Annotated in this window: 53 protein-coding genes, 1 pseudogene and 1 riboswitch (1 of these 55 running past the window's edge); of the genes and pseudogenes, 17 read left to right on the forward strand and 37 right to left on the reverse strand. The window is 39.7% G+C overall.

Annotation, left to right across the window (positions count from 1 at the left end; translation table 11 throughout):
- The first annotated feature begins 285 nt into the window (after positions 1–285).
- Positions 286–3,012: an NB-ARC domain-containing protein gene (locus tag IGI49_RS19420; protein ID WP_429965920.1), complete on the forward strand. Its 2,727-nt coding sequence runs from the start codon at positions 286–288 to the stop codon at positions 3,010–3,012.
- 70 nt (positions 3,013–3,082) lie between these two features.
- Here IGI49_RS19420 and tenA read toward each other — a convergent pair whose 3' ends face one another.
- From tenA to IGI49_RS19450, 6 genes are all read right to left on the reverse strand, one after another.
- Entirely contained in the window at positions 3,083–3,733 is a 651-nt protein-coding gene (gene tenA / locus IGI49_RS19425) for a thiaminase II (protein ID WP_429965919.1), read from the reverse strand.
- 138 nt (positions 3,734–3,871) lie between these two features.
- Positions 3,872–3,962: riboswitch (TPP riboswitch) on the reverse strand.
- Positions 3,963–4,502: 540 nt separating this feature from the next.
- Positions 4,503–5,486 carry an ornithine cyclodeaminase family protein gene (locus tag IGI49_RS19430; RefSeq protein ID WP_207701765.1) on the reverse strand — a complete coding sequence of 328 codons (984 nt, stop codon included), beginning with the start codon at positions 5,484–5,486 and terminating at the stop codon, positions 4,503–4,505.
- Positions 5,487–6,037: 551 nt separating this feature from the next.
- The gene (locus IGI49_RS19435) at positions 6,038–6,940 is read right to left on the reverse strand and encodes an NAD(P)-dependent oxidoreductase (protein WP_429965918.1); all 903 of its coding nucleotides are present in this window, start codon (positions 6,938–6,940) and stop codon (positions 6,038–6,040) included.
- Positions 6,941–7,011: 71 nt separating this feature from the next.
- Positions 7,012–7,704, reverse strand: a complete 693-nt coding sequence (locus IGI49_RS19440; RefSeq protein ID WP_429965917.1) for a winged helix-turn-helix domain-containing protein — start codon at positions 7,702–7,704, stop codon at positions 7,012–7,014.
- A 137-nt stretch (positions 7,705–7,841) separates the two neighbouring features.
- Positions 7,842–8,558 carry an ABC transporter permease gene (locus IGI49_RS19445; protein ID WP_429965916.1) on the reverse strand — a complete coding sequence of 239 codons (717 nt, stop codon included), beginning with the start codon at positions 8,556–8,558 and terminating at the stop codon, positions 7,842–7,844.
- Between the two features lies 1 nt (position 8,559).
- Positions 8,560–9,279: an ABC transporter ATP-binding protein gene (locus IGI49_RS19450; RefSeq protein WP_429965915.1), complete on the reverse strand. Its 720-nt coding sequence runs from the start codon at positions 9,277–9,279 to the stop codon at positions 8,560–8,562.
- A 130-nt stretch (positions 9,280–9,409) separates the two neighbouring features.
- Here IGI49_RS19450 and IGI49_RS19455 point away from each other — a divergent pair, with 130 nt between their 5' ends.
- On the forward strand, positions 9,410–10,162 hold the full coding sequence (locus IGI49_RS19455; protein WP_429965914.1) for a MerR family transcriptional regulator: 753 nt from the start codon (positions 9,410–9,412) through the stop codon (positions 10,160–10,162).
- A gap of 383 nt (positions 10,163–10,545) precedes the next feature.
- Here IGI49_RS19455 and IGI49_RS19460 read toward each other — a convergent pair whose 3' ends face one another.
- From IGI49_RS19460 to IGI49_RS19475, 4 genes are all read right to left on the reverse strand, one after another.
- Positions 10,546–11,559 carry a DUF3114 domain-containing protein gene (locus tag IGI49_RS19460; protein WP_429965913.1) on the reverse strand — a complete coding sequence of 338 codons (1,014 nt, stop codon included), beginning with the start codon at positions 11,557–11,559 and terminating at the stop codon, positions 10,546–10,548.
- 79 nt (positions 11,560–11,638) lie between these two features.
- Positions 11,639–11,989, reverse strand: coding sequence for an iron-sulfur cluster biosynthesis family protein (locus tag IGI49_RS19465; protein WP_429965912.1), 351 nt, complete (start codon positions 11,987–11,989; stop codon positions 11,639–11,641).
- Positions 11,990–12,145: 156 nt separating this feature from the next.
- Complete coding sequence (locus tag IGI49_RS19470) at positions 12,146–13,045, reverse strand: glycosyltransferase family 8 protein (protein ID WP_429965911.1); 900 nt, start codon at positions 13,043–13,045, stop codon at positions 12,146–12,148.
- A complete protein-coding gene (locus tag IGI49_RS19475; protein WP_429965910.1) occupies positions 13,045–13,896 on the reverse strand; it encodes a glycosyltransferase family 8 protein in 852 nt (283 codons plus the stop codon). Before IGI49_RS19475 ends, IGI49_RS19470 begins: the two co-directional genes overlap by 1 nt.
- Positions 13,897–14,200: 304 nt before the next feature.
- Here IGI49_RS19475 and IGI49_RS19480 point away from each other — a divergent pair, with 304 nt between their 5' ends.
- The gene (locus IGI49_RS19480) at positions 14,201–15,010 is read left to right on the forward strand and encodes a Cof-type HAD-IIB family hydrolase (protein ID WP_429965909.1); all 810 of its coding nucleotides are present in this window, start codon (positions 14,201–14,203) and stop codon (positions 15,008–15,010) included.
- A gap of 46 nt (positions 15,011–15,056) precedes the next feature.
- On the opposite strand, the gene mngB is transcribed toward IGI49_RS19480, so the two are convergent.
- From mngB to IGI49_RS19500, 4 genes are all read right to left on the reverse strand, one after another.
- Entirely contained in the window at positions 15,057–17,732 is a 2,676-nt protein-coding gene (gene mngB, locus IGI49_RS19485) for a mannosylglycerate hydrolase (protein ID WP_429965908.1), read from the reverse strand.
- Positions 17,733–17,797: 65 nt separating this feature from the next.
- Positions 17,798–18,901, reverse strand: coding sequence for a PTS fructose transporter subunit IIC (locus IGI49_RS19490; RefSeq protein ID WP_429965906.1), 1,104 nt, complete (start codon positions 18,899–18,901; stop codon positions 17,798–17,800).
- Positions 18,902–18,925: 24 nt separating this feature from the next.
- A complete protein-coding gene (locus IGI49_RS19495) occupies positions 18,926–19,252 on the reverse strand; it encodes a PTS fructose transporter subunit IIB (protein ID WP_207701782.1) in 327 nt (108 codons plus the stop codon).
- Positions 19,249–19,710 carry a PTS sugar transporter subunit IIA gene (locus IGI49_RS19500; RefSeq protein ID WP_207701783.1) on the reverse strand — a complete coding sequence of 154 codons (462 nt, stop codon included), beginning with the start codon at positions 19,708–19,710 and terminating at the stop codon, positions 19,249–19,251. Before IGI49_RS19500 ends, IGI49_RS19495 begins: the two co-directional genes overlap by 4 nt.
- Before the next feature lie 221 nt (positions 19,711–19,931).
- Between IGI49_RS19500 and IGI49_RS19505 the strand changes: the two genes are divergently transcribed.
- The gene (locus IGI49_RS19505; RefSeq protein ID WP_429965904.1) at positions 19,932–21,869 is read left to right on the forward strand and encodes a BglG family transcription antiterminator; all 1,938 of its coding nucleotides are present in this window, start codon (positions 19,932–19,934) and stop codon (positions 21,867–21,869) included.
- Between the two features lie 872 nt (positions 21,870–22,741).
- The gene (locus IGI49_RS19510) at positions 22,742–23,854 is read left to right on the forward strand and encodes a hypothetical protein (protein WP_429965903.1); all 1,113 of its coding nucleotides are present in this window, start codon (positions 22,742–22,744) and stop codon (positions 23,852–23,854) included.
- Between the two features lie 147 nt (positions 23,855–24,001).
- On the opposite strand, the gene IGI49_RS19515 is transcribed toward IGI49_RS19510, so the two are convergent.
- The 9 genes from IGI49_RS19515 to IGI49_RS19555 all read right to left on the reverse strand — a co-directional run bounded on the left by IGI49_RS19515 (position 24,002) and on the right by IGI49_RS19555 (position 33,021).
- On the reverse strand, positions 24,002–24,619 hold the full coding sequence (locus IGI49_RS19515) for an ABC transporter permease (RefSeq protein ID WP_429965902.1): 618 nt from the start codon (positions 24,617–24,619) through the stop codon (positions 24,002–24,004).
- Complete coding sequence (locus IGI49_RS19520) at positions 24,616–25,527, reverse strand: osmoprotectant ABC transporter substrate-binding protein (protein WP_429965901.1); 912 nt, start codon at positions 25,525–25,527, stop codon at positions 24,616–24,618. The genes IGI49_RS19515 and IGI49_RS19520 overlap by 4 nt, the downstream gene beginning before the upstream one ends.
- 9 nt (positions 25,528–25,536) lie before the next feature.
- Positions 25,537–26,160, reverse strand: coding sequence for an ABC transporter permease (locus IGI49_RS19525; protein ID WP_207701789.1), 624 nt, complete (start codon positions 26,158–26,160; stop codon positions 25,537–25,539).
- Between the two features lie 9 nt (positions 26,161–26,169).
- Positions 26,170–27,282 carry an ABC transporter ATP-binding protein gene (locus IGI49_RS19530; protein WP_429965900.1) on the reverse strand — a complete coding sequence of 371 codons (1,113 nt, stop codon included), beginning with the start codon at positions 27,280–27,282 and terminating at the stop codon, positions 26,170–26,172.
- Between the two features lie 133 nt (positions 27,283–27,415).
- Entirely contained in the window at positions 27,416–28,858 is a 1,443-nt protein-coding gene (locus tag IGI49_RS19535; protein WP_207701791.1) for an FGGY-family carbohydrate kinase, read from the reverse strand.
- A 46-nt stretch (positions 28,859–28,904) separates the two neighbouring features.
- On the reverse strand, positions 28,905–29,681 hold the full coding sequence (locus IGI49_RS19540) for an SDR family oxidoreductase (RefSeq protein WP_429965899.1): 777 nt from the start codon (positions 29,679–29,681) through the stop codon (positions 28,905–28,907).
- Between the two features lie 68 nt (positions 29,682–29,749).
- Positions 29,750–30,676: an electron transfer flavoprotein subunit alpha/FixB family protein gene (locus tag IGI49_RS19545; RefSeq protein WP_207701793.1), complete on the reverse strand. Its 927-nt coding sequence runs from the start codon at positions 30,674–30,676 to the stop codon at positions 29,750–29,752.
- On the reverse strand, positions 30,676–31,464 hold the full coding sequence (locus IGI49_RS19550; RefSeq protein WP_429965898.1) for an electron transfer flavoprotein subunit beta/FixA family protein: 789 nt from the start codon (positions 31,462–31,464) through the stop codon (positions 30,676–30,678). Before IGI49_RS19550 ends, IGI49_RS19545 begins: the two co-directional genes overlap by 1 nt.
- Positions 31,465–31,533: 69 nt before the next feature.
- Positions 31,534–33,021, reverse strand: coding sequence for an FAD-binding oxidoreductase (locus IGI49_RS19555; RefSeq protein WP_207701795.1), 1,488 nt, complete (start codon positions 33,019–33,021; stop codon positions 31,534–31,536).
- Between the two features lie 208 nt (positions 33,022–33,229).
- On the opposite strand from IGI49_RS19555, the gene IGI49_RS19560 reads away from it, so the two are divergent.
- The 3 genes from IGI49_RS19560 (at position 33,230) to IGI49_RS19570 (ending at position 36,701) form a co-directional block, all read left to right on the forward strand.
- The gene (locus IGI49_RS19560) at positions 33,230–33,937 is read left to right on the forward strand and encodes a MurR/RpiR family transcriptional regulator (protein ID WP_429965897.1); all 708 of its coding nucleotides are present in this window, start codon (positions 33,230–33,232) and stop codon (positions 33,935–33,937) included.
- Positions 33,938–34,238: 301 nt separating this feature from the next.
- Positions 34,239–35,501: an MFS transporter gene (locus IGI49_RS19565; RefSeq protein WP_429965895.1), complete on the forward strand. Its 1,263-nt coding sequence runs from the start codon at positions 34,239–34,241 to the stop codon at positions 35,499–35,501.
- Positions 35,502–35,666: 165 nt separating this feature from the next.
- Positions 35,667–36,701 carry a hypothetical protein gene (locus tag IGI49_RS19570; protein WP_429965894.1) on the forward strand — a complete coding sequence of 345 codons (1,035 nt, stop codon included), beginning with the start codon at positions 35,667–35,669 and terminating at the stop codon, positions 36,699–36,701.
- Between the two features lie 90 nt (positions 36,702–36,791).
- Here IGI49_RS19570 and IGI49_RS19575 read toward each other — a convergent pair whose 3' ends face one another.
- The 3 genes from IGI49_RS19575 to arcA form a co-directional block, all read right to left on the reverse strand.
- Entirely contained in the window at positions 36,792–37,466 is a 675-nt protein-coding gene (locus IGI49_RS19575) for a L,D-transpeptidase (protein ID WP_429965892.1), read from the reverse strand.
- Positions 37,467–37,594: 128 nt separating this feature from the next.
- The gene (locus tag IGI49_RS19580; protein WP_429965891.1) at positions 37,595–38,122 is read right to left on the reverse strand and encodes an N-acetyltransferase family protein; all 528 of its coding nucleotides are present in this window, start codon (positions 38,120–38,122) and stop codon (positions 37,595–37,597) included.
- A 19-nt stretch (positions 38,123–38,141) separates the two neighbouring features.
- Positions 38,142–39,365 (reverse strand): arginine deiminase, encoded by a 1,224-nt coding sequence (gene arcA / locus IGI49_RS19585; protein WP_429965890.1) that lies wholly within the window; start codon positions 39,363–39,365, stop codon positions 38,142–38,144.
- Positions 39,366–39,607: 242 nt separating this feature from the next.
- Here arcA and proB point away from each other — a divergent pair, with 242 nt between their 5' ends.
- Positions 39,608–40,411 carry a glutamate 5-kinase gene (gene proB / locus IGI49_RS19590; protein WP_429965888.1) on the forward strand — a complete coding sequence of 268 codons (804 nt, stop codon included), beginning with the start codon at positions 39,608–39,610 and terminating at the stop codon, positions 40,409–40,411.
- A 2-nt stretch (positions 40,412–40,413) separates the two neighbouring features.
- Positions 40,414–41,661: a glutamate-5-semialdehyde dehydrogenase gene (locus IGI49_RS19595; RefSeq protein WP_429965887.1), complete on the forward strand. Its 1,248-nt coding sequence runs from the start codon at positions 40,414–40,416 to the stop codon at positions 41,659–41,661.
- Positions 41,662–41,813: 152 nt separating this feature from the next.
- On the opposite strand, the gene IGI49_RS19600 is transcribed toward IGI49_RS19595, so the two are convergent.
- The 3 genes from IGI49_RS19600 to IGI49_RS19610 form a co-directional block, all read right to left on the reverse strand.
- Positions 41,814–42,182, reverse strand: a complete 369-nt coding sequence (locus IGI49_RS19600) for a hypothetical protein (RefSeq protein ID WP_429965886.1) — start codon at positions 42,180–42,182, stop codon at positions 41,814–41,816.
- A gap of 355 nt (positions 42,183–42,537) precedes the next feature.
- Positions 42,538–42,759, reverse strand: coding sequence for a hypothetical protein (locus IGI49_RS19605; protein WP_429965885.1), 222 nt, complete (start codon positions 42,757–42,759; stop codon positions 42,538–42,540).
- Between the two features lie 10 nt (positions 42,760–42,769).
- Positions 42,770–43,030 carry a hypothetical protein gene (locus IGI49_RS19610; RefSeq protein WP_429965884.1) on the reverse strand — a complete coding sequence of 87 codons (261 nt, stop codon included), beginning with the start codon at positions 43,028–43,030 and terminating at the stop codon, positions 42,770–42,772.
- A gap of 32 nt (positions 43,031–43,062) precedes the next feature.
- On the opposite strand from IGI49_RS19610, the gene IGI49_RS19615 reads away from it, so the two are divergent.
- A complete protein-coding gene (locus tag IGI49_RS19615; protein ID WP_429965883.1) occupies positions 43,063–43,761 on the forward strand; it encodes an RraA family protein in 699 nt (232 codons plus the stop codon).
- A 508-nt stretch (positions 43,762–44,269) separates the two neighbouring features.
- The gene (locus tag IGI49_RS19620) at positions 44,270–45,214 is read left to right on the forward strand and encodes a hypothetical protein (protein ID WP_429965882.1); all 945 of its coding nucleotides are present in this window, start codon (positions 44,270–44,272) and stop codon (positions 45,212–45,214) included.
- A 202-nt stretch (positions 45,215–45,416) separates the two neighbouring features.
- Here the strand turns inward: IGI49_RS19620 and tnpB are convergent.
- A pseudogene (gene tnpB, locus IGI49_RS19625) lies at positions 45,417–46,550 on the reverse strand (IS200/IS605 family element RNA-guided endonuclease TnpB); the annotation flags it as partial.
- Positions 46,551–46,841: 291 nt separating this feature from the next.
- Here tnpB and IGI49_RS19630 point away from each other — a divergent pair.
- From IGI49_RS19630 to IGI49_RS19650, 5 genes are all read left to right on the forward strand, one after another.
- Positions 46,842–47,552, forward strand: a complete 711-nt coding sequence (locus IGI49_RS19630) for an MBL fold metallo-hydrolase (protein WP_429965881.1) — start codon at positions 46,842–46,844, stop codon at positions 47,550–47,552.
- A complete protein-coding gene (locus tag IGI49_RS19635; RefSeq protein WP_429965880.1) occupies positions 47,536–48,090 on the forward strand; it encodes a TetR/AcrR family transcriptional regulator in 555 nt (184 codons plus the stop codon). Before IGI49_RS19630 ends, IGI49_RS19635 begins: the two co-directional genes overlap by 17 nt.
- Before the next feature lie 13 nt (positions 48,091–48,103).
- A complete protein-coding gene (locus IGI49_RS19640; protein ID WP_429965879.1) occupies positions 48,104–48,862 on the forward strand; it encodes a nucleoside/nucleotide kinase family protein in 759 nt (252 codons plus the stop codon).
- A gap of 8 nt (positions 48,863–48,870) precedes the next feature.
- A complete protein-coding gene (locus IGI49_RS19645) occupies positions 48,871–49,212 on the forward strand; it encodes a DUF2568 domain-containing protein (protein ID WP_429965878.1) in 342 nt (113 codons plus the stop codon).
- A 386-nt stretch (positions 49,213–49,598) separates the two neighbouring features.
- Entirely contained in the window at positions 49,599–50,804 is a 1,206-nt protein-coding gene (locus IGI49_RS19650; RefSeq protein WP_429965877.1) for a PLP-dependent aminotransferase family protein, read from the forward strand.
- 62 nt (positions 50,805–50,866) lie between these two features.
- On the opposite strand, the gene IGI49_RS19655 is transcribed toward IGI49_RS19650, so the two are convergent.
- The 7 genes from IGI49_RS19655 to IGI49_RS19685 form a co-directional block, all read right to left on the reverse strand.
- Entirely contained in the window at positions 50,867–51,211 is a 345-nt protein-coding gene (locus IGI49_RS19655; RefSeq protein WP_429965876.1) for a type II toxin-antitoxin system PemK/MazF family toxin, read from the reverse strand.
- Positions 51,211–51,471, reverse strand: a complete 261-nt coding sequence (locus IGI49_RS19660; RefSeq protein WP_429965875.1) for an AbrB/MazE/SpoVT family DNA-binding domain-containing protein — start codon at positions 51,469–51,471, stop codon at positions 51,211–51,213. The genes IGI49_RS19655 and IGI49_RS19660 overlap by 1 nt, the downstream gene beginning before the upstream one ends.
- A gap of 439 nt (positions 51,472–51,910) precedes the next feature.
- On the reverse strand, positions 51,911–53,350 hold the full coding sequence (locus IGI49_RS19665; RefSeq protein ID WP_429965874.1) for a glycoside hydrolase family 1 protein: 1,440 nt from the start codon (positions 53,348–53,350) through the stop codon (positions 51,911–51,913).
- Between the two features lie 24 nt (positions 53,351–53,374).
- Positions 53,375–54,277, reverse strand: coding sequence for an ROK family protein (locus IGI49_RS19670; protein WP_429965873.1), 903 nt, complete (start codon positions 54,275–54,277; stop codon positions 53,375–53,377).
- A 28-nt stretch (positions 54,278–54,305) separates the two neighbouring features.
- A complete protein-coding gene (locus IGI49_RS19675; protein WP_429965872.1) occupies positions 54,306–55,490 on the reverse strand; it encodes an MFS transporter in 1,185 nt (394 codons plus the stop codon).
- A 6-nt stretch (positions 55,491–55,496) separates the two neighbouring features.
- The gene (locus IGI49_RS19680) at positions 55,497–56,975 is read right to left on the reverse strand and encodes a DUF1593 domain-containing protein (protein ID WP_429965871.1); all 1,479 of its coding nucleotides are present in this window, start codon (positions 56,973–56,975) and stop codon (positions 55,497–55,499) included.
- A 39-nt stretch (positions 56,976–57,014) separates the two neighbouring features.
- Positions 57,015–57,671, reverse strand: the end of a protein-coding gene (locus IGI49_RS19685; RefSeq protein ID WP_429965870.1) for an FGGY-family carbohydrate kinase. The gene runs 780 nt beyond the window's last position; the window shows 657 of its 1,437 coding nt (coding positions 781–1,437); the start codon falls outside the window, past its right edge; it ends in the stop codon at positions 57,015–57,017.

Genomic DNA, 57,671 nt, shown 5'->3' on the forward strand with positions numbered 1-57,671 from the left:
TTCATTTTAACAACAATAAAAATTGCCAATAATTTAATTTATTTTATCATCCTCCAACAATCAATTGTCGACCAACCTTAACCAACTTTAGGACCAATTTGGCCAATAGCTGAAAAGACTGATATGGCTTAATTTTTGAGATCTATCTAGCAATTAATTTTCTCATTAGACTATAACTAATCAATTTGACCAAGATTTAAAATGTTATTCTGTTTTTTTAATTTTTGATTTAAAATAGAAGTTAGAAGTGCATTTTTCTTTTAGGCAGGGAGGGAGTTGGATTTGATGGGAACAACTGAAAAAGAGTTACGTGAGATCAGAGAGGTTATTACAACAAATATTTTATTATTAGTTCCTGCTACAACCGATATTACCAACAAAAAATTTGGAGTATCAAAATCATCAATAAATAGCTATCGCAGACGTGAACATATTCCGTCAGAACAAACTTTAAAACTCCTGCTAGATAGAATCAAAGTAATTTGCAAAGCTGAAGACATAAAACTAGATGATGGGCTAAAAAATTGGTTAGAGGATTTCAATAAATCATTGCGAGCTGTCGGTGTCACCAGTGAATCTAATGGAGTAGCCTATATTGAACGTAACGAAAATATTTGTGAAAGAATCATTCCATTTTGTGAAGAACTACTTGCTAGTCGTCAAAAGTCGGTTTCTCAATGGTATTGCTACCGACCTAAAGACAAAGAGAAACTTAAATTTCCCGCTCACCTTTCACCTAAACTCATGGAAGAACGTGTGATTATTGGTAGAGAAAAAGAATGTCTCGAGATTGAGCAAATGATAGAAGAACATACACAGCCCATTCATATCTATTCTGTAGCAGGTTTGGGAAAAACAATCACTGTTTACAAGTATGCATGTGAAGTAACTAAAAGAGAACCCATCTTAATCAGTATTCCCACCAGTTCAGTGAATATTGTTTATGATCTTCTTAACGAGTTAGAGCCTAATCTAGTGAAACATCTTAATACCGATGAAAGCCTCACAAAACATTTGGTCACTGCTTTATACAATTTTGCTGACAAAATGAAACACTATGATAATTATGTATTATTGATCATCGATAATATTAGTAAAGTATCACAGCTGAAATCTTTAGAAAGATTAAAACCATTAATAGAAATTGGTTGGAAAGTTCTCGCTACAACGCGTGTAATACTTGATGAAAATAAACATAGAAAAATCATCGAGTTATTTCCCTTATCTGAAGAAGATTGCCTGAAGCTTTTCAAATATCATTATTTTAAGACTTCTACTGACAAGCAACTCTCTCAAGAAGAGGAAAATAGGCTAAAAAAAATATTTTTAGAGATTGATTCACATACGTATTTAATAGAACTATTGGCAAAACTCGGCCGCCGTAGTGGATCTCAGATTTCTGATTTGGAAAAAACTATTACTCAACAGAAACACGCAGCTTTTTTGCCGGACGAAATCTTAAACTCATCAATACTTGTTGAAGATGAATATACGCACAGAAAGCTTCGAAACATCATTTTAAATTTGTTTGATAATAGTAATTTGGACGTACTTGAAAGACGCGTGTTGGGGTACTTCACTATGACGCCAGATAATCCAATTCTTGAAGATGATTTAGTCAAATGGATGTCGGATACAGAAGATTTAAAATCAATACCACTGAAATCAATATTTACTAATCTTTACGAACAAGGTTGGCTAATGATGGAAAAAGATAAACTAGCAAAACACGGCAACCGAAAATTTAAATGTCATTTTTTGGTTCAAAGTGCTCTAAGTTTAGATGAGGAAATTCGTCAGTCTATTGACTGTAGACCTTTCATTCAGAATGTTATAACTTACATGAATTTCCCTCATGACGGTATCGAGCGGACCAATATTTTTCAAAACCTCACCACTCTTTCGGTTATCGTTTCTAAATATCAGGAAACATCTATTGAACGTTATCAACTAATCAAACAATACTTATCCTGTTGCATTCACTTCAATACTTTTGCTAAAGAATGTCAATCCTATACTGAAGAACTGTTAGAATTGCAGCAGAAATTTTATCCAGATAATTCAATGGAGCATCAGATCGAAAAAGTCATCTGCCAACACATTTATAATGATACTTTTTTAGGAATTTATGATGTACGAGGTAAAATGTCCAAAGTGTTAGAATTGCGTAAACAAACAGCGATTAACGCTGAACAAATTTGTGATAGGAAACCATTATTGTATATTCGTATTAAACAAAAATATGCAAACTCTTTAAGTAAAAGAGGAGATTTTGATGATGCTCTAGCCATTTTAGAAGAAATCGAGAGGCAGATTAAATCAGTAATCAAACAAGGACTAATTGAAAATAAGAAAGAATGGCAGTATGCTCTTTTTAGAAATTATGAGCAGCAAGGTGACATTTATAGCAGTAAACATAAACATCTTAATGATCGTATATGTCTTGGCAAATCTTTGTCAATAAGAATTAAATATCTAGCTTTAGGTGAAGAATTTTTGACCGATGATTCTTATAAATTGCGCTCTTGTCATAATGATTTAGGCTTAACTTATCTCAATCAATATGATCAGTTTAAAAATGACAAGCTTTTGAAAAAAGCAAAAAAGCACTTAAAGTATTCCTATAAGACAGCAATTGAACGATACGGAAAAAATTCGGTTCGGAGTGCTTGGTCTATTGAAAATTTTGCTAGTTACTTTAGAAGAAAACAAAATTTTAAAGCAGCGATATATTATGTAACTTATGCATATCGCCTTATAAAGCCCAGACCAGATTTAAGTAAGAACCGTTCACTAATGATTACTGCTCGTTTTTTAGGAACACTTTACTTAGAACATTTTCTTTTTCAACAGACAAAGGATAGATCGCTTTTAGAAAATGCACTCAATTATTTGAATGAATCTCTCGAAATATCTATCTTTCTTCATGATGGTGAGGATAATCGCGATAGTATTCTTAACAGTGATTTGATTGCTGAGGTTCACGAAGAGTTATCAAAATTAGACAATTAAAAAAACAAACAGATCCCGTTATGTACACTACTTGACACATAACGGAATCTGTTTTATCTGCTTAAATAGTCTATCCTTCTTGATTCATCGCCATTTCCCAAAAATCATATTCCATTTTACTACTAATCACAAAAGCATCAATCATTTGCTGTTGTTCATCTTTCCCACTCGCTTCATACAATCGGTCCAAAACCGCCCGCTCTTTCAATATTCCTTGGGCTGCTTCTTCACCTGAATAGGTTTCAATCCAGCGCTGGTACAATGGATTTGGTGAACCTGATTGAATTAGCCGGACTCCAATTTCCTGATACAACCAAGCACATGGCAGCATTCCAGCAAAGGCTGCGTTAGGCGTCCCGTCAATCAACTGACGATACATGTGAGAAACATAGTGGTAAGCCGTTGGTGCGATTGGTGTTCCAGCAATTTCTTTGTCAGTAATTTTAAGTTCGTCAAAAAAATCTTCCCGAACCGCAATTTCTCCTAAACGAAGATTTTCCCCATTCTCTCTCAATAGAGCAATTACCTCTTGATCGTCTGCTTGATCGGCGATTAATTCATAAAGTTTGCTGAAGTGTTCTAAATAATAACGATCCTGCAACAAATAGAAACGAAAAATCTCTGGTGATAAAGTCCCGTCTCCAATTGCTTGAACAAAGGGATGAACAAAGCTTCCTTCCCAGTAAGATGCTGCCTCTTTACGTGCGATTTCTGTAAACATTTATACCCTCCATATTCTTATTTTGGATCTAAAAAAGCACCCTCCTCAAAGTAAGTGCACTAAGGAGACTGCTGGTGAAGGATGACAAAATAAAACCCGATCACAAAAAAAATGATCGGGTGTAATAAAATTCTGTCTAAAAAATGTTACACAATTCCCTGCGTCAGTACTAGCTGTTTCAGGTTCAATGGGTATAATCTCAGCTTCAAAAGCACCCCTAGTGTTCTTATTCGATTAATAAAAGTATAGCATATCCCTTAATGAAAAACGATCATAGGTTTAGCCATTTTATTTAAAAAGTTTCCATCTATGTCCAATAATGGGCTAATCCCCGTAAAATTAATAGGTGCATTGAAAACCAACAATTAGTGAACACGGTTTTTATCATCAGTGATTATTGAGTCGCAGCAGTCATTTTTTCTTCTGAAAGCTTGCTTTTATAGGTATCATTCATTTTGAATTTTTATTTGAGGTAAACTTTTAATGCTGTTTATAGAGGTATTCACTACGTACTAATTAAAGTAAACCTTTATAAAAGTCGATCTATTAGCAAAAATAACGACCATCCTGTTATTACCCCTAACAACATCACAATTCCTCCTGAACTTCTTCTTGTACCTAGTCTAATCCCAATTGAAAAAATATAGTTAGTTATGTCCAAAACGGTTGTTTTTATGGCTTAAATTAACGGCTAACTTCTTTTCTTTTTTTGCGGTAAACAAGCATGACTAAAAAAGACAAGCTCCCATGTGGAAACTTGTCTTCCCTATTAGTCAGGAATTTCAGTGCCTAAGCCTTTCTCACGAGCCTTCTCAACAATCTGCCCCGCTACTACTAAATCTAGAACAGCAGTACCAACTGATTTGAAGATGGTAATTTCTTGATCAGAAGTTCGTCCTTCTACCTCGCCTAGCAAGATTTGTCCTAATTCACCCGAATACTTTTCTTTCGGAATATACTCTTCTTTCAGCGGAGTAATAAAATCTCCTGCTGCATTAAGCACGCCTTCCGTTGTATCAAAAATTACTCGATCTGCTCGTTTGATTAATTCTTTAGGAATTTCAAACATACTTGGAGTGAAGGAGCCGATTCCATTGATGTGTGCACCATCCTTAACCCAAGCAGATTCGAAGGTTGGTTCATTGGAAGGAGTTGCAGTTGTGATGATATCCGCACCTTCTACGCATTCACGACTCGTTTTTGTTGGAATTAACCGAACTGTACAACCTTCTTGACGAGCCTTAGCAAAAGCTTCTGCCCGATTTTGATCTATATCAAAGATTCGGACTTCTTCCAAAGGGCGTGCAGCCATCATTGCTTCCAATTGCTTCTCAGCCTGACCACCCGTTCCGATTAAGGCGCCAATTTTAGCATCTTTTCTGGCAAGAATATCTGTCGCTACACCTTGTACAGCTCCAGTGCGTAACTGAGTCAAATAAGTGCCATCCACCATAGCATTTACCATACCCGTTTTAGGGTCCATCACAATCATCGTACCTGTTACACTAGGTAATCCTCGTTCGATATTGTGCAAATAAGTCGATACTATTTTAACACCCAACGCTGGTTGTTCCCCACCAATATAGGCTGGCATATAAGAACTCACGCCATTTTCTTCACGAATATCCACATTAGTCCGCAGCGGCGCATTGGTCTCTCCTTTAGAAAAGATCATCAAAGCTTGCTTATCTGCTTCTACTGCATCCTTCATGGTGAAGGTTTTGATGATATCTTCCTTTGTTAAAAACAACATACTTTTCACTCCTTGTTATATTAATGAGGTGAATCACCTCATGGTTCCATTCATTTGAGCAACTTAATGTAAGATAAAATTGAACAATTTAAGTAAAGTCTAGAACAAACTGTATTAAGCCTTTTTAAGTACATATAGATAATATTAATCATTCACTAATAGTTAAATTCCCTCTACTTTGTTATCGTCAAATATGCAATAACTGGTATGTAAATCAGAAGCTGTTCCAAAATAATCAGAACGGCACCGATCTTAAAACCAACGGGCAAATTTTGTCACAACAAATAAATACCAGAAATAATTCCAAGAAAAGGGAACGGAAAGAAAAAAGAAATGGCTAGAATGATTAGTGCAGCAATTCGTTGTTTGTCATCATGCGAAAGATTAAACATGGTTAACCCTCCTTGAAGCGTTTCTTTAATTATAGCATGCTGAGAATTGCCGCCAAAGTTTTATTTTGCAGAAAACTATTGATAAAATACGGATTTTCTATAGATTTTAACTATAAATAAAAGACCAAGTATCTTACCATTGATACCTGGTCTAGTTGGTTATTTAGTTAAAAATGTCTCTACGTTCTTAATTACTTTTTGTGCTAAACGAACCTTTGCCATCGAGGTTAATCCAGCACTGTGGTCTCCAGCAAAAACGTTTGGCCGATCCACAACTGCCTCCCCAATTCCATTGGTTGTATCACTAAAAGCATAGGTCCCTGATAAGTAGAGCCAGTTAGCTAATGCTTCAACATCATGAGAGGGTGCAATTGACAAATTCATCAGAATCTTGCCGGGGCCCATTAATTTGAATTGTTCAGATTGCAGCAAGACAACATTTTTATTTAGAGCGGTAATGACGATATCCACGTGAGCTAATAAGTCATTCAATGGATAGTAAGACATCGCCAATTTTTCTTCTAATTCAGGTTTGCGGGTACGACTGTAATACGAAACATCCGCACCGAAAAAGTGGAGTGCTTCAGATACCAGTGATCCCACAGTGCCCATACCGATAACGCCCACCTTCACACCGGTCAATTCCATCGGTTCGTTTTTCCACATCGCCTCTCCTCGCCCTTGAAGCAAGCGAACTAGTTCGCTGATGACATATTCCCGAACCCCTTCGTCACCATAATCTCGAATCCCCGTAACCACAATTCCCATTTTCTCAGCAGTTAGAATATCAACATTGGCACTCTCTGGAGAATATAGACTGCAGCACATGCCAATGTAGCGAATATTGGGACAAGCTTCTAAAACAGCTTGATTAATAAAGCTGGTAAAACTCAACATAACACAATCAGCATCTCCGATTCGGCGAATAATTTCAGCCTCATCCTCTGGAATATCTTCATAGAAGAACGTTTCTTCGGCGTATGCCTTCAACTTCTCGTCCCATTCAGGCAATAGCTTAGTCGGTTCAATCGCAACCATTTTTTTAAACTGTGTCTCTTGCATAAAATCCTCCCTTTCTCTCCATCACATCATATCGCGTAGCTGAGGGCAGAGTCAAACAGAAGTTAAATCAATTAGACAATTGCCTGCTGCAGATTTTCTTGTGTATTATTTTCTGCAGATTCATCCCAATCATGGGCGTCCTTAAGATAGTAGCCTTGTCCCCAAACCGTTATAATTTTATACCAATCAGGCTCATACTTTTCCAACTTATCACGAAGATGCTTAATGAGATTTGAAACATGACACATCCGAGATGCTGTAGGCTCCCCATTCCACAAATACAGCGAAATATCCTTTTTAGAAACCGTTTCTCCTTTAGCTTCTCTTAAGCAATCCAGCAGTTTTTTCTCCTTTTTGCTTAAACGTAAATAGAAAACTTCTTCTTCATTCTTCCCAGCTTGAATTATCGGACGTTCTCGATACATCGGCTTCTTCAATTTTGATACAACAGCAAGACTGTTTCCTAAATCTTCTAGGTCACAATCTGGATTAAGTACTCCTCTGAAAATTTCAGTTGGAGCAAATGATTCCTCAGATGTCATCTTCATAATTGGAACCTGGAAGCTTAACATTTTATTCGCAATAATCAATTGTTGGTCGACTGGCAACGTGTCGCTTAAAATAATTATGTCAAAAAATCGTACCATAGTCAGTGAGTCGGATAACAGTGCTTTACTGATAAACACCTCATTACCCAGCAAATGAAGCTGCTCCTCTATTAGTTTTTCTCTAAAAATACAGTTTGTCAGTACAAGAATTTTCACTTCTTCTTTCTCCTTTCCTAGGGTTAAGCACCCTGATATAAATTACGCATTTTTATCCAATTTCTTTTTCTATTTTCTCTTTTTTGGGCAAAATAAAAAAGCAGGAAAATTTTCCTGCTCTAATAGCAATCTGTTGCTTATTCCCATTTGAAGAAACGAACAGCGATTGCTGTTCCAGCTAACGTAATTATTATCAACAAAGCCACAATGGGCATAATTTGTGCCTGCTCCTGAAAAGTAATGGCTTTAAGTAGTTTTATTCCTTGAGTTAAAGGCAAGACACCTGCAATTTTTTGTAAACCATTGGGTAGAATCTCAAAGGGCACTGTGGCACCTGAAAGAAAAAACATGGGAAAGAAAACGGCCGAATTAATTGCACCTGTTGCTTTTTCACTGGGAGAAAGACTGGCAATAATCAAACCAATCGCATGAACTGCCAGCATCACTAATAAATATGCTGGAATAAATACTGCCCAGCTGCCTTGATAATGAAAGTTAAAAACAACCGTAAGCAGGGTAAAAATTAAAAGCATCGATACCAAACTGAGTGTAAAGCAAAAAAATAAATGAGCTAAAAGCAGTTGAATCGGACTTATCGGGGTTACCTGATACCTTTTTAAAATTTTGCGTTCTCGATAAGAAGACAGAGCTAACGGCAGTCCCATAACACCTGCAGAACAGATACCGACAGTAGATACCGAGGCAAAGATTCGATTTAGAGCCTCATTGCTATTTTCCATAAAAGCCATTAGCACTACAATTCCCACAGGAACACATACGCCAAAAATTACTGAGGACATTTCGCGAATGGATAACTTCGCTTCAGATTTATACAATAACCAAAAAGTTTTCATTTTATCGCTCCTCTCCAATTAATTTGATAAATGCTTCATCCATACTCTTTTGACCGCTGCGAGCAACCACCTCAGCCACCGTTCCGCGTTCAATTTCCTGGCCAGCCTTGATTACTAGAATTTCGTCGCAAAGAATTTCTACCTCATCCATGTAATGCGAAGTCAAAAAAATCGTTACCCCTCGTTCTTGTAAAAGCTTAAGATAACGCCAAACTTCGCGCCTAGCCATCGGGTCCAATCCCGTCGTCAACTCATCCAAGAAAATAATTTCTGGATTTCCCATTGCTGCCAGCAGAATACATAATTTCTGCTTTTCCCCACCAGATAAGGTTTGAAGAAAAGCATTCTTCTTAGTTTCTAATCCAAATTCCAGCAGCCCCTTTTCCCAATTAATTGGCTGCTGATATAAGGAATGAGTGATTTCACAAATCTCCTTTACCTTTAATTGTCCTTGAAAAGCGGACTCCTGAAACTGTACGCCTACTCGCTGAAACAATGCTTTTCTTTGCTTGCGGGGATCCTTTCCTAACAATAGAATCTCCTCTGCCTGACAGCTTTTCGTACCTAGAATACAATCAATCGTAGTCGATTTCCCTGCTCCATTATGTCCTAGCAAACCAAAAATACTGCCTTTTTTTACCGTGAAGCTGAGCTGATTCACTGCTGTTTGATCTCCGAACTTTTTGTTGAGATTTTTTACAATAATTGCCTGATTTGTCATATTTTAGCCTCCAATCACTAAATGAATTCTTAGTATAGCTGGAAAAACAACCTTGGTGGCTTAGTGTAGGGTAGCCTTTTGTAAAATTATTTGATAGAGTAAAAGAAGAGCTTGTTACAGGAGGAATTGAATGATTTATCACACTTCGGAGGTTGCCAAGTTAGTTGGTCTTCATCCTAATACAATTCGACGATATGAAGAATGGGAATTGATTCCCAAGCCTCAACGAGCAGTTAATGGCTACCGAATGTTCACTCAGTACCATATAGAGCTGATCCGCTTGGCTCAAGTAGCTTTCCAAATCGAAGTACTGCAGTCTGGCTTGCGGAGAAAAATGGTGGACGTAATTAAAGCTCTTGCGCTTTATGATTTCAACCTTGCGCGCCAATTGATTCTCGACTATCAATACTTAGCCAATCAAGAGATCGCTCAAGCGCACGAAGCAATTGAAATTGTTGAAGGAATAATTAGACCTGAAGCTGATGAAAATACGCAGCCTCCTCTAACTCGCAGTGAAGCAGCCGATTATTTAGAGGTGACGGTTGATGCTTTACGTAATTGGGAGCTCAATGGCTTATTGATGGTTAAGAGAAGGACAAATCGTTATCGCATATACAATCAGGAAGACTTAAAGCGATTAAAGATTATTCGCACCTTACGAGGAGCCAATTATTCATTAGAAGCTATTCTCCGTCTGCTGCTGACCATGGATCAAAAACGTGTTTCTTCTATTAAAGAAGTGTTGAATACCCCTGAGCCAGATGAAGATATCATTGCTGTTTGTGATCAGTTGCTGACCTCATTAGAGCAAGCAAAGAAAAATGCCGAAGATATCATGCAGAGAATTGATCATTTAGAGGAAACTGCTAAAATTACTCATTGAAAATGCAGAACCATCTACTAAATAATCAAGAGATTATTTAGCAAAGTGATGTGCCCTGTCTTACGCTGCATCCAGTGGAAATCTCTCATTTACAATTTGGGCTATGGAGCAGCATATGTTTTTTTCGTTAATAGTAGGTTTACTTAGTTTTATCGCGTTTAGTTTCCCTTGGGTAGTAAAGCAATGGAAACTAATGAAGGCTAATAATGTAGCCAAGATACTGAAATGTTTTTTATTGATAAAATATATATTATTACTATTGGGACTTTTGGTTCTAACGTATATCTTTACTTTTTTTATATTGGGATCTATGGGGCTCTTGTCCCATTAGGTATAACAAAAAGATCCCTTAGATTAGTTGCGACTAACTACTAAGAGATCTTTTAATTATTTATATTTCTAATCAGCAGTTTAGCCAGCAAAAAGAAAATGATAAACACGCCCCACTTTTTACCTATATTCTTTCTATGAGCATACGGTTCTGGATTGCGATCAACTTCTCGCCAATGATACTCCAGCTTGTCCTGAGGGTTATTCCATTCCTTCCCCAACTTTTTCCTTAAAGGATAATCCAAATGAATTGGCGGCAAACTATCTAAGCGTCGATGAACATTATCGTTGCGATCGGCATAGTTAAAGGACTCCCCATTTAGAATCTGCTGTTGAAAATAGTGCCATTCTGCATAAGTAGGATATCGTTCCTTATAATAGAAGAAATCCGTTATTACTTTCCCAGCTTCGTCCATTTCCAATACATTCCACTGGCTGACAAAACGTCCCTCAGGATCCAAAATAAATTCAGAGTGAAAATCCGGAGTAACCCTTTTGCGGTTCTCATTCCCAGCCAAATAATTTGTTTGGTATTTATTATGAAGCCTTGCACGTTCAGCTCTCAGTCCGTGTCCACCTAGACCACCTGCTTTTTTTGGCGCATGAACATAGGCTGCTAGCGCATCTTCATCTGTTTGGCCTGGTATTCCAAATTTTTTTCGGATATATCGGATATTTTGACGATCCAAATACATTCGCAGCTGATGAACTCGGGGATCATCCAGAAGCTTTCCTCGGTAGGCTTGTTGAATTGTCTTTGCCAATAAGTTCAAAAAATCGTCGTGTGGTGCCAGTTCTGGATCAATTTTATAAGGACCGGTAAGCTGCAAAGTCCCTTCTTCTATTTGCGCACCTAACTGTTCCAGTAATAGAACTACCTTTTCAATAGCCGTATGATTGGATGCTCTAAACATCTTAGTATAAATCGTGGAACCGACCAAGCGACTTTGCTGAATTATTTCTTGTTCCTTCTCCCGAGCTTCTTTTAAGGACAAACTGCGAACTGCTCGTGTTGTTTCACTTGAAAGGGCACGTTGCGCTGCGTCGTCCCAAATTATTGGTCTCATTATCTGCTCTCCTCGCCTGTCGTCATCAAAAGAACTATGTTTACGCTAGATGACCAGCATGAACATAGCTCTTTTGCTTTTAACTAAAAAAGTAATTTTTCAATTTGATGTTACTGTCGACATACTGATTATCACACATTAACTGGAAGCTGTTCAAGCGTGGATTAAAATCCATCAGAACTTTTTCAACTAATAGTGGTGCAGCTTCTTTGGAAGAATAAACAGTAAAGATTGGGTTTTCCATTGGTATTAGCTCGACCTCCCCTTCCGTAAATAAAGGGATGATCTGGAACTGACTTCCTTTGGCACACGAATGATCGCTCATGGATGTCTCCTCAATTTCTTTAGTTAGAGCAATCAAGAAAGCTTTTGTATCGCCAACTTTATCTAATAATACTTCCGCTGCTTGATCAGATACTACTATTTGCATTATTTCTCCTCCTCACAGCCAAGCTTATGCTTTTATTTGTAAAGGGTTCACTACTTAGTTGTTTTCATGATTAATCTTAGTTGATGAAAGGCTTTTATCTCTGAATTTTGACAGCCTGCCGCAGCAGTTCCTGTCCGTCAAATAATCAGAATATGTTTATCGTGCAACCTTGCCATAATGTGTAGTGGAAACATAAGTTACTGCATTTTGTTTATAAAGAGGCTTTTTTGAAAAGGCTGTCTTTCTAGCATATTTTAAATAGTACCCTTTTAGAGGAGAGGTAAATTCATCACTCCAAGGTTTTACATGTCCAGAAAAGTGAATAATACTTGGCGCTTTACGCGTTTCTTCGTACGTTTTTTCGCCGGTTGGATTAGGATGCGTTACTTCTTTTTGCATAATATAGCTTTGAGCATTCCATTGTGGGTGCAAAGGCAGCCACTGATCATGCAGAATTGCGTTTAAAGCATCTTGGTCATGAAATTTCAGCTTTTCAGGATTGTTTTTGATGAAGTCCAATACTCGCATCGTAACATTTTCATCTAACCATTTTTTTACATTGATTAGCATTAATCCAGAATTGAAGTACAGCTTAGAATCAGTATCTATCCCCATAAGCTCCAAACGATTATGGAATCCAGCATCTTCAACTGCTGCTAATGTATAGTTACCTAAGTCCATTTTCCATAGTTCGTCAATGTCAGTTACTGCAATCATATCACAGTCTAGATATAACAACTTGTCTACCTTTTTGCCCCGAAATAATTCAGGAATAGCAATTCTGAAGTATGCTGTTTGTGGAATCCGGTCGCTTTCAACAACGTTTTTGAAATATTTTTTGTTGATATTTAAAAATTGAAGGGTTGCTTGATAATTTGCCATCGTGTCCAGCATTAGTTGTTTGCTCTTGTAATCGATGTTGTCGTCAATTACATAAAAATCAAAGGTTGCTTGCTTATTTTTACAGTTTTCTAAGATTGAAACAAACAGGGCAGAAACATGAGGTGCAAAGGCTGCATTACTGCTTGAAACAATCGTAATTCTCTCTTTACTCATTATGCTTTCACCGCTTTCTTAAAAATACTATCTGCTAATAAATCCATATACTGTTCTTGGTAAGGGTGTCCTTCTAATGTGTTCCAAGGTTTATCGTGCCCAGTAAAGTGGACAATCGCAGGTGTTTCATTGCCTTCCTTGTACAATATTCTATATAGAGGGTTTGGGGCCGGATGACGGTTGAAAATAAGTGACGACTGCATGTTCCATTTAGGGTGAAGTGGTGCCCAGTCTTCGTATAAGACGGCGTTCAAGGCATCTTGATCGTGATAAATGATGCGATCTCCGTGATTTCTTAAAAAATCAATCGTCTTCTCCGTAATCTGACGATTGTTCCAACGTTCGATATCAATTACCATGACGCCTGAATTGAAATAATAATCTTTGGAATCAATCCCTAACCGTTCCAAAGCCTTAGTTTGCCCTGGATCAATCACAGCTCCGATGGTCTTTTGCTTTAAATTTTGTCGGTAAAGCTCTGCTACATCATCTAGAATCAATGTATCCGCATCTATGTAAAGCACTTTTTTATAGTTGTATTTTTTCAAAATTTTAGGTAAGGATATTCGGTAGTAGGCTGTCGTAGTAATATGGTCACTGACCAAGAAGTCTTCATACACTTGACCATCAACAGTTAGGTACTGGATAGTCGCCTTGTCTGATTTATTTTGAACTGTTTCCTTCAGTTTTTCTTTACTGGCTGCAGAAATTTCATCATCAATTACATAAATATTCAATGAAACTTCTTTTGATATATGATCCAGCAAAGAACCAAGCATCACGCTCAGGTAAGGAGCGTAATTCTCATCTGATGCAGTTACCACTGGTATCGTATTTTTCTGAGATAACATAAAATATCACTCCTTTGCTTAATTATGTTCGTCTTTTACCCTATTTCTATAACATACATTAGACCCATTCTTTTCTTTTAGCAAAAAAATTGCTTGTTATCCCTATCATTTTGTCACCAAATTCGGAAAAAATTGATCGAATCGACGTTTTTTAGCGGTATAACAACAGTTAAGATTCTTTAAACATTTAAGAAATTACTTGTCTCTATTCAACTATTTTGTCATTATTAAGCATTAAACTTCTCAAATAGCCAAAAATGGACTACCCTTAAAATAGAATATTTTCTAAAAAGGATGGATAAATATGAAGTTAGCAGCAATCGATCTTGATGGTACGTTACTGAATCATCTAGGTGAAATCCCTAAGAAGAACCAGGAGGCTCTGCAAACCTTTAGCCAGCAGGGAGGCACAATTGTCCTGGCTACTGGACGATCGATCCTTTCTGTTAAAAAGGTATTTGCTCAGCTCTCCATAGATGGTTATGTTTTAGCTTCCAATGGCGCCTACATAGCAAAAGTAGAAAAAGGGGAAACGACTTCTGTGTTAAAGCGATTCGATATCCCTGCAAAGACGATTAATCAAGCTTTCCATTTGGCTGAACAAATTGGTGTAACCATTGTAGCTAGTCGTGAAACACAGGATGATCGGATTACTTTTGATGCTGCCCCGGTCGAGGTGAATAGTCCTTATTATGCGCAATTTCAGCTACAAGATTCTTCTACCGAAGAGTTGTTAAAGAAGATCAATGATGGTAGTCTCAATTACTTTAAGCTGGCCTTTAATGATACAGATGTTGATAAGTTAGCCGTTTTGCGGAAAATGTTTGAATCGGCGGGTATTCCTTCAGTTTACACAGATATTCACTGGCTGGAGATTATGGCTGATGGAGTAAATAAAGGCACTTCTCTTACGTTCTTGGCCGACTATCTTCAGATTGATCCAGAAGAAGTCGTAGCCTTTGGTGATCAGGAAAATGACATTGAAATGTTGAAAGTCAGCGGTGTTGGTGTGGCGATGGACAATGCCTTAGAGCCAGTCAAAGCAATTGCCCAACAAGTGACTACCTCTAATGAAGAAGCAGGTGTAGCTGAAGTCTTGGAGGAATATTTATAAGTGCAATGAAAGAGGACAATCTGACGATTGTCCTCTTTTTTGCGTTTTATTCTACATATAAAGTGATGAACTTGGCATGAGCAACCTCAGGTAAACTCACCGTTTGATCTTGCAGTTCCAGTTCTGCTACTGTCTCTTCTTTAAGATTTACCAATTCCACTTTTTGAACTTCTTGTTTAAACTGAATCGCGGCATGACAAGTTTCCTTAAGTTTTCCGTTATACAGTCGAATAATACAGCCCTCCCGTTTCTCGGCCTTCTTGACTACACTTAGCGTCAAATCACCAACAACTTCTGCCATACTATAGCTAGCTGCTAGAGTTTTAGGCTCATCTCCCAAAGTAAAATTCAACCGCGAGTTTAAGAATTCAGCAGCTTGATACAACTGAACCGGAGATACTGCTATCTTGGCAATATTTGCCACATCAGCCTGGTTAAAGCTGCCAGCAAAGTAATAAGCAGAAAATGAGAATTCCAGTCTTTTGTGCAGCTGAGCATCAGGGGTGGCAATAACTGTTTCCCCAGAAGCACGACCTGGACGATACATCAGGTTTTCTTTACCCATGAAGCCATAGGTTCGAAAGATTGTTAAACGAATAGTATCGTAATTTTCTCCAACAATTTCATATTCTCTTACTCCTTTTGGCAGAATTGCAGCACCTCGCTGGTCATTAAAAAGACTGACAAACGTCTGGCAGGTTTCAATCGCAATTGGTTGTTCGTTCCATTGCTCTTTATTCGCCTCCCACAGCTTCATTTCTTTTTCAAAAACTACTGGTCGCTGAATCGTGCCAAATTGCTGATCCGCCGTCGAGAATTTTGACGGAATATTGGTATCAAACAAGACACAAATACGATGACTATCAACAGACTGATTTTCTGCCTCTAAATGGAAATCAATAACTGGCGAATCCTGCTTCATTGTTACTTCCAGTGAAATCGGCAGCTGGACGGTTGCTTTTTTTGCTGCTCGTTCTTCCAAATTAGCTGGTACTTGCAGCACAAAAGAACTTTTAATCGTTTTTAGTACGCTCGATTCATGCACCTCGATTACCGGTTCAAAATCAATGGATGAGATTACCCAATCCTTTTCCGGTGGAGAATAATTAAAGGAATCGCCATCATCACCATTTTCTTCGATAATCCCTTGTTCGTTATAAAGTACCTGAGCTGCTTTGTCGAAGATGTCAAAGGAACCATTGGCATTTACGGTAATTCGATAATAGTTGTTTTCAATCGTACGATTAGTGGTCCTTTCAAACGTCTGGTAACTGTTACCGGACAGATCAATAGTTAGCTGTGTGTAGCCCAGACTCGGCAGCTGACCGGCAGCTACCGCAATTTTGGCTTTGTAAACCTTTGTAGGATGGTAATAATCCTTGGTTGGATTTAATATATTTCCTTGATTCAGCACATAATCAGTCTGATCAATCATTTCCAACACAGTGTAGGAAACCGACTGCCCTGCTTCATCTAGAATGACGAATTCTTTTTGCGGTAAGTAGACCTCCGCTTCCACAACTTCATTCCGAGGATGATCATAAGGGTTAAACAACGTAAAAGTTATCGGTGTATTCTTCGACTCTTTAATCGTTGTCGCAATTTGGCGCATGGTCAATTCCACTAAATTCATAGCAATATCGCGAGCCTGCTTATAGCGCATATAAACATCCTCGTTCGTGTTGTCGGATACACAAGAACCAATGGAATCATGCGCAGCATTCTCAAACATCAGCTTCCAAATTTCCTTAACCGTTTCCACTGGATACTCAAAACCCAGCTGCTTCGCAATGGTTAATATAGGTTCCATCACATTGGTTAAGTAATGCTGAATCTGTGTATTTAAGGCCTTTAAATCAGAGCGGGAAGAGAAGATGGTCTTATGAATCCGCATCAGCTTTCCGTTAATCAGCTCACCAGCAATTTCCTCCAGCTCTGGCTGCTGCTCTTTAATGGCCGCGATATACTTTTCGATGGTCGATATATGCAATTCGTATTCGTCCTGATACAACGCATTTATTTGTTCGATTAGTTCCGGTAAGTTTTCGCGAACTGGCGCTTGGTCGAAACCGTTTGGAAAGTACACTTGATCAGTGGTGCTGCGCGACCAGGTGGTTTTGAAAGGTTCTTCGTGAAGAAAATCCGCTAAAGCTTCCTTGTTCTCAGGAATTGCTCCGCCAATGTAATAGCCGCTAGGTATTTGAAAGGCCGTAACGCTTGAACCGTCCTCCCCTTTCCAAACAAACTCTGTCTGCTTCACTTCGTCATCACTAACACCCCGCCAGAACAGCGTATCCTCAATGCCGAACTGTTGATAAATTTGTGGCATACTAGCTGCTTGACCAAAGGAATCCGGGACATAGCCGACATTCATGTAGTCACCAAACGCTTCACAAACCTGCATACCATAAAGCATGTTTCGAACAATACTTTCGCCAGAAATTACTAGCTGGTCGGTCTGAGTATACCAAGGTCCAATAATCAGTTGACCGGCTTGAACCAATTTTCTTATTCGGTTTCGATCTTGGGGACGCCAGTTTAAATAGTCATCCAATAATGAAGCTTGGCCATCTAAAATAAAATGATCATATGTGTCGTCCTTTTCTAGCTGCGTTAAAACTTTTTGCAAATCGTGCATCAAATATATTTTGGAACGACTAGTGGTAAAATACCACTCTCGATCCCAATGACTATGGGGAACTACGTGTACAGTTTTTTTCATTGGTCAACTACCCTTCTTGTAATAAAAGAGGCACTTGACGATTTCCCACCGTCAGTGCCCGTTTTTTAATTTTCAAAACTAATATCAATATCCTCTATATCGACTTCTTCGTCACCTTCAGCATCTACTTTGTTGAAGTTTACAAACAAAGGGGCTAAAAATCCGATGAAAGCAGCGCCAGCAAATAAACCAACTAGATATGCCCAGCCGTTACCAACTGTAAAGAAGCCATAAATCCCACCTACTGGCGGCATTTTGTCATACATGCCTAAAGCAATCCCTAAACCAGAGGCAATTGCGCCGCCAATCATATTAATCGGCACTAATTTTAGTGGACTAACTAAAGTAAAAGGAATTGCTCCTTCGGTAATACCGATAAAACCCATGATAAAGTTATTACGGCCGGCATCCAATAATTCGGCGTTGAAGCGTTTCTTATGGAAAACAGTCGCTAAAGCATAACCAAACGGTACGGCACAAATGGCCACATTGACAATAATTGCTGGTAAATAGACACCTTCTGCTAATAGAACATTACCGGCCATCCAGGCAGCTTTATTGACTGGTCCGCCTAAATCAGAACCAATCATGGCACCCATAATCATTGCCAGCAAGACTTTGTTCACATCATTAGCAATCATTGAACGAATCCATTCAACTAAGCTAGTATTAATCCAGGCCAATGGTTCTGACAGCAGCGCTCCCATAACGATCGCCACCGATAAAGTAGCAATTAAAGGTAAAATCACTAATGGCATTACACCTGAAAAAGATTCTGGCGGTTTAATTTTATTTTTTGCAATTTTCACTAAGTAACCTGCTAGGAAACCAGCGATTACCGCTCCTAAGAATCCGGCATTCGTACTGGTAGCCACTGCTCCACCAATAAAACCAGCTCCTAATGCTGCTTTGTCACCGATAGAATAAGCAATAAATCCAGCTAACACAGTATTAATAAGTCCGATTCCGGTCCAACCAACTTGTTCAATTGCATATAGTGCATGCTTGAACCCTTCTGCTTCAGCGTATGGGTCCAGACTGGTCAAGCCCATTCCTAAAGCGATCATCTTAGGTATCGCAACTACTAAGGATGCTCCAATGATCAGCGGCAGAACAAAACTGATCCCACTCATCAAGTGTCCTTTTACTTCTGCTAAACTTTTCTTCACTTTGTATTCTCCTCCTGTTTATTGCTAGTTTGCGGCGCTTCTTTGCTGAACCGCTGCGACACATTTTTTTAAAACAGCTTCTGGTGCTTTAATGCAGGTATTAATGTTTACTCTTAGCTGTGGTTTTCCTTCAAAGCGATCTAGGCCTTCCACTTTTTGATCGGTTGCCAGCAAAACAAAATCTGCTTCATTGGCTTCCTTTTGACTAATTTTGTTGACTTGGCCTAAAGAACCTTGTTGTTCAATTTTTACATCGTAGCCTAATTTTACTCCGGCTTTTTCTAAAGCCTTAGCGGCCATTGGTGTGTGGGCCAAACCGGCAGGACATGCTGAGATTCCGACAATTTTCATACGATTTTCTCTCCAATCATTTCTTTACTAATACGTTGAGCCAAAAAGCTTTTATCCTGGTGCTGCTGAATATCCTCAATAAAAGTTTCTTCCATTAAAGCAGTTGCTAAACGGCTTAACATTTCTAAATGCAAGGTACCAGCTTCCTCTAATGGTACTAATAAGGCAAATACATGCTGAACGGCTGAATCATCGAATGTCTCCCAAGGCACTGATTGTTTCAATCGTGCATATAAAACAGTTGGGGTTAAAACATAAGCAGACTTGGCATGGGGAATCGCAAAGCCTGCTTGCAGACCAGTGGAAAATTGCTGCTCTCTCTCCATAAAGGCCGCACTGACTTTTTCGGTTTCTTCTACCACATTTAACTCTTTGGCATAATTGGCCAGAAGCATGAATAGTTCTTCCTGACTGTCGGCTGATACATCTAATAGTATATTTTTTTCGGTAAAGTTCATGTTGAACCTCCTTTCCGGTTGGTTATTACATGCTTAACTTTACGGGATCAAACCTTAGGTGTAAACACTTCCAATTTCCAACATAAGTGGAAATCAATTGATAAAACGCTTTCCAAGTTTGCTTCCACTTGTATTGGAAAATTGCTGGATACCTTAGATATTTCAATCGCTTTCAAATTACGGTATGATGACAATGAAGTAGTCAGTTTGGAGGTGATACCATGTCAAAGTTATCTTATCAACGCTTAGACGAATTGCTAGAACGTTTTATCCAACAACCAAATCCGACTCCTATGAAGGAGTTAACTGCAGCATTTGCGGTCTCAGATCGAACGATTCGTACCGACATTACTAATCTAAACGATACCCTGAAAAATGTGGGAGCTGTTGTCTCGTTGATTCGCGGCAAAGGGTACCTTTTAGCTGTTAACAATCAAGCTGTTTTTGAAGAATGGTGGAAGGAAAGCACCGATTCCGTGGAGACTAGTTTAGCTTCTACAGAAGAACGGCAGCATTATTTATTGTTTACTTTGTTTAAGGCTACTGAGCCGTTGAATTTAGATGCCTTTTTAGATCAGCTTTATGTCAGCAAGAATACCTTTTATTCCTATTTAAAGACAATTCGCGATCAGCTTTTGCCTTATGGCTTGAAAATTGTAAATCGGCCGAACATTGGTTTTGAGGTTGTGGGTAATGAATTTGCCAAGCGCCAAGCGATTAGTGACCTATTAATCGGTAAGGATTTGCAGGAATATTTAATTGGTTTTACCGAAACCGAGCTGGCCCTATTCGATAACATTGATTTGTCATTGCTGCAGGAGCTGGAGCTGGCTTATCTGACTCCTTTGGATTTGCTAGAATCGGATTATTATCACAAGAATATTTTGTCCCATTTCGCCTTAGCTCTAAGCCGCTTGATCGATGGAAAATCCATCTCCGAAATGCCGGTTAAAATACCTCAGTTGAAAAAGAACGCACAACAGTTGATGCAGCAATTTTTCACTAAGCTGGAGGAGACTTTTGAGAGTCAGTTGCCTCAGGAAGAACAAGATTATTTGATCTATTATCTGTCGGTGAATGCCCCTCGTTTTGTAGTAAGCGATCCGGCAATAATTCAGTCAGAATCGATAGCAGATGAAATTGTGGAGGACTTGCTGCAGGGAATTAAGCAAACGTCTAATTATGATTGGACTCAGGATGCGATCTTGATCAAAGATCTGACCTCGCATATTGAAGGCTTTATTCATATGAACAGCTTAGACGCAGGTCACAGCAATCCTTTGCTGGAAACAATTAAACAATCCTTTCCTCTCGCCTATGACCTATGCCTTACTCATCTGGAGTCCATTGGAACCGCTCACGGACTGTATTTTTCTGAGGATGAAATGGGGTACATTGCCCTGCATATTGCCGGAGCTTTAGAACGTAGCTCGATGCTGGAAAATCGTAAATACAAAGTGATTTTGGTTTGTGGTACTGGTCGCGCCATGAGCCGCATTATTGAAGCAAAAATCAATAAACGCTACCAGGACAAATTTGAGATTGTTGAGCGGCTTTCTTACGTAGAACTGCAGCAGCAGCCCTTAGCGACAATTGATTTTGTTATTACCACGATTCCTTTAGACCAGTTGGAAATACCTTTTATTTATATTCGTATGGGTCAGCTAGATAAGGACATTGAAAAAATCGATCAGTTTTTGACAGCCTTTGAAACCCAGACGTCCACTGTTATGGACTTATTTCAAGAGGATGCTTTTCACTTATTCGAGGGAGGAGTTACTAAAGAGGCTTTGCTAAAAACAATGTGTGTGTCATTAGAGGAAAAGGGATTAGTACCTGCAGAGTTTTATGCGAGTATTCTAGCTCGAGAAGCGATAAGCCAAACCAATATTAATCAGCTGATTGCTATCCCCCATCCAATGTCTCTGCTAGCAAATCACTCCCGATTATCAGTAGCAATCGTGCCTGATGGTGTGGATTGGGGCAATCAAGAAAAAGTTCAGTTTGTCTTTCTGTTTGCAATCACCAAAGAGGATTACGAAGACACCGGAGATATTTACAGTTTATTATTAGACTTCATGGCGCGCACAGATCTTCAACAGGCGATTTTATCTAATCCCAGCTTTGAAGCCTTCCTTGCACAATTTAAAGAACTCTAAAGTAAGAAGCCTAGGCTGTTTACTTTAGAGTTCTTGTCACTTTAATCCTCACTTTTAGTATAACGATAAAAGGAGCCGGCAGCTCCGGCAAGCGCCAAGCCAATAACCAAGATAGAAGCGTTGTTTCCTTTCCCTCCAGCTTGAACGTTCAGTTTCTTTTCAAAAATTCCTTGAGACAAAATTTGATTGGCAGTATCATGTGCACTTGCCAGAATTCCTACTATAAATTATTCCAAGTAACAGGATCAATACAAGTTTCTTCATTTGAGTTGCTCCTAACATTTAGGTATTGACTGATCAATCCACTGCTTCATCTATATTTTTTGAAACTTTTCTTGAAAGAAAAATTGTGCAAGTCCCACTCAACAACGATCCTTCTGAAATCTACACTCACGCTATTTTCGTTGTCTAATTGGAAAGAGCAACAAAAAAAGCAGCTTATCCGTAGAGATAATAAACCACTTTTCACAGTATTTCTCAATGATTTTGCTTCAATGTAGGAGTTTTCATCAACTGATTAAACAAATCTTCCATTTCCCGCACCACTCTGATTGCTTAACGACTATACTTTTTTCTAAGAGTCTGCATTTTTCATGACCCTCATCTCCTTTATAAAAAACGTCTTTAGATACCTAACTAAAGAAACAACTTAACCCTTATTCTATTTTAGGATTCTCCTTGTTAGAGCCCATGTAAGTGCCATTATCCATTGGCAGTAATTACTATTAAACAGCTGTAAAAAATTAGCATCGAAAAGCGCACGAATACTTAGCCGACTTTTGATGCTTTTTGCGTAAATTTGTTATCTACAATTCCACATCTAAATGATAAACTAGTGATAGGATTACTATTCATGAAAGAAGTGATACAAGGTGGAATTGCTTTATAAATATGATGTAAAACATTCTCAGTTGAAAAAGGAATTGATGCAGCAGGTAAACAATGGGGATAATCCTTTCAAAGTTGCTTTGTTTGCTGCTACACAGATCTTTCTGTCGATCGTTAACGATAAAAAATATATTGATGATGAAGAAGCAAGTGATTTTTATCATTTTTTATACAATATGACAAAAAATGAATTGTCTCCCAAAGCTAATTACGAAGGTGAAACAGCAGAATTTTTCGATTTATTAGTTGTGTATTATCTCTTAGTAGAGCATGTAGATATTATGCGCGATTTCCCTGATACTGTCTGCTGGGTACCTGGACTAACTCCAAGTCAACGAAGGATCATGCTAACCTGGCCTAAAACATTTGTATTAAGTTTGTTTGAAGTCAAGCAGCAGGGAGAAACCATCGTCTATAGAGATCTGAATACTAGAAAATTGCATGACATAGATTTACCGGCATCTAATATTCATTTAACTGTTGACGAAAATAAGCAAAATACTGTTTTGGCTCTCCTTGTCCCCATCGGAAAGACCTACCTGTCAACACAGCCTATTTTCTATCCGATTGATGACTTTACCTTTGCCGATATAAAGTGGATGGAAAGATATAAGGCGAAAGGATTTGAAGAGAGTTGCTTTTACGGTGATGATCTTTTATCCAGCTATTACAGGTATTCTAAACAGAAAAATCTTTGCATGAAAAATACTCAAGCAACTAGAAGTGAGCTGGAAGATCTCTCTTTTTATCCAGCCAACAGAGTCCTGCGGGAAACAGATCAAGTAATGGCGCAGCGTTTGTTGAAACAGCATGTCTTCTTCCATGAATTTGAGCATTATGCCCAGGCTGAAAAACTATTAACCAAGGTAATTAGTACTTTTCCGCAAATGTTTCATTCCTATGCCAATGCCCTTGACCTGACGGAAGCGTTGCGGCTTTTATTTGTTGGTGAAAAATTAACTGCCGAAGATTTGAGAGACAGCTCAGATGAAGTATCCATTTTCTGGTATACATTGATTTGCCAGAATTTAGAAGAAGATGTGCGAGCAATTGAGGCCTATATTGTACCTGAATTAACTGATAATCCTCCCTTCTGATAAAAAAAGTAAGCCCAAGCCTGTTGTGACCAAGGCTCGGGCTTTTTTTGTTGCTCTAGCAAAAAAGGAGTTAAGATCAGTTATCCCACTATGTCACAAAACGATTTAAAAAATCGTTCAAATTTTAGTTGGATTAGTCCTGACAGCTTATTTCATCAACCAGTTAAACAATCCTTCCATTCCTAACGCAATTATCACACAGAGGAATGCTCCGACAAAAATAATCGGCTCGCCGCCAGTAATATTGATTCCTCTAAGAATGATATCCCCTAACCCTCCGGCACCTACAAAGGAACCAATTGTGGTAATCCCCACTGAAATCACCAAAGCATTTCTAATTCCAGCTAAGATAACCGGGGCGGCCAGTGGAATCTTGATTAAGTACAAAACTTGTAACCGGCTCATGCCAATTCCCCTAGCGCTATCAATATAGACTGGATCAACATTATTCAGACCCACATAAGTATTGTTCACAATTGGCAGCAAGGAATACAAAACCACCGTTGCAATGACTGTATTTTTCCCCAATCCCATTAAAATAAGTAAAATTGTCAACATACCAATTGATGGAATCGTTTGAACAACATTAATCAAACCAATCACAAAAGAGGCTGCCTTTTTATTGTCCGACAGAAAGATCCCAATCGGAAAGCCAATTAAACAGGTCAGCACTACACCAACGATAGAAATATAGATATGACTGAGAAACTGGCTAATAATGTACGAGGAGTTATCACTCAGGTAATTCGTTAAATTCTGGATCATGGGTTGTCCTCCTCAAAATAGTTATTGGCTTCCAAAAATTGACGAGCTACCAAGGCCGGCTCTAAAAGCTGACTGTCGGATTCATCATTCATGCGCTGCATCGCTTCTGTATCAATCGTATTTTCTAGTCGCTCCAAAATTTCCTTCAGCTCAGGATTTTCCTTTAAGGCTTCATCAGAAACCACTAAGCTGCAGGTATACGGTGGGAAAAACTGTCGATCGTCCTCCAGCATGACTAACCCGTAACTACCTACTCGTCCATCAGTAGAATAGCCTAAAATGACATCTAGTTCCTTAGCAGCCAAAGCATCATACAACAAACCTACTTGCATCGGATAGACTCGTTTGAAACGTGTATCGTATTCCTCAGTGTAGGCTTTGTAGCCATCGCCCTCTCTTTTATACCAAGTTTGATCGGTACCTAAGCTGAATTGATCCGCATATTTTTGCAGATCACTCACCTTTGACAGTTGGTATTTTTCAGCCGTTTCCTTCGTTACCATAAAAGTAAACTGATTGGAAAAGCCATAGCTGGGAAACCAATCAAAGTTGTAGCGCTTTTGAAACTCCTCTTGAACAATTGTTAATGCCTTGTCAGGATCTTTTTCAATCGGCAAATTTAACGTTCCTACTAGGTCCGTTCCTGTATAACGTGTTGACGCAATATCCAAATCACCACGTTCCATTGCTGCCTGCATTAAGTTGGCGGAAGCCAGATTGTTCAGATAGACGACCTCTTTGTCCGTATAATGAGTCAAAAATTCCACGACAATATTCCCTAAAATTTGTGATTCCGAGGTCACACCGCCGCACACCGTGATTTTGTCCTTTCGGTTGGATAGATTGGAAAAAACAAACAGGCCAAACAGACAAATAAACAAAAGAAAGACACTTAATTTCTTTTTCATTTACACCCCTCACCCTCGATCCACGGTTAATTGACTTTCGACAAAACGCAAAACAGCATCTGTTCCCAATGCTAAAAACGTGATGGGAATGGTTCCCATCATAATTAAATCAATACGATACAAGGTTAGTCCGTTGAAAATGAAATCCCCTAAACCACCCGCTCCAATATAAGCAGCCAACGTCGTCCAAGAAATTACATATACTGCTGATACCTTAATCCCGGAAATAATCACGCTGGAGGCTAAGGGTAATTCGATTTGCAGCAGCCGCTGCCATTTCGACATTCCCATCCCCTTGGCTGCATCCAAATAGGTCGGATTAACCGACTGAATGCCAACATAAGTATTGCGCAAAATCGGCAGCAGCGAATATAGAAACAACGCTGCAATCGCCGGTACCTTACCGATTCCTAAGAAAGGCACCATAATCGACAGCAGAGCCAAAGACGGAATCGTCTGAAAAAAACCGACAATGCTAATAATCGTTTCTGATCCCTTTTTGATTCGTGTCAGCAAAGCACCTAGTGGCACTGCCACTAAGGTTCCTAAAAGAATAGCGCTGAAAGAGATATAAAAATGCTCCCACAATTTAAACAGGATTTCGACACCATATTGATTCCAAAAATTTTCCATTCTCTTCACCTACTTCAGCTTGTCGTAAATCAAAGACACCAAAGAAGATCGGGTCAAGATTCCTACAAGACAATTTTCGTCATCCACTACCGGCAGATACTTCAGCTCCATGTTAAACAAAGGTGCCACTACATCTGACAGCTTCTCGTTTTGATTGACACTGGCAGTTTCAGTCCGCATGATTTCATAAATGTTAGCAGCCTTATTAATATTGTGATCAACATCCTTTATGTCAATGAAACCTTTTAAGTGCTGTTCATCATCTACTACCAGCAAGGTATCCACTTTTTTATGCGTCATTTGACGAATTGCTTCGATGATCGATTTGCTTAAAGAGATAGCTGCTACCTGAGGCTTCATCAGATCAATTACTCGCAGTTCATTTTCCACGTATGTTTGCTTCTTACGTTTACCTAACAGCTCACCGACAAAAGAGTTAGCAGGGTTTTGGATAATATTATCAGCTGTATCGTATTGCACAACTTTTCCGTGATCCATAATGATGATTTTATCTGCCAGTTTGATCGCTTCTTCCATATCATGGGTGACAAAAACCACCGTTTTCTGCATTTCTTGCTGCAGTCGTTTAATCATCACCTGCAAAGCTTCTCGCGTGATGGGGTCTAATGCCCCAAAAGGTTCATCCATTAAAATAATATCCTGATCAGCTGCCAGCGCACGAATAACACCGATTCTTTGCTGTTGTCCACCAGAAAGATTCTTCGGTTTGCGTTCTAGGTAGTCTACGGGCAGCTCCACTCGTTCAATCAATTTTTCTGCAATCCCTTGCTTCTGACTTTCTGTCCATTTCAACAATTTTGGCACAATCATAATATTGTCGCGAATCGTCATATGAGGAAACAGTCCAATATTTTGAATCACATAACCGATCTTCCGTCGAAGCTCGTCCTCGTTTAGGCTGATGGTATCTTTGCCATTAATTTTGATGCTGCCGTTAGAGGGTTCCACCATCCGATTAATCATCCGCAGCAGGGTAGTTTTTCCGCTGCCGCTAGTACCAATCACGCAAATAAACTGATTGTCTTCAATTGTTAAGTTCAACGTCTCTACCGCTGCGGGTGCGCTCCCGTATTTTTTCTCTACCTCTATAAATTCAATCATCAAGCTGCCCCTTCCCGAACTGTATGTAAAAAAGCTTTTCGAACTAGTGAACAAGTTGGAAAAGCTTTTTTAAATGACAAAAAGGCTAAAGCCAAAATTGGCTGTTAGACCTTCTTGTCACATCTTTCTTTACTTATGCTTCTGGATGCAAAATAGCGAAGCTCTTTTCTAATACCTTATCGGTGTGAACTGTTAAGCCTTGATAAACCTCTTCATTTAATTGCTTATAGATCGCAACATTTTCAGGAATCGGCGTAAAGACGTCTTTCACCTTAACCATCTTTTCTACCGCTTCTTCATAAGAAGGATAAATGCCCAAGCCGACGGCCGCATTAATTGCCGCCCCAACACTGGCACTGCCATTTACTACATTACGCTTAATTGGCAGATTGAAAACATCGGCAAAAATTTGCATCAGTAAATCACTATTAGAGCCGCCGCCAGTTACAATGACCTCGTCAATGGTCTTTCCCAGCTCTTCCGTCATATTGGTAACATTGTTTTTCATAGTATAAGCAATGCCCTCTAAAATAGAACGATACATATAGCGGTAATCGTGATGGGCATTAAAGCCAATCATGACACCCCGTTTGTAAGGTTCCCAAGGATTCGCCAACCAATCCAATACAGTCATTAACCCATCGCTGCCGGCAGGAACATGTTGTGCCTGTTCATTCAGATATTCTTCCTCAGAAATCCCCTGATAATTGGAACGAATACTTATTTTTTCACCCAATAGATCTTTGAACCAGGAAACAGTCCACATTCCGCGACGGATACCGTAGCCCTCATAGGCATATTTACCCGGAATAGATGACATGATGCCCCAATAGTTCACTGGATTTTCTGGCATTTCGGTTCCAGTCACCATGCTGCTGATATAGGTTCCTAAAGAAACAAACGCGCTAGTGTCGCGAATCAAACCGGCACCTAAGCCTTCTACTGCTTTATCACTAGTTGTAGCAAACAGCGGCAATCCTTCAGGCAATCCAGTTTTTTTACTAGCTTCTTGAGTAATATGGCCTAGCACATCGCCAGGTTTTACCGGATCAAACAGCATGTCTCTTGGTAATTTATAGCTATCCAGCACTTCCGGATCAGTAGACCAATCCCAGTTGGCATAATCCACTGGCCATTGGCCAAAATGATTTCCAATATTATCCCTAAACTCTCCCGTTAGCTGATGAGTTAAATATCCGTTTGTTGAAGTTACATATTGAACCTCTGGATTATCCTGAACATGGGGTGTTGCTGTCCGTTTATCCATCCAGCTGATGATCGGCTGAGCCAATGATCCGTCTTTTTTCAACAGCACCCGGCAGCAGCGAATCGATCCCAACCCAATACCGACAATATTTTCTTTTCTAGCACCAAATTGTTCCATCGCTTTTTGCGAGGCCGCACATAACGAATCCCACAAATCGTCACCCGGATGCTCTACTACTACACCTTCAGCCAAATGCATTGGTCGCAGATTTTCTTTGCCTTCTCCAACCACATTTCCTTCGAGATCAAAAATGACGATCTTAGTACTTTGACTCCCGCCGTCAATCCCGACGATATATTTCTTTTCCATGAAGTTCTCCCTCACCCAATAAATTTTTGATGGCTATTTGACGTGATTAACGAACCAAGAATCCGCCATCGACTGTCATAATATGTCCATTCACGAAATGAGAGGCTTCAGATGCCAAAAAGATTGTCGCACCCATTAAATCGGCTACATCACCCCAACGTCCTTCAGGTGTATGGTCCACAATCCATTTGTTACGTTCTGGATCATCAATCGATGCTTGAGCTACTGCCGTTTTAAAGTAACCAGGTGCAATTCCATTCACTTGAATGTTGTATTGCGCTAACTCGTCGCAATATGCTTTGGTTAACCCAGCCAGACCATGTTTTGAAGCAGCGTAAGCCGGTGCCCATTGACCGCCTAAGAAAGAGAACAAGGAGCAAATGTTAATAATTTTACCGCTCTTTTGCGGAATCATAACCTTAGCGGCTTCATGACTCATGTCAAAGGCAGCAGTCAAATTGATGTTGATCGTTGGGTCCCATTTATCTCGGCCGTAGCTCAAGACATCATCACAAGGACAAATGCCCGCACAATTCACCAAAATATCGACTGAACCAAATTCTTTGACACAGGTATCAATAATCTCCTGCGGCACGCCATCTTTCGTAATATCCGCATGCATATAGAAGGTTTTCGCTCCACGATCCTGCAACGTTTGACTAAATTCTGCATCATCCGGCATAATTGACGGCATAAAAATATTCGCTCCCGCTTCAGCTAAAGCTAATGAAAAAGCTTGACCTAAGCCAGTATTTCCGCCGGTAACGATTGCATTTTTTCCTTTGATCGCAAACATACCCATGTTAAAGTCTTTAATTTCCATTTTTTTACCTTCTCTTCTTTATATTTTGAAGCTATCGCTCCAAGTTTCCTTTTTTTAAAATGTGCCAATTACTGATTTAATCGCGCAGTGAGCCGTTCCGCAAATTCCACCGCATCACCGATAACTGCGATAGTGGCTAAATAGTTCATCGGTGCTCCCTTGTCAGTGTTAACCGAAATAATATCTGTAACCTTTTTAAGACCTTCCACATGCTGCATTGAGCCATAAATACCTAAGGCTACATAAAGCTGAGGACTCACCGTTTTTCCAGATTGCCCCACTTGGATTTCCCGTGGGGCGCGATTTTGCTCCACCAGCGGCTTGGAAACAGCCACGGCTCCTTTTAGCTGGCGGGCTAATTCAGTGAGTTGATTTACCTCGGCAGTATAGCCTGCTCCCGCTGAGACTAATACCTTGGCCTCACGAATATCTTGAGTTTTTTCTGACACGTCAACCGAAAGTACCTCGATTGACGACGCTTTCAATTCCTTCACAGGAAAATGAATCTGTTCCGGAATCTTTGAGGATTCCTTTGTATGGAACACGTTAGGATGAACACTAGCCATAATCGGCGTCGAAGTACAAAGAATACTTGCTAATATATTGCCGGAAAATGCCGGTCGAATCAGCTTGCGCCCTTTTTCATCTACTTCAATAGCAGTAATATCTGCCACAAGTCCAGCCTTTAATCGCATCGCCAATCTCGGTGCCACCATTCGGCCAAAATCTGTTGCCAGCACAATGACACTATCAAATTGCCAGTGCTGCTGAACCTGTTCTAAGATGTCCGTAATGACACGACTGTCTCGGCTTTGAATCGACGGATCGTCCACACAAATCAGTGAATCGAAGCCATTGATTGCCTTGTTTTCCAGATTAATTCCTAAGCCGTAAACGGCCAATTCCTCTTCACCAGCCAAACGTTTGGCCGCTTCTATCAAATCAACGGAGTAATCAATGGCCTCGTTATCAACTAGAATGAGTGCTTTAAACATTACAAGTACCCCTTTTCTTTTAGAAATTGGACCACCGTTTCAATTCCGTCGTCATCTACAGACACTTGCTGAGTCATTTCTTTTGTTCGTTTGGCCACAACATTTTTGATTACTTTAGTTGGCGAACCTTTGCGACCAATTGCATCAAGAGACAGCTGCAGGTCTTCGTTTGTTACTAGAGAGAATTGAGCATCGACATTTTTATCAATGTTTTCATATCTAACGAAGCCTAAACGCAGATTCATTTGATGTGTTACGCTTAATACACAGGGAGCTGGAATTTTTAAGCGGAAAATTCGTTCCTCCTGCTTTGCTTTTACAATCGTATAGCCATTCGTCCACTCTTCAAGTCCAATAATGTTGGAATATTGATCAACCGCTAACAGCTCGGCCACCTGAGGACCAATGTGTCCCGTTCCTCCATCTAACGTGTGAGTACCGGTAAGAATCAGATCGTAATTCTGCTGCGATAAATAGCTGGCTAAAATGACACTGGTTGCCAGTGAATCGCTGCCAGCGAACTGTCTGTCGCTTATCAAAGCGGCACGGTCAGCCCCTAATCGAATCAGATCCTTTAACTCCTTTTCAACCTTGGACGGCCCCATCGAAACAATCTCTATTTCAATCGAAGGATCTTGCTTCTTTCTTTGCAGCGCCCAGGCTATTGCATTCCGATCATCAGGATTTAAAATCAGTTTAGATTTCTCCCGGTTAATTTTGTCCGTCTTGTAGTCATATTCAAATTGATCGGTATCGGGAACATATTTAATGAGACAAATAATTTTCATCGTAACCGCTTCCTAACCTTTGGAAAAGTTCCTTCAAGAACAACAGTACATCCTTGAAGGAAAATGTAACTATTTTTGATATTTGTAGCCTTCTTGCACAGGATAAATGTTGCCGTAGTTCATGATACCTTTTGGATCAAAAGCTTCTTTTAAAGTTTCCAGCATATAATAAGCTGATTGATGCTCCTGTTTAGTCCACTCATTACGGTACTTGCCGATTCCGTGATGGTGACACATTGAGCCTCCCAATTTCAGCGTTTCCTCTACGATAATTGCTTGTATTGGATGATGATAAATACGCATTTCATCTTCCGGTTCGCAATTAATGTCGTAGTTATAAACAAAGTACATGTTGGTTCCGTTAATATAACTGTGTGAAGAATGGCCACCCAACATCGTCAAATCCTTCGCCCGTGGATACTCATTACGAATCCGATCAATCACATTGTTATAGATCTTAGTGATGGTTTCCCAATCAGCTGAAACTTCTGTTGTGTAGCCATCGTGCTTGTCATTGTCAATCATGCCTTGAACTTCGTCGTCAATGGTTTGCTGGGTCCAGTTTAATTGGTTAAACCAGTTAGCAATCAGCTGACTGTCTACCTGCTTGTAAACCCCATCCTTGAATTTTTCAACCGCTTCTTCGATTCCTTTACCTGTTGCCTCAACGATGCCTTCTGGTCCTTCTGCCATGAAAATCAATACACATTTATCTTCATAGAAGTGATAGAAATGCTGCCGAGCATCCTCTGGTGAATATGTCCGAGCAACAGATGGTCGGTACCCGTTGGTAATAACTTCCCGCAATACTTTAATCCCAGTTTCTACATCATTCACTAAATAACCGAAGAATTTGTTGTTGTCTGGGTAATGTTTGAAAATTTTTACAGTCACCTCTGTGATATAGCATAAGGTCCCTTCATTTCCGATGACAATATGACGAATATCTGGTCCGCCGGCACGACGAGAAACGTTTTTAATGCGAGAAATATGGCCATTTGGGAAAACACATTCCAAGCCAACTACCATATCTTCAATTCCGCCATATAAAGTCGAGAATTGACCAATCGAACGGGTTGATACTAAACCACCATATTGAGCAACTGGTTTTGATTGTGGTGAATGACCCGTGGTATAGCCAATTTTTCTTAATTCATCTTCTAAATCCTGCAGTCTTACGCCAGCTTCTACTGTTGCCTGCATATTATATGGATCGATTTTAATAATCTTATTCATCTTGGAGCCATCAATGACTAAGGCTAAATCCTTCCAGTTTTCCAAACCGCCCTCGGTTGCAGTTTTACCACTGCGTGGAATAACATTGATGCCATTTTCGTTGGCATACATCAAAAGCTCTTTAACTTCCTCTGCATTTTTAGGATAAACAACCGCAGTCGGTATTGGATTATCTAATACTCGTTTCGCCTTCGCGTACTTGCGGTAGCGATCGGAGGATGCATCATACAATGCCTCATAATCAGTTACCACTTGGTCTTCAGAAACAATTTTCTTTACATCTGCAACAATAGCTTCTTTTACTAATGTATCGGAATTCATTTAACTAGCTCCATTCATTATTTTTTCGGAAGCGCTTTTCCTATGACTTAGTATAGAGAGGTCACATCATTTTTACATTAAAATTTAATTATATTTTCCTTAAAAAGACTCTAATAATGACTTATTATGGAAAATTTTCCATTTTATTGCCTTGAGATGACTTTTTGTGCTATGCTGACCTTGTACATAACAGTAGGTGGTGAGGAAAATGCGTTTGCAATTGGATCGCTTAAATGAGCTGGAAACTCAAATTCATCAAAAACTCAGTGATATTAGTCAGGAGCGTCCCTCTATGACTATTACCGAGGCTGCGGAGGCAACAGGTGTTTCGCCTTCAAAAATTTCTAAGTTTGTTAAAAAGATCGGTTTCTCAGGCTATAAAGAATACTTCCGTTTCCTAACTGGGAAAGAATTAGTTAAGAAGAAAAAATTGAATTCTGAATTTGCTCGAATCCAAGACTTCATGGAAAATTTTGATGCTGAAACGGTCAGCTACTTAGCTGAGCAAATTAAGACGCACGACAAGATTATTCTCTTTGGTTATGGGCCGACTAGTATTTGTATGGAGTATTTTGGGTATAAATTAACCTATATCATTGATAAAAATGTGATTCAAGCGACCCAATCTTCTATGATACCCAGCCTGTTAACCGAAAATTCCCTGCTGCTGGTTTTCACAGTCGCTGGAAAATTTGCTCAATTTGATCATTTGTTTGAAGAAGCTAAGCGGCATCATACAAAAGCCTTACTGATTATTGAGGAATTTAATGCCAGCCTGAACTTAGATCAGCAGGAGATTATTTATCTAACGAAATCCCATCAGGATGAGCAGCTCAATTCTCATGAAAAAACCCGAACGGTTCTGATGATGTTTATAGAAGAGGTTATTCGTGAATTAAGTAAACAAAAGGACTGATCATTTTTGTTGATCCGTTCTTTTTTTTTGGAAACTATTCAACAATAAGAATTATTTTAGTCCTTTATCCCTATGGAAAATTACCGTGATAATTTCCAATTACAGAGCTATTTACACCGTTTTAATGAGATTATGATTAAAATTTGATAGCTGTTTTATTATAATAAAAGCGTTGACACCTCAAAAGAAAGCATTTACACTGAATCTGTTACTAGAGAGGATAGAGAGCTCGAGAATTAAGCTTGGTGTTAAGCGGCGTCGGCTTAGTTCAGAAAAACACTTAATGGGGGTTTCTTTATCTATGAACAAAACATTTGTGAAAAAATATGGCACTCTGTTACTCTTAGCGGCTGGTGCCGGGATTATTTTCCAGCTGCCTTATATCCGCGAGACGTTTTACGTACCAATTCAAAAAGCAATGAACCTAACTAATGCTCAAATGGGTATGCTGTCTTCCGGTTATGCGACTATGGCAACATTCTCTTATTTTGTGGGAGGCATTGTTGCAGATAAGTTCTCAGCTCGAAAGCTTTTGACGGTTTCTTTTTTGGCCACTGGCGTTTTAGGAATTTGGTTTTCTACCTTCCCTTCTTTTAACACAGCCCGGCTGATATTTGTTCTGATGGGAATTTCCACGATTATTACTTATTGGTCTGCCATGATTAAAGCTACTCGGATGTTGGGAGACTCTTCAGAGCAGGGGCGTTTGTTCGGCTTGCAGGAAGGGCTGCGGGGAATTTTAAATGCCTTGCTGGTTTTCGGTATGACTGCTGTTTACGGCATGTTCGCTAACGATATCTTAGGAACTGCTTGGGCGATTCGTACTTGTGCAATTGTAGTTATCATTATTGGAATCTTAAACTGGTTTATTATTGAAGATACCGATCAGGCAGAGAATACTGAATCCTTAAAAGAAGTCATCGTAGGAACCTTTAAGCAATTAGCGATTCCTCGAGTGTGGCTGCTGGTAGCTATCGTATTCTTCGGATACAGCTTGTATGGGATTTTCGGATATATCAACACTTTGGCGATTAATGTTTACGGACTGTCCGTTTCTGGTGGCGCTACATTGGGAGGACTTCGTTATGTAATTCAAGCCTTCGGTGGTATTATTGGCGGGTTTATTGCTGACAAAATCGGCTCTCGTTTGAAGGTAATTATTGGTGGTGCAGTACTGACAGCTATGTCTTATGGATTATTTTTAGTGCTTCCTGCTGAATCAGGTCTATTGACGATTGTCTTGGGAAATTTCGTAGCAGGTATGTTCTTTATCTACTTAATTCGCAGCCAATACTTTGCAATTATTGATGATGCTGGGATTCCTTTGTCACGAACTGGACGGGTATCTGGAATCGTTTCTTGTTTGGGCTATATGCCAGATATTTTTATGTATACCATGATCGGCGGCTGGTTAGACAATAACGCTGGGAAAACCGGTTTTAACATGATGTTTATTTACGCAATTGTGATGGCAGTTGGTTGTGTGGTTACTTGTCTGATTCTTTCTAAAGTTATTAAAAAGGATAAAGTTCCTGAAGAAACTACTTCAAAAGTAGTCTCCTAACTTGTTCAGGAAACTTAATCATAAGGCCAACACGCTCTTCTATGGGGAGAGAACGGTTGGTCTTTTTTATTTCCGCTGTTTTCACGCTGAACGTATTTTTTCTGCGAACATTTAATGATAAACTGGTACTATACAGTCTTTGCATCACGAAAGGATGGTCATCAGGTGAAACCAATCAACAGCAATGATTTGAAAAAAGAAGTTCGTGAACTGATAGCTGGCGGTGAAGACCCTTACTCAGTTGCACTTTTCGGCATTACCACCAAGTACCTGCTGGAATCGCAAACTAAGATTGATTTTGGCTTTTTTGAATTGCTAGATGAAGTCGATGTGATTGCTGGATCTCCTTCCAGTTTCGAAGGAGATGAAGGGCCTTACTTAGAATTATTGGCCTTCTACTATTTGATTGCTAGAAATACACTGACTTTTTCTCAAGGTGTTAACTGGATGACACATCTGAGTCCTGATCAAAGACAGGTAATTCTAAGCTGGCCGAAAAACTATGTCTTAAGTGTTTTTGATTTAATTATTAAGGATGACTTGGTGCTGCATAAAGATCTAAAAACCGGGAAAGAATACCTTATGGATTATTCTCCAGAAGATATCGGCTTACCTGAAGACAAACTAAACATTCGACTGTTAACCATTATCGTACCAACGGAAAAAAACTATCTATCTGCCATGCCCATTTTCTTACCCCTGGATGATCTCTCCTTAGCCAAGATTAAACGGTCTCCTAGCAAACAGGAGTACGAGTTGGCCTTGCTGATAGAGTGTTCCAACTTTTTAGATGCTCAAGCCGAAGACAACTGGGAAAACGAAGAATTTTTACCTGAAGATGTCGGCTTTTATCCAGCGAATCGGAAATTTGGAGAATCAGACAAAGACTTCGCAAGACGTTTGCTGCTGCAAAGTAAATTTTTCCAGGATTTCCCTTACCATACCCATGCTGAAGCATTGATGATCAAAGTCGTGCAAACTTTTCCACAGCTCTTTTTCAGCACCTCCAATGCTCATGCATTACTAGAGGCTGTCGAAATACTGTTTACCAAAGCTAAATTCAACAAAATGGACTTCGAATTGATGTCCGATGAGTTAGCCTTTTTCTGGTGTTTGCTGATTAAAGAACACTTACCCCGAGAAGTAGAAGCTTTAGCACCTTATTTAGTACCTGATAAATTTGATGACCAACCTTTTTAAATATGAACTAAAAAAAGACTGGAGTGCTTAATTTACTAAGCCTCCAGTCTTAAAAAAAAGCACCCAACCCTTTGGATTGAGTACTTTCCATTATTCTCTTACCACTACCCGCATCCCCACCGGTACTGTATCATAAATCCATTTCGCATCTGGAACAGACAAACGAATACAGCCGTGAGAGGTAGGTCGTACCCCTAAAGCCTCAGCTTCACTCTCAATATAATTCCCATTTTCATCAATTGGCACTGTGTGGAACAAATACACACCATGATCGCGCCAAGAAACCCAATAATTGGCTCCTTCACCTGAACCCGGATTATAAAAGGTTTCGCCTTTCTCCGTTTCAATCGTAAACTCACCTAAGGGTGTTGCAGACTCACCAGGTAAACCAGTTGAACAATTCATGGTATAAAGCACGTCATTTCCGCGCTTAAAATAAACCTTTTGGTCGTTGATAGAAACGTCGATCCAATCATCCGGTCCCAATTCTGGATAAGGCTTAGCTTCGGAAGGCTCATTTAGCTTGCTTTTCGCCGGGTGCTGTTCTTCCGTCGAAGCCGTTATTTCTGTTGTCGTCGATGACGTTTTTGTTCTGGACGTCTTACCGCTAGTCTCATTAAAAATTTCACTGAGGGAAATTGTACTAATAGAAACCGATCCAGAAGCTGCTATTTTATCATCCGCTTGTATAGTTTTAGCAAAATAAACAGCCACTGGAATAAACAGCATAATCAGAACACTCATTAAGCCAGCAAATTTTCTCAAACGAATTCTCCTTTCCGTAGAAAAGAATCAATCACTTACCCAAATGATCTTGTTCATTATACATGAGTCAGCTTTACAATAGGATTACAGTTTATTTATGATTTAGTACAATTTAAGATGAAAGGGAATTAATCAGCCAAGACTAATTCAAAAAAGACACAAGCATCGGTTCCCTCCCCTTGCCAAGAAGGCAGGTCACCGGCTCCGCAATAGCGATAGCCCAATTTTTTGTACAGCTGCTGTGCTGGATGATTCGCCGCAAAGGTATCCAAACGAATTGCCTGACAATTTTGCTCCTTCGCCAAATGCTCAGCATAGTTCAATAATTGACGGGCAATCCCTTGATTTCTGTAGTTTGGACTGGTCATCAAGGTATGCACAATGACTATCTGCTCGGCTGGTAACTGCGGATTTTGCCAAGCGATTTCTGCATATTCCTCATCTACATCATGGTTTAGAATGACCGATCCAACCACCCTGCCATCCAAAACAGCCAAATGCATCGTTTGTTCCTCAATTGCCTTTTCAGCCGTATCTATCGATGGATAGACTCCTGGAATCCAACTAGTAATCTCAAACTCTATCGTTGGAACCACCTCTGCATAAAAAGTTTGAATAGCTGATAAATCAGCTGCTTTTGCCTTGCGAATCATCATTTTTGTTCGTCTCCTTCATTTAAAGTTTGTCCCGTACAAACGGCATACTCATACATCGAGGCCCACCACGGCCACGAACCAGCTCACTGCCCGGAATACGATGAAGCGTCACTCCGGCTGCTTCCAGCTTTTGATTGGTCATTGGATTTCGATCGTAAACAATCACTTCACCAGGGGCAATTGCTAACGTATTGGACCCATCATTCCACTGTTCCCTAGCCGCTGCGGTGAAATCCCCGCCACCACAACGAATAAATTCCACCGCTGATAAATCTAAATAACGGCATAAGATCTGTTCTAATGATTCTGTCTCTTCAACAATCTCAGGATCCCCTTGCTTCTTAGCAATCGAGTATACTACTAAATGCTCTTCAATCTCAGGATGAATTGTAAATTTATCATAATCGACCATGGTAAAAACCGTGTCTAAATGCATAAATTTCCGTTCTTCTCCAATATTAAAAGCTAAAATATGCTGAAAGCTTGCTTCACTGGCAAAAATATTGCGCGCAATTTTTTCAATTGAACTGACATCTGTTCGTTGGGAAATGCCAATTGCTAATACCTGAGGGGACAGTACTAAAATATCTCCGCCTTCAATCCGTGTATCAAAATCACGATTGTAAAGTAAGTTGATTGATTCTTTACTAAACATAGGATGATGCTGAAAAATATATTTTCCGTATAGAGTTTCTCGGCGACGGGTTTTAGCATACATCTTGTTTAATGACGCGCTTTTGCCGATAATAGCAAAGGAATCACGGCTAAAATAAAGATTGGGCATGGGATCGATATAAAAAGGATAATTGTCCTCCACCATATCTGAGAGATTCAAATTTTTACTGATAGAAAGCTGCTTCTTATGCAAGCCTGCCATAGTTTGATCAATAAAATCTCGGGTATCCTTGATTGCTAAAAAGAAATCTTCAATCTCTTTACGAGTTTCCTTACCGGTAACATAAGCTTCATCTAGGTACTCCGCTAAAAATTGTTGTTTTAAACTATCTGTGTGTAACGCTTCTGCAGCCAAATCTTCTAAATACAATACATCGATTCCTTGCTCTCGCAATGTATCCGCAAAGAAATCATGCTCTTTTCTGGCCTGCTCCAAAAATGGAATATCATCAAACAAAAGCTGCTCTAAATAATCTGGCAGTAAATTTTCTAACTCTTTTCCAGGCCGATGAAGCATCACTTGCTGCAATTTTCCTATTTCGGAAAAATTATTTAAGGCATTCGCCATATCCATGACCTCCCTTAGCTATCATGCTACCAAACCCTACTCTCTTTCACAACGCATAAAGCTTTTAGTTGAGTAATAATATCCTGAATTCATCCAATTAAGGAGAGGATTCGAAAGAAATAGTGGGCTATTTCTGAACAATTTTCGGTTTCAGATGAAAAAAAGATGAATTTTCAGTGAGAATCTGGTACAATTCCACAAATAGCTTTATTTGAGTTTGCGGCAAAACTCGAGGTGAAGATATGAGAAAGTTTTTAAGTGAAGTAAACAGAATTGTTGTTAAAATTGGGACCAGTTCCTTAATCCATCCAAGTGGAAAAGTCAATTTTTCGGGAATTGATCAATTAGCCTTTGTGCTGACCGATCTAAACAACCAAGGCAAAGAAATTATTTTAGTCTCTTCTGGCGCAATCGGTGTGGGTATGGACAAATTACGTATGACCGAACGCCCAGATACAATCCCTGAGCAGCAAGCAGTTGCTGCAGTGGGACAATCAGAATTAATGCATTTTTACAGCCAGCGCTTCTTGGCTTACAATCAACAAACGGCCCAGGTATTGATGACGCGGGACATCGTCGATTATCCAGAAAGCCGTAAGAATGCCATTAATACGATGGAACAATTATTACACATGAATATTATTCCTATCATCAATGAAAACGATGCAGTGGCCGTTGATGAACTGGATCATTTAACTAAATTTGGCGACAACGATGAGCTTTCAGCCATTGTCAGCCAGATGTTGGATGCTGATTTATTGATTATGCTTTCAGATATTGATGGATTTTACTCTGACAATCCAAACAAGAACAAACAAGCAGTCCTCTACTCCACTATCTCTGCTATTACCAAAGAAACGATGGCCCAAGCTGGCGGATCAGCCGGCAGTAAGTTCGGCACCGGCGGAATGATTAGCAAGCTGAAGGCAGCCAAACGAATACTGGATGCTCAAAGTGCGATGGTCTTAGCAAATGGCAAGCCACCAAGAATTATTTTTGACATTTTAGATGGTAAAGAAGTCGGAACCTTATTCAAGGGGGAATAGCGATGAGTGGGATAGAGCAATTAGGAAAAAACGCAAAACAAGCCGCCGCTGTATTAAACGGTCTAGATACAAAAACAAAGAATTACTGTTTACAGGTCATGGCTGATAAGTTAAGAAAGCATGCCAATCGGGTCCTATCAGCAAATCGGCAAGACCTTGAACAAGCTGCCTTAAACGGTACCCGTGAGGTTATGCTAGATCGTTTACGACTAACGCATGCCCGAATTGAGGACATGGCCAAAGGAATCGAAGCGGTCATCGAACTGCCTGATCCGATCGGCGAAGTCGGTAAAATGTGGCGCAACGAAGCCGGCCTGCTTATTGGTCAGCAACGAGTCCCATTAGGGGTAATCGGAATTATTTTCGAATCCCGGCCAAACGTTACCACTGATGCAGCAACTCTTTGCTTTAAAACCGGTAATGCTGTAATTCTGCGGGGCGGAAAGGATGCCTTCCAATCTAATGAAGTGCTGGTCACTATCTTACAAGGAGCTCTGGCAGCTTGTAATCTGCCTCGCACCTGTATTCAATTTGTCAATGACACTTCATACGAAGTAGCGAATCAAATGATGACGGCTAACGAATTCTTGGACGTATTGATTCCTCGTGGAGGTGCTTCCTTAATTAAACGGATTACAGAAAATGCGACAGTTCCAGTGATCGAAACGGGTACTGGTAATAACCATATCTATGTGGATCAAGCTGCCCAATTGGACATGGCCGCGAATATTATTTTAAATGCGAAGGTTCAACGTCCGTCAGTCTGTAACTCCATTGAGACGATTTTGGTTCACGACACCATAGCAGCCGAATTTTTACCGCAGGTTGAACAACTGCTGCTGACTAATCAAGTAGAGTTACGGGCCTGTTCAAGATCAATCAAGTATTTAGAATCGGCTAATCCAGCGCAAACAGAAGATTGGGAAACTGAGTATTTAGACCTAACCTTAGCTGTTAAGGTAGTTGATTCCTTGGACGAAGCGATTCAGCATATTAATAAATACAACTCCGGTCACTCAGAAGCCATCATCACTAACAGCTACACAGCCGGTCAACGTTTCTTAAAAGAAGTCGATGCTGCTGCAGTTTATATTAATGCCTCAACCCGCTTCACAGACGGCTTCATGTACGGTTTTGGCGCTGAAATCGGCATCTCAACACAAAAATTACATGCCCGTGGACCCATGGGTTTGCCTGAACTAACCTCTACCAAGTATATTATTTACGGTGATGGACAAATTCGGGAATAAAATAATACGGCAGGCAAAAGAGTTGGGAGAGTCTCTTGTCTGCTTTTTTCTTGTATAAAGGATGCCTGTTTCGACTGATCAGAAACAGTTAAATATCCAGTCTTCCCTGCTTCAAACATCTCCTGTCATTTGCTAAAACTCTTGCATCACAATCACTTCTCGATAATGTGACGTCTTCGTATCACTTGTAGTAAGTTAATGAGATAGATTGGTATATTTAAAAAGATACCCACAATTAGTATCACCTGAATAGTTATCATGAAAAATACAATAGTTATAACTCTAAAGCGAACTGATTTTTTCTCTAGATAATGGCTAAAAAGCAGAATACCTGACAAAATAGAGCTGATTAAGTAGCCCCCCGCAAATCCTCCGCCAATTGCTAACAACATTCTTTGCAAAAAAGATTGCTGACCGCCAGTAAAAAAAGCGAATAAGCCTATTCCTCCATAGAGTACAGCACCTGTAATGAAAGCAGCTGAAACATAAATTATATATCTTTTTCTTTCTGCATAAGTCATCCTATATCCCCTTCATCATTTATTTTTATGCATATACATAAAAATATACAAATAAATCACACCAGTCAATAAGAAACGTACTAGAAATTTTTTCTTTATGGGAGCAACTGAACCTAGAAAATAACCGTCAACTCATCCGATCCCATTTGTATTTCATACACCTTCACTTTGATATTTTTACCATTCTAGGTTTACGCTTATGACTATTTTTATTTTGTGGTGTTGATAGATGCGCAGCAGAATGACACTCATTGTGTCTCCGGTAACGAAAATACTGAGAGAATAATCCCCTATGGATAAACTGATCTTCTATGTTGAAAAATTAGCACATGTAACGTATTAAAAAAGCGTCGAATCACTTCGACACTTTTTCCTTCTTCCCATAAGACAACAAATAGCAAAGCATCCCAGTAATCGCGGCACATGGATATATCCAAGCAAACCACTGATTCGCCCGATCCATTAAATGACTATTACCAACTAATAATCCCACCAACTGCAACATCACTAAACAGAATCCGCCAGCAATAAATAGAACAAATCCGACGATAATGATCGTTTCCATGACTTTTCTCATTTTTTCCTCCTTACACAAACAAAGGCAAGTAACCCATCGCAATCAACCAACCGACCAAAGTAATTGGAATAACAAAGTATTTAATCAATGGATAAAAAGTAGCTTCAGGCCGACAGTCAGTTAAACCTGCAGTAATAAAGATAGAACCAGATGCTGGTGGCGAGGCTCCTTCAGTTGAAGCAAAAACTAAAATTGCGACAACAGCTTCTAGCAGTGCACAATTACCTATATGCGTAAATTTTAAAATCAATTTCGCAGTCCATATCTTCACATCAAAAGCTGCATTTAAAAGGAGGAATTATTATGTCCATCGGAAACCGTGTTTTTTTGAAACGTCACCAAGCTGATCCGAAATTGGTTGAACGCTTTGGTAAGCTTCCCACTGCGGATGTCGCCGATTGTCTGTCGCGTACTTCTGCTTTGTCACCTGAAATCAGACTTCAATCCTCGCCAGAGAAATACATGTGCGGAGTTGCTCTAACCGTAAAAGCAAGAGCTGGTGATAACCTGATGCTGCACCAAGCAATGAAAATGGCACAGGAGGGCGATATCATTATTCTTTCTAATGAAGGAGATCGCTCTCGTGCATTGATGGGAGAAATCATGTATAAGTATTTGGCCGATTATAAGAAGGTAGCAGGAATTGTAATTGATGGCCCGATTCGTGACTTGGATGTGTTAGCTCGTGAAAAGTGTCCGATTTATGCAACTGGCTCAACTCCGCAAGCTTCTTACAAGGAGGGACCTGGCGAAGTGAATGGACCTATTTCTGTCGGTGGAATCACCGTTATGCCTGGCGATATTGTACTGGGCGATCGAGATGGTGTTGTAATTATACCCAAAAAGGATGCAGCAAAGATTATTGATCAGGCTGAGGCCATCACCGCAAATGATCGGGAGAAGGTTCAAAAAGCGAGTGTCGGTAATATAGATCATTCTTGGCTTACCAAGACCCTAGAGGAAAAACATGTGGAATTTATTGATGAGGAGTTTTCACTGTAGGATTTCGCAATAAAGGCACAACAACGAAGGAGAAGCGCTATCGATAGCAGCCTTCTCCTTTGTTCCTTTTCACCTCTTCTCAATAAGTTCGAAAGTATTAAGTCTCAGCTATCAAAGAAACTAATCCGTTTAGTTCAGCAAGACTATCCCTCCTTAAACCCCTATCAGTAAATCATTTATACAGCTTATTCTATAAAATGCTGAGGCAAATTTCTTATCGTTACGTTCTTCCCTCATAAGGACTTAATGGCTATTAACAGATTCACTTTTTTATAGGAGGACATCATTTCAACTCCCCTTTATGTTTGCTCAGCTCCCTGTAAATAGGAATAAAAGGTTCTATTGATGTTAAATAAATGCTTACATCACAGCTTTTTGTTTCATTTTGTCCCTTTTTTGGGACAAAACTGATCCTTTTTTTCTCAGTATGAAAAAATCTATTGAAATCCTTAAAACACATCGATACAATTCAGTTAAATAAATCAGATATTTTTTAAGGAGCGATATGATGTCAACTATAAATCTCGGAACTCGTCAATTATTTTTAATGAAGCGGGAAAATTTATCTAAAAAATTTAATTCTTTTTTGGAAAACAGTGACGATGCGTCTTACGTAATCCAGTGTGCTGTTGCCGTTTTAGTACGTAATTCTTTCACCCCTAGTGACTTTTCAAATTTTGAAAAAGATCTAATTCGTGACCTTTTTTTAACCAGTGACAAGGTTAAAAGTGCACGCAAATACTGTGTCTATTTCCGCAATTATTTTTCTGAGGACGAATGGCAAACAGTTGTAAATCGCTTATTTGATAGCGATGAAGAGTTTTCACAAACAACTGAACGAACACGTTTACATATTGAAAAGCTGTTACCAATGCTGCATTCTGGCGGCTGGGAAGCACCTATAAAAAGAAGCTTAGTGACAGTTTTTAAAGATGAAACTGGTAAAAAACATGGCTGGACTTTAAGCAATGTGGATCGTAAATATTCTACTCAAGAAAACTGTGATCTTTTAGCTATTTTGAGTACGCTAACAATTTTTGAGAAAAATGGGGTTCGTCGCTTCGCAGAGTTGGTTAAAAACAGCTTCACTACTATTGATATCGACTATAATAGTGAGAATGAAGAAGAGAAGATAGAAGTATGGACTGAACAGCCGAAATCCGCTGCAGACAAAACGGAGATTCACAATCCAGAAGAAGCGAACCTGCCTAGATCCTTAAAAGATACTCACCCAGCAAAGTATGTGGACCCGGTCGAAGAAGAGAAAAGCCTCGAGGCAGTCAATGAAACTGCTGCGACTTCGGTTCCAAAAAATGAAAAGAAACGACAGCGAAAAAGGCCTGAGGATCATCAGAAAAAACTGTACGCTAAAAATCCTTTCCATAAACAAGAAGAAACTAAAAAGCTAACTCAGCCTAAAAAGAAAAAGAAACGTAAGAAGAAGAGAAAATAGGCAATCTCTAAAAACTCAGCCTTCCCTTCCAACTATTTTGTAACTTGTGAACTACCCGCCACTTAGCTAAACCGATCGGTTCTTCACGCTTGAAGTGGGAGCTTCTTGGGAACTGAGCTTACTTGCCAGCAGATGTCTTTGCTTGCAGCGATTGCTCTTTTTTACCAAGCTATCCCCGTAGTTCCTACGGTTCTTGATTTGGTTATACAAAGGCTCGCACGCGCAGCCCTTCGTTTAGAATGTTGATACTGGCATTGATGTCTCGATCATGGTGGGCATGACAAACCGGGCAGGTCCACACTCGAATCTGAAGTGGTTTCTTGCCATCCTTGTGTCCACATTCGGAACAAAGTTGACTAGATGGATACCACCTGGCTACTTTGATCATTTCTCGTCCATACCAGTCGGCTTTGTACTGGAGTTTCGCCACAAAGCTGGACCAAGAGACATCCGAGATACTTTTGGCTAATTTATGATTCCGCAATAAATCTTTCGTGTGTAAGTCTTCGAGACAGATCACATCGTGGTTTTTAATGAGTTCGGTACTTAACTTATTTAGAAAGTCGTTGCGTTGGTTTTTGACTTTTTCGTGCAATCTTGCCACTTTGCGTTTTTGTTTTTGGTAGTTCTTGGCTTCACTTAGCTTTTTGCCTGCTTTCTTAGCTTGTAAAGCTCGACGAGAAAGCTTCCGCTGTTCACGTGTTACCTTCCGTTCCATTTCTGCGGTAAAACGATGGTTATCAATCTTTTGTCCATCCGAAAGAATCGCAAAGTCTGTAATCCCCAGATCGATGCCAATAACCGAATTCGTTTTGGGAAGCTCGTGAATGTCTTCTTTGCATAATAAAGAAAGGTAGTATTTGCCGCTTGAATGATAAGAGGTTGTTGCTGATCGGAGCTCTCCTTTTGGTTGGCGATGAAGTTTGATACGGACAAGGGATTTTAGTTTCGGTAGTTTGATGTATTTGTTATCCACCAGCGAAATAGTGCCATGTTGATTATTGGTGGTGTAGCTTTGTACAGGATGACTTTTGCTTTTGAATTTAGGGAAACCGACACGATTATCGCGAAAGAAGTTGTTGTAGGCCTTATCTAAATTCAGCTGGGCATTCGCTAAGGCAAGACTATCAACTTCTTTCAGGTAGGGATAGTCGTTCTTGTATTTGGCTGGGGTAGGCTTTTTCAATTTTTTGGAAGGATCCTTCTTCATTGTCGCATAAGCCTTTATCCGCTCATCCAGCATCAGGTTGTAGACTTTTCGAACACAACCAAAAGTCTTGGCAAAGAAGACGACTTGTTCTTCTGTTGGATAGATGCGGTACTTGTAGGCTTTTAGTTATTCCATGATATCCACCCTTTTTGTCAGTTCCGAAGACACGAACGTGCGTTCTCTAGGTGATTATATCATGCGAAAAATAGCGTAGCAATAGCTTTTTATCTTTTTTAGTTGCATCTCCCCCTAAAATAAAAAAAGGCATTCATCACCCACCTATAGAGGATGGGCGACTTCTGCCTGAAATTCTGTTAAAAAGGTTTTTACCTCTGTTTGACATTTAATCTAGGTACTGTATAATTTTAACTAATCAAATTAGTTTAAAACTATCTATATTAGTTTCGGAGGAATTACATGAAGGTTATCAAAAAGAAAAACTTGTATCAACTGACACCTGCAATCTTTCCAGTCAATTGCTTTGTCTATGAGACAGCAACAAGTTTAGTCGTAATTGACATGGGAAATAAACTGTTTATTGAAGAGGTTCGCAAGCTAGAGCTGAAAACAGAAAAAAAGGTGACGGTTTTGCTCCTTACTCATGCTCATGGTGATCATGTAAATGGTGTGGCTAAATTCAAAAAAGTATTCCCCACTGTCAAAGTCGGAATTTCTGTCCGAGATAATAAATTGCTAGAAGGTGATTTTAGTCTTCTAAAAGATGAGGCGAATAAAAAAGTCAAAGGTGGATTACCTAAAGAACCGATTCCAATTGATTTTATGTTTCAACCAGAGCAAGAAATTGAAGGTTTGAGGATCGTTGCCTGTCCTGGTCATACACCTGGTTCTGTTGCTTTTCTCGACAACGAAGGCGTGCTGATTGCAGGAGACGCGCTCCAACTATGTGGCGGTATAGCTGTGGCTGGTATCGTTCGCCCCCTTTTCCCTTTCCCAGCTTTTGGTACTTGGGATGCTAGGACTGCATTAGCGAGTGCCAAAGTATTGGTGGAATTACAGCCTAAGCTGTTAGCAGTCGGACATGGTACGATGCTTGAACATCCAGTTGCCGAAATGACCCAAGCAATTCGCACAGCTGAAAGGAAATTGCAGGATGAAAAAGATTACTAAACAAGAGATAGTTGATGTGACCATAAAAATTTTAGATGAACAAGGGGTGGAGGGCGTTAGTCTTAAGGAGGTGGCCGGAAATCTGCAAATCAAACCGCCCTCTCTCTACAACCATATAAAAAATCGAGAAGACCTGTTAGCACAGGCTGCTTATTTCAGTCTGGAAAATTTTTATCAAGCTCTGATACTGGCCGGCGTTGGTGTAGAAAAAAAAGAAGCCCTTTTTGCGATGTCACAGGCTTATAGAAAGTTTGCAGTTGCTCATCCTGGTCAATATGAACTCATTCAAAAACAAATTTATTGGGAAAATACAGAAGCTGAGCAAATCTCTAATCAAGTGGTGAACCTGCTGCAAAAAATCTTAGACGGCTTTGATCTGCCGAAAGCGGAACAAATTCATTTTATCCGACTGATGCGCAGTTATCTTCATGGATTTTCTTCATTAACCGGAAAAGAATCTTTCCAATTGCAGGAAAATATTGAGGAAAGCTTTATTTATGGATTAAGGATTATCCTTTCGAAACTGCCACAGGAATAAAGGGGGAGAAAATTTGAAAACCTATCAACTGACTGTCAATGACTTAATAATTGATGCAGACTTTGATGAAGAAAATATAGCCGCCATTTTTCACCCACTATTGAAGAAATGGACCGAGTTGCAAAGAACCCAGAAACAGCGGATTTTTATTTTTCTCGCTGCTCCTCCCGGCTGCGGTAAAACCACCCTAGCACTTTTCTTAGAGCAGTTATCGAGGAATTGTTCCGATTACACACCGATTCAAACACTTGGATTAGATGGCTTCCATTATGAACAAGCTTACCTAAACAGCCATGAAACAGATATAGACGGACAAGTCGTTCCGATGAAAGATTACAAAGGACATCCGTCAACCTTTAACGTACCACTGCTGTTGAAAAAACTTACTGAGGCTCGCTGGGAAGACAATAAGTGGCCCATCTATAGCCGTAAGCTTCACGATGTTATCCAAGATCAGGTACAGCTTACTGAGAAAATTATTTTGCTGGAGGGTAATTATTTATTATTGGACGAAGCACCTTGGAACCAACTTCATGAATATTGTGCTGATCGGGTATTTTTATATGCCGATGCTGCTGTCTTGGAAGAACGTTTAATTGAACGGAAAATGCAAGGTGGCCTATCTTACGAGAAAGCACGTATTTTCTATGAACGAAGTGATAAAAGAAATGTCGAAATTGCTTTAGCAAATGATCGCTCGGCTGAAACCATCCTTTATGTAGAAAAGGGGGTTTTTCACCCAGTAAAATTTGAAAAAGAACGTGAGGTTTAGACAGAAAAATGACGTTACTAGCAGGGTTAACTTTAAGCATTCGTTTTATCTTGGAAATTGGTACTGTGATAGGACTGGCTAGTGGAGTCTTTATTCAAAAACCTTTGTCAGAAAAGGTGCTCTTCTGTTTATTGGCTTCCGGCATAACCCTCGTCTGGGCAAAGTATGGAGCTCCAAAATCGGCCACCCACTTAACTGGCATTTATAAACTGATCTTAGAAATAATTGTCTATAGTATTGGAATCTTCGGAATCTGGCGAATTTTTGGAATTCGATTAGGTTTGATTTATGCCTTCTTTGTTGTAAGTGACTTAATGATGATGTATTTATTAGAACTGCAGGGAAACTAAAAAATACAGGATTGAGTATCATGTCTCAATTCAGTGTTTCTTTTTGATCTCCCGTCATTTGTTTTTACAAGCAGCTACAAATCAAATAACCGGAGTCAGTTGATAAAGTCGGCTGCTATGTGAGAATAATCCTGCTTTCAGGATGCGATTCCTCACGAATATCTTCGCCGATTTCACGAAAAGACAGGAGATATATGCTAAAACCCTCTCTTCATTTTGAGGTAAATTCAAAATCCGCACCTATCCCAATCCAACCCCATCATAATAGATACTAACAAAGAAGTGGAAAAGAAATGCTCGCAGCAAAAAAACAGTACATTATATTCTTCCAATGTAATATACTTGAATTTGTAATGTTTATTTAATTTTCGACGGGAGATGGATGGATGAATTACCATTATTCAACAAAAGTACCAACGAGTGACACTGATGCTGTAGGCGATCTTTTGCGGGTAGCTGCAAATCCGGAAATTATATCTTTTGCTGGCGGTTTACCTGCTCCAGAGCTGTTTCCAGTAGAGAAGATTCAGGCAGCAGCCAATCAGGTCTTTCAAGAAAAAGGGATGACTGCTCTGCAATACGGCAGCTCGAAAGGAATACCGGAACTTCGAAAGATTGTCGTTGAACGGTTAAAACAAGACGGCATCGCAGTTGATGAAGAACAAATTATGATTTCCACCGGCTCCCAACAAGTACTGGATTTAACCAGTAAAATGTTTATTAACGAAGGCGACACTGTTATCGTAGAACAACCAACTTATCTATGTGCCTTAGATGTCTTCAAATCCTATGAAGCAAACTTAGTAAGTGTGGAAATGGATGAGAACGGAATGAAGTTGGATATGCTGGAGGAAGCTCTAAAAGCGAATCCAAATACTAAAATGATTTACACTATTCCAACTTTTCAAAATCCGACTGGGCGAACACTTTCTTTAGAACGCCGGAAAAAGCTGGCGCAATTGGCAGTTGACTATGACGTGTTAGTTTTGGAGGATAATCCCTATGGAGCTGTGCGCTTTGAAGGAACCCCTTTACCGGCAATTCGTTCCTTTGATGAAACAGGCCACGTAATTTATACGAGTACTTTTTCTAAAATACTAGCTCCAGGCCTGCGTTTGGGATGGGTGGTTGCACCACTTGAATTAATCAATAAATTTACTATTATGAAGCAGTCAGTTGATTTACATTCAGATAATTTGGCGCAGTATATTGTAGCTGCTTTCTTTGAAAACAACGACATTGACCAGCATGTTTCAAAAATTACTGCCCTGTATAAAGAACGCAAAGATCTGATGATGGCTGCGATTAAAAAGTATTTTCCTGAAACGGTGACCTATAGTCAACCTGAGGGAGGAATGTTCATCTGGATTGAAGTTCCCGGTATTACTGATACCCAAGAGCTTTTTGATCGCTGTATTCAAAACAACGTCGCCTTTGTACCAGGTGAACCCTTCTACTGTGATGAGATTGTACCAGGGACCTTCCGTCTAAATTATTCCAATATGCCAGCTGAACAAATTGATATTGGAATGAAACGTTTAGCTGAAGCAATTGATGAAGTATTGGCGCAGTCTACAATTGGTTATACTTAAACAACAACAGCCGTAAAAAAGCCGTCGGATAATTTCTGACGGCTTTTTTTCTCGTTGACAGTTCAGTACATCAGCTTTAACTTTATTGTACATTCTGTTACTAAATCTATTGGCGCTCTTTCAACAAACTTGAAGCTTCTTGTCTCTAAATCCAGCATTCGATGTTGTTCTAGAAGGACCTCACCTTGTACATGCATTTCTGGAGTAAGAGAAACATGCAAAGGAAATTGCTTGGCTTTAGTCGTTATTGGAGCAACTCCAAACATATAGTTAAGGTAACGGAGAGGCTTTGTCAATACTATGCACGGTCTATATCCCTTTTGCTCATCGCCTTTGGTTGGATTAAAATCCAAAAAAATAATATCCCCTTGCCGTAATTCCGAAAAATGCTTATCAACAGCCATCATTAAAGTATCTCCCGTCCTTGAGAATCATCCCAATCATACTTATCTTCTCTACCCAAAGGAGTACTATCATAATCCTCAAAAAGTTCATCCAAAGTTGTTGGATACTCTTTTTTCGGAATCAGTGTGATTTTGCCATCACCAGCGACCATTTTGAAGGTTACATTTGTATCAAATTCACCAATTTCAGCTAGTTCTTCTTTACCTATCCTTATCCCCTGTGAGTTCCCCCATTTTTTCAGTTCTATATCTTTAATGATCATAAGAAAACCTCCTTCACACCAAAAGTATATACTTGTATAAACGATATGTCAATTAGATTAAATGACCCCTAAAAAGTTAGGATGAAAAGCAACGGACAAGATCACAGATGTAACTACTTACTTCCATTTTATACAACAACCATCCTTCCCCTAATCTTGAACATTTTACTTTTTTTATAAAAACTATACGAAAACGCAGCGCATCTAATTTTTTTTAATCAGATACCTACAGAGCAAAATCATTTTGCACTCTCTCTCAAATAGAAACCTATCGTTAATAAAAGGTCGCAGAACTTAAGGTAAGGATGATTTATTGGTACAACAAAAAATGCTTCACCTAATCAATAGCTAAGAATTCCCTGCCTAAAAAACTTCCTCAAAAAAAGGTGACCCAATCTGTCTATCGACAAATGTGATCACCTTTTTATCAAGCTAACTTCTACAATTTCTCTCCATTCGTCGAAATTACTTCTTTATACCAATCAAAAGATTTCTTCTTCGAACGATCCAAGGTTCCCTTGCCTTCGTCATCTAAATCAACGTAGATGAATCCGTAACGTTTGCTCATTTCACCTGTCGATGCACTGACTAAGTCAATACATCCCCATGGTGTGTAGCCCATCAAGTCGACTCCGTCAGCAATTGCCTCGCCCATCGCTTCGATGTGACGACGTAGATAGTCAATTCGATAATCGTCTTCAATCGTTCCTTCTGATGTAACTTGGTCAATGGCGCCCAGGCCATTCTCTACGATAAATAGTGGTTTTTGATAGCGATTGTACAATTCATTTAAGGCAATGCGCAGGCCTTCTGGATCAATTTGCCAACCCCATTCACTGGCTTCTAAGAATGGATTGCGAACACCTCCTAATAAATTGCCGCCAACTTCTTCACTGTCAGGATTGGTTTCATTGATAGCTGAAGACATGTAATAACTAAAGCCGATATAATCAACGGTGTGTTCTTTCAGCAACGCCAAATCTTCATTGGTGATTTCGATGTCTTCCCAAGCAATTCCTCTTTCACTTAACATACGTTTCGTGTAGGCAGGATATTCTCCCCGTACTTGAACATCGGTACAGAAGAAGTTGAACTCTTGATTTTGAACCATGGTCGCTAATTGATTCGCAGGATTTGCATCAATACTATAGGTAGTTGCATAAATAATCATACAGCCAATTTGCAAATCAGGATTTAATTCATGACCGATTTTCACTGCTTTGCTGCTGGCTACGAATTGATTGTGCCAAGCCTGAACAATATTTTTAAACTCTCCGCCACCTGTACTTTTTACCATCCCCTGGCTTAATGCTGGAAAATGAAACGCTGAATTGATTTCATTGAAGGTCATCCAGTATTTCACTTTCGCTTGATATCTTTCCAACACTACTTTTGCAAAACGTTCGTAAAAATCGATTAGCTGACGATTTTTCCAGCCGCCGTATTCCTTTGCTAAATGTAAAGGCATTTCGTAGTGAGAAATTGTTACTACTGGCTCAATATTGTATTTCAAGCATTCATCAATCAAGTTGTCATAGAACTTAAGTCCTGCTTCATTTGGTGTCGTCTCGTCGCCCTTCGGAAAAATACGCGTCCAGGCAATTGAGAAACGGTAGCACTTAAAACCCATTTCTGCAAATAAGGCAATGTCTTCCTGATAACGATCATAATGGTCAATACCACGATGATTGGGATACGTATATTTTTCAGAGTCTAAAGTCCAGTCAAATTCTTCACTGCTTAACACCTGCATACGAATTTTACCGCCAGGCATTGCATCAGCAACAGATAATCCTTTGCCTTCGCGATCGTACGCCCCTTCTAATTGATTGGCAGCTGTTGCGCCGCCCCATAAGAAATTTTTGGGAAATGTTGTCATTGATTCATCCTCTTTCTAGCTTTCTTAGGCGTTATCCAATTGTAGAAATAATTGGTAGATTGCCCCTAATAAATTGGCCTCACTGCGAAAATGACAAGGCAGGATTTCTAATGGTTCAAAACTGCTTTTCAACAATGGCTGATTGTCACGAGCAAGCTGGTATTGTTGATTGATTTCTTTAATCAGACGATTCTGAGCACTAATGCCGCCGCCAATCACTACCCGAGATATATCTAAAGTAGCTTGCAGATTGAGTAGGATTCGCGCAATAATTTGACAGTAATCTGTAAACATTTTTTGTAACTCGTCATTTTGACCTTGCTCCAGTGCTTCAAAGACTGCTTGACCGTCATTTAAATTTTCCAATCCTAGCAGCTTGCAAGCTTCAGTAACAAATCGTACTGCAGAAGAATGCCAACCAACTAAATTTTCTGGATCTTCTAGCTGCTGATAATTAATCAAAAAACTCAACTCACCCGCTTGGAAATGGCTGCCCTGAAAGAGTTCCCCATTAAGAATCAACCCACCGCCGATCCCGGTCCCTAAAACTACTGCCGCACCATTCTCAATTTCATTCAAATTGCCTAACCATAATTCAGCTAGAGCTGCGGCTTTTCCATCATTTGAAAGAGCACAGGGAATACCAAACTCCTCCTCAACAAGCGCTTTCAAACCAACTTCATGCATGTACTCCAAGGAACCGCCGTGATAGATGACACCATTTTTGATATCGATCTTCCCAGGCAAACTGATACCGATACCCTTGATTTGCTCTCGTACATCACCAATCAACTGAAACAGATCGGCCAGAAACTGTTCCAATGTTGCCGGTGTTTCAATTTTTTTGACGGTCAAAAGATTGCCCGCTCGATTGACTAAACTATATTTGATGTAGGTCCCCCCTACATCAATACTTAAATAATCCACTGAGGCATTCCCTCCATCCTTAAAGTTTTTACGCCGTTTTAGCTGCCGGATTTTCCTTCTTGAAAGTACCACTGATTAATAAATACAATACAGCAAAGGCTAGAAAGCTGCCTCCAGAAAATAGCAGTGAAAATTGGGCGGTAGTATTGTTAAACACACTGCCTACAAAGGATAGCAGATAGGGTGAAATCCATGACCCTAGATTGGTTCCAACCATAGCAATCGAAACGGCTAAATTTGCTGAATTCTTCGGTGCCTTTTCCATAATGGTACCAAACGAGTAGGGTAAGAAGGCTGAGCTGCCTAATCCGCTGATTAACAATCCAACTGTGAAAATCGCCATATTTGGTGCAAATGAAACAATTAGAAATCCTATTCCCATAATAGCATAACTAAAGACTAACGTTAGATGTTTTGTTACCTTCACAATGTGTCCATATAAGAAGTTACCCAAGAAACCAACCAGTGTGAATAAGGATAAGGCAGTGCCTAGAAAAGCTGGATTAGAGAAATTTGCTTCTTGAACTAAAGTACTGGCCTTCAAGAAAATCGCCATCAAAAATCCAAAGGAAAAGAACAAAGCAATACTAGACAAAATCACGAAACGATTTACTGTTTGTTTATCTGCCTCATTTGTTTCTGCAGCATCATCATTTTCAACATCCGGCACGTAAATAGAAAACAACAAGAACGAAACAATCGCTAAGAAATAGATTCCGTATGCATAGTGCCAATCGTAGGTAACTAAGATTCCAGCAATGAAGGTTGTAATGGTTTGCCCAATACTTTGCACTGCACTTTGGTAACCCAACATTTTATTTCGTTCATCACCCGCATAAAATTCATTAATCAAGCTGACTGCCAGTGAGTTAAACATTCCCAGTCCAGCACCTAATACTAAACGGGAAATATAAACGATTGTGTAGTTGGTTGAAAACATCGGTACTACCCCTGCCACCCCTGCTAAGAACAATCCCAGCAAAACGGTTTTCTTGGTTCCTAACGCTCGAACAAGAAAAGCACTTAACAGGACAAAGATCATGACTGTGATATTTGAAGCAGTAACTAAAGCTTCCACCGCAGTAGCTCCGCGATCAGCAAAGGTCTCCTGCATTTTCGAAACGGTAATGGCAATAGAGCCGGTTGAGGTAAGCAGTAAAGAGATTGAAAGCAGAGCAATTTTAAACATTTTTTGTGAAATTTTCGTATTCATTATCTTTTATCCTTCCTTTGCTGTTAAAATAATTCGACGATAGGTCTTCAGACTATGTTCTCCATCATTGGTTACCTCCAGAATTAAATGCAGCGTTTGGCCTGGTTTAATATCTTCTGGTACATAGCAGGTGACCTGAGGCGTATTGGCACCCTCCAGCTTAATCATCGGATGACATTGTATAACTGATTCAGCCGACTGACCAATCACGAAGCCTTCAATATCTTCATAACTGGGCTTTAGCCTATCCATCGGGGTATAGCTGGACGCTTCTTGATAAAACCACCAGTGGTAATACAGCGAACGCTGATTCGGATCTTGGGCTTCACAAGTGATCCTAACTTTTTCGCCGGGTTCTACCTGACGATTCAAAGAACCTTCCAAACGAACGATCGGATAATGGGCAGCATCTTCAAAACGTTTGGCTACGCACCATTGTGCCCGAGCCTTAAAGTCATCTTGAATATCATCCAACCAGCGAGTCAAGGTATATTCCGATTCAAATTGCTGCGTATAAGGATTATAATCCAACGCATCATTGGTAAAAAGATAAGGATTTTTCTCACTGAAACGTCCGCCCCAGCCACCATAAGATGGATCTTCATCATTGCGTAATCCATTGTTTAATAGATAGAAGAAAGAGGGAGAATCCCCTTCAGAAATAAACTCATACCTTTGATATTCACTATTGTTAGCCAAGTAGCTGTCCGATCCTCGCTGCTCCTCCGGCAGCTCTCCTTCCAGGATATTCCCGTCGCCCATCAAGGCATATTTTTCCAATAATGGTCCATATTTGTTTTTCAAATCATAGTTCCAGTCGCTAGATAGCCGAGTGGTCAGGTTCCTGTTGACCTTTTTCCATAGATACGCAAAATGCCAGAAGCTGAAACGGTCATTTATCACTTTGATTTTCCAATTTTCCGCAATATAATCACTGTAGGTTTCGTCCTGATCCAAAATGATGTACAAAACAACCTTTTCTTCAATTCTTTGCTTGAGTGCTGCCCATTCAGAGGTCCTGCTGTATTTTTCCTCCAGAGATTTTAATGCCCGTGCTGTAGTGTTAGTCCCGCCCCACGTTTGAATATACAACAGGCGCGGATCCTGATCTTTTAACAAATAGTTTTCAATAAATTGCGACCCTGCTGTTTCTTTTTCCATCTCACCTTTATAGCTGATATTGCCAATATGATATATTTCACGCAGGCGATCAGGTGCCGGATAACCTTCGGCATGAATACACAGATTGCTGTATACCTTTTCATATTGATCAATAAAATCATTTATCCAGCTTTCACCAGTCCAGCGAAAAGGTTCAATCCCTTTTTCTAGGTCCCCAGCATAATGGTAAACCGAGCTAGTTAAAACAATCCCTTCCGTGTCAATTTCATTGCTGTATAACAGGTAACGCAGAAATGAATTCATATCATCTACTTCACCATCAGTCGTTATAATCGTACGGGCTTTTGCCTCTAAAGCTTCCATTAATATTTCCTCCTTTTCGTATCTGTTTTCAACTACTTCCTAAGTCAGAGCTGAAACTACATTCACTAACTTGTACCATTGTAGATATTTGTCATTTAAGTCTTCACTGGCCTGCGGCACTACTTGCTGACCAGCCAAATTGGGCTGTTCTGGCACTTCTCCAGTTAACAACATCGCACCTAGTGCAGACAATTCCTCAATATCGTTCACAATAATTTCTTTTTGCAGTAAGTTGGCTAACTGTTGAACTAGCGCACTGTTTCGAGTAACTCCTCCATCAATCTTAATGACTGAAATCTTATGACCAGAAACCAATTCCAGCACATCGATCACTGCTTTAACCTGAAAAATAATACTATCTAAAATCGCCCCTAGCATATCCAGCTTAGAAGTAGTCCGTTTCAAACCTATAAAAGCTCCCGTTGCTTCATTATTCCAAAATGGGGCCCCTAATCCCTGCAACCCCGGTAAGAAATACACATCTGCTTGACGTTCTTCTGTCAAGACTTGGTTGCAGAGTGTACTGCTGTCGGCCATACTAGCTACCTGCTCATCGAACCAGCGAATCGAGTCAGCACAGGAACGAATAATTCCTTCCAAGGCATAATGCGTTTTAGTTCCTTGCCTTTGCGCAATTGTCGTCAAAATCCGTTGATCCTGATAGCTATCATTTTCTTCCACCTGCATCATAATCGA

It is taken from the genome of Enterococcus sp. AZ071, from assembly GCF_050499065.1.
GTDB lineage: Bacteria > Bacillota > Bacilli > Lactobacillales > Enterococcaceae > Enterococcus_A > Enterococcus_A ferrettii.

Bases quoted from the DNA above. Each gene is read 5' to 3' on its own strand.
- IGI49_RS19675 (WP_429965872.1), bottom strand. From the start codon at position 55,490: ATGAATACGAAAATTTCACAAAAAATGTTTAAAATTGCTCTGCTTTCA.
- IGI49_RS19455 (WP_429965914.1), top strand. From the start codon at position 9,410: ATGATTTATCACACTTCGGAGGTTGCCAAGTTAGTTGGTCTTCATCCT.
- IGI49_RS19600 (WP_429965886.1), bottom strand. From the start codon at position 42,182: ATGACTTATGCAGAAAGAAAAAGATATATAATTTATGTTTCAGCTGCT.
- IGI49_RS19480 (WP_429965909.1), top strand. From the start codon at position 14,201: ATGAAGTTAGCAGCAATCGATCTTGATGGTACGTTACTGAATCATCTA.
- IGI49_RS19475 (WP_429965910.1), bottom strand. From the start codon at position 13,896: ATGTTATCTCAGAAAAATACGATACCAGTGGTAACTGCATCAGATGAG.
- IGI49_RS19555 (WP_207701795.1), bottom strand. From the start codon at position 33,021: ATGAATTCCGATACATTAGTAAAAGAAGCTATTGTTGCAGATGTAAAG.
- IGI49_RS19465 (WP_429965912.1), bottom strand. From the start codon at position 11,989: ATGCAAATAGTAGTATCTGATCAAGCAGCGGAAGTATTATTAGATAAA.
- proB (WP_429965888.1), top strand. From the start codon at position 39,608: ATGAGAAAGTTTTTAAGTGAAGTAAACAGAATTGTTGTTAAAATTGGG.
- IGI49_RS19450 (WP_429965915.1), bottom strand. From the start codon at position 9,279: ATGACAAATCAGGCAATTATTGTAAAAAATCTCAACAAAAAGTTCGGA.
- IGI49_RS19515 (WP_429965902.1), bottom strand. From the start codon at position 24,619: ATGATCCAGAATTTAACGAATTACCTGAGTGATAACTCCTCGTACATT.
- tenA (WP_429965919.1), bottom strand. From the start codon at position 3,733: ATGTTTACAGAAATCGCACGTAAAGAGGCAGCATCTTACTGGGAAGGA.
- IGI49_RS19420 (WP_429965920.1), top strand. From the start codon at position 286: ATGGGAACAACTGAAAAAGAGTTACGTGAGATCAGAGAGGTTATTACA.
- IGI49_RS19565 (WP_429965895.1), top strand. From the start codon at position 34,239: ATGAACAAAACATTTGTGAAAAAATATGGCACTCTGTTACTCTTAGCG.
- IGI49_RS19630 (WP_429965881.1), top strand. From the start codon at position 46,842: ATGAAGGTTATCAAAAAGAAAAACTTGTATCAACTGACACCTGCAATC.
- IGI49_RS19580 (WP_429965891.1), bottom strand. From the start codon at position 38,122: ATGATGATTCGCAAGGCAAAAGCAGCTGATTTATCAGCTATTCAAACT.
- IGI49_RS19430 (WP_207701765.1), bottom strand. From the start codon at position 5,486: ATGTTGTTTTTAACAAAGGAAGATATCATCAAAACCTTCACCATGAAG.
- IGI49_RS19460 (WP_429965913.1), bottom strand. From the start codon at position 11,559: ATGAGACCAATAATTTGGGACGACGCAGCGCAACGTGCCCTTTCAAGT.
- IGI49_RS19635 (WP_429965880.1), top strand. From the start codon at position 47,536: ATGAAAAAGATTACTAAACAAGAGATAGTTGATGTGACCATAAAAATT.
- IGI49_RS19645 (WP_429965878.1), top strand. From the start codon at position 48,871: ATGACGTTACTAGCAGGGTTAACTTTAAGCATTCGTTTTATCTTGGAA.
- IGI49_RS19500 (WP_207701783.1), bottom strand. From the start codon at position 19,710: ATGAACTTTACCGAAAAAAATATACTATTAGATGTATCAGCCGACAGT.
- IGI49_RS19495 (WP_207701782.1), bottom strand. From the start codon at position 19,252: ATGAAAATTGTCGGAATCTCAGCATGTCCTGCCGGTTTGGCCCACACA.
- IGI49_RS19655 (WP_429965876.1), bottom strand. From the start codon at position 51,211: ATGATGGCTGTTGATAAGCATTTTTCGGAATTACGGCAAGGGGATATT.
- IGI49_RS19445 (WP_429965916.1), bottom strand. From the start codon at position 8,558: ATGAAAACTTTTTGGTTATTGTATAAATCTGAAGCGAAGTTATCCATT.
- IGI49_RS19605 (WP_429965885.1), bottom strand. From the start codon at position 42,759: ATGAGAAAAGTCATGGAAACGATCATTATCGTCGGATTTGTTCTATTT.
- IGI49_RS19650 (WP_429965877.1), top strand. From the start codon at position 49,599: ATGAATTACCATTATTCAACAAAAGTACCAACGAGTGACACTGATGCT.
- IGI49_RS19435 (WP_429965918.1), bottom strand. From the start codon at position 6,940: ATGCAAGAGACACAGTTTAAAAAAATGGTTGCGATTGAACCGACTAAG.
- IGI49_RS19545 (WP_207701793.1), bottom strand. From the start codon at position 30,676: ATGTTTAAAGCACTCATTCTAGTTGATAACGAGGCCATTGATTACTCC.
- IGI49_RS19535 (WP_207701791.1), bottom strand. From the start codon at position 28,858: ATGGAAAAGAAATATATCGTCGGGATTGACGGCGGGAGTCAAAGTACT.
- IGI49_RS19595 (WP_429965887.1), top strand. From the start codon at position 40,414: ATGAGTGGGATAGAGCAATTAGGAAAAAACGCAAAACAAGCCGCCGCT.
- mngB (WP_429965908.1), bottom strand. From the start codon at position 17,732: ATGAAAAAAACTGTACACGTAGTTCCCCATAGTCATTGGGATCGAGAG.
- IGI49_RS19620 (WP_429965882.1), top strand. From the start codon at position 44,270: ATGTCAACTATAAATCTCGGAACTCGTCAATTATTTTTAATGAAGCGG.
- IGI49_RS19665 (WP_429965874.1), bottom strand. From the start codon at position 53,350: ATGACAACATTTCCCAAAAATTTCTTATGGGGCGGCGCAACAGCTGCC.
- IGI49_RS19680 (WP_429965871.1), bottom strand. From the start codon at position 56,975: ATGGAAGCTTTAGAGGCAAAAGCCCGTACGATTATAACGACTGATGGT.
- IGI49_RS19560 (WP_429965897.1), top strand. From the start codon at position 33,230: ATGCGTTTGCAATTGGATCGCTTAAATGAGCTGGAAACTCAAATTCAT.
- IGI49_RS19525 (WP_207701789.1), bottom strand. From the start codon at position 26,160: ATGGAAAATTTTTGGAATCAATATGGTGTCGAAATCCTGTTTAAATTG.
- arcA (WP_429965890.1), bottom strand. From the start codon at position 39,365: ATGGCGAATGCCTTAAATAATTTTTCCGAAATAGGAAAATTGCAGCAA.
- IGI49_RS19520 (WP_429965901.1), bottom strand. From the start codon at position 25,527: ATGAAAAAGAAATTAAGTGTCTTTCTTTTGTTTATTTGTCTGTTTGGC.
- IGI49_RS19615 (WP_429965883.1), top strand. From the start codon at position 43,063: ATGTCCATCGGAAACCGTGTTTTTTTGAAACGTCACCAAGCTGATCCG.
- IGI49_RS19530 (WP_429965900.1), bottom strand. From the start codon at position 27,282: ATGATTGAATTTATAGAGGTAGAGAAAAAATACGGGAGCGCACCCGCA.
- IGI49_RS19660 (WP_429965875.1), bottom strand. From the start codon at position 51,471: ATGATCATTAAAGATATAGAACTGAAAAAATGGGGGAACTCACAGGGG.
- IGI49_RS19540 (WP_429965899.1), bottom strand. From the start codon at position 29,681: ATGGAAATTAAAGACTTTAACATGGGTATGTTTGCGATCAAAGGAAAA.
- IGI49_RS19550 (WP_429965898.1), bottom strand. From the start codon at position 31,464: ATGAAAATTATTTGTCTCATTAAATATGTTCCCGATACCGATCAATTT.
- IGI49_RS19505 (WP_429965904.1), top strand. From the start codon at position 19,932: ATGTCAAAGTTATCTTATCAACGCTTAGACGAATTGCTAGAACGTTTT.
- IGI49_RS19470 (WP_429965911.1), bottom strand. From the start codon at position 13,045: ATGAGTAAAGAGAGAATTACGATTGTTTCAAGCAGTAATGCAGCCTTT.